A 57671-nucleotide genomic window follows, 5' to 3' on the forward strand; every position below is an offset into this window, starting at 1 on the left:
GTCGGCGGTCACACCGCCGACGACGCGATGACCACCAGCGTCACGATGACGCCGATGAGCGCCGCCAGCATCGTCAGCACACGCCAGATGTGGAGGCGCGCAGGCGAAGCGTCGGTGGTGTTCGGAGAAGCGATCGGGGTCGCGCCGGTACTGGGTCCTGCAGCGGCGGACGCGACTGTGTTCGACGCAATGTGGGGTGAGGCCATGACCTTTCACCACTTTCGATTGTCCGGGGCCAACTTCGACCATGACGGCCTGCGGTTCACAGACCGGAGCACACTAGCCCGGTTCTGGTACTGCAGTGATAAATGTGTCATAAGTTACCCACGTTGCGGTGGTTCCCCTCACGCGTGTCGCGATAACGAAACCGCAACGCGGCGGACGGCAACCCTGAGATCCTACGAGTCACACATCGAAATCGGGGGCGGAAGATGAAATTGCCGAACGGATTCCGGATGGATGCGCGCTCCGCGTGGCTCGTCCTCGTCGCTTGCTTGTCCGTGAGCATGGTCGTCGCCGCGATGGCAGCACTCAACACGGCACTGCCCGACATCGCCGTCGACACCGGGGCCGACGCCGGCCAGATGACGTGGATCGTCGACGGTTACACCCTTGCGCTCGCCGCGTTGCTGTTGCCCGCCGGTGCGATCGGCGACCGCTTCGGGCGACGCGAGATCCTCATCATCGGTCTGATCCTCTTCGGTGTGGCGTCACTCGCCGCGATCTGGGTCAACGGCCCGGAACAACTGATCCTCACCCGCTGCCTGGCCGGCGCGGCCGCCGCGCTGATCATGCCGACGACGCTGTCGCTCATCACCTCCGGGATGCCCGACGGCCAGCGAGCCGTCGGCATCAGCATCTGGTCGGCGATCGCCGGTGGCGGTGCGATCGCCGGCTTCCTCGTCACCGGCCTGCTACTCGAATTCTTCTCCTGGCACTCGATCTTCATCACCTTCGCCGCGTCGTCGGGCGTCGCGGCGCTGCTGTGCTTCACGATCGGCACGTCGAAGGACACCGACCCCGGCCGCTTCGACATCCCGGGCACCCTGTGCTCGGTCCTGGCGATCGCCGGAGTGGTCTTCGGTCTCCTGGAGGCGCCCCACCGCGGGTGGGCCGATCCGCTGGTCCTCGCCTGCCTCGTCGGTGGCATCCTCCTCGCCGCACTGTTCGTGGTCGTCGAAGTGCGTTCGGCCTCTCCGCTCTTCGACGTCCGGCTGCTCCGCAACCGGGCCTTCGGTTCGGGGTCGCTGTCCGTGGCGGTGCAGTTCCTTGCCTCCTTCGGCATGTTCTATCTCGTCCTGCAGTTGCTGCAGCTGGTGTTCGGCTACTCGCCGCTACAGTCCGCCGTGGCGCTCATGCCGTTCGTCGCCGGCGTGGGGATCTTCTCGCTGCTGTCGAACTGGCTGGCGGTGCGGCTGGACTCGCTCAAGTTCGTGATCGCCGGTGGCGCCCTGCTGTCGGGAATCGGCCTGACCCTCATGGGCCTGATCCGGGTCGGCGACTACTGGACATTGGCGGCGATCCTGGCGGTCGTCGCCATCGGCATCGGCCTGGCCTCCGCCCCGGCGACCACCGCGATCATGTCCAACACCCCGCTCGACAACCAGGGTGTCGGTTCGGCGATCAACGACACCGCTCGCGAGATCGGTGCGGCCATCGGCATCGCGATCGCCGGTTCCATGGTCGCCGCCGGCTACAAGGCACGGATCGGGCCGACCGCGGACCTCGCCCGCGAGCAGCTCACCGCCGCCGGACAGCAGCAGATCGCCGCGGGTGACCCGACCGGCGGTCAGGCCACCATCGCCCAGGCCGAACAGTCGGGAACACTCATCGAGCGTTCCCTCGCCGAGGCGAGGGTCGTGGTCGACAACCTTTCCGCGCAGTCCGGCGAGCTCGCCGACAAGATCGCCGACGGCAGCCAGGCCGCCTTCGACGTGCCGTTCGAGCACGCCTCGCTGATCCTGGGCGGCATCATGCTCGCCAGCGCCGTCGTCCTGTTGTGGATCACTCCGCGTCGCGTCGTCGAGGGCCCGGTCATCACGAGCCGGACCGGTGACCTCGAACCCGATCCCGACCTCGACGACACCTACGCCCGCGACTGAGGCGTAGCCGGTCTGGGCGTACCCTTTCTGCGGTGCTCACCGTGGACAGTGCCGCCGGCTGCATCGTCAGCATCGCCGGCCTCGTCGTGGTGATCGTCGCAACCCTTGCCGCGCAGCGTGTCCCGGTGGTCCTGGTGGCGGCCCCGGTGGCCGGGTTGCTCATCCTGCTCGGTCTGACCGACCTCGACGCCGCGGCCGACGAGGTCATGACCATGGCGCCGACCATCGGCTTCCTCGCCGCGATGCTGGTGGTCGCCGACGTGTGCGCCCGCGAAGGCGTCTTCATTTGGGTCGGGACGGTTCTCGCCGGCTGGAGCCGAGCCTCGCCGTATCGCTTGCTGCGCATAGTCTTCGTGGCCGCGGCGGTGACCACCGCCATCCTCAGCCTCGACACCACGATCGTGCTGCTGACGCCGGTCGCCGTCGCCACCGCACGGCACATCGGCGCACGGGTGACCCCGATCGCCTTCTCCAGCGCCCATCTGGCGAACACCGCGTCGACGCTGCTGCCGGTCTCCAACCTGACCAACCTGCTGGCGTTCTCCGCCACCGGCTTCGGCTTCCTCGGCTTCACCGGGGTGATGCTGGCGCCGTGGATCGCGGCGATCCTCGTCGAGTACCTGATCTTCCGGTGGTACTTCTCCGGCGCACTCGGCAGTCCCACGCCCGGCGATCCCGCGCCCCGACCCCCAGACGCACAGCCCCGGCCGGCCGCGCCTCGTCCGACCCTTCTCCTCGTCGGCCTGGCCCTGTTGCTCGTCGCGTTCGTGGTCGCCGAACCGTTCGGTGTACCGCTCGCCGCAGTCGCCGGGGTGGGCGCGGTGCTCTTCACGCTGCCCGAGCTGCTCCGTTCCCCGGTGGCCACGCTGCGCAGCACGGTCACGGCGGTCAACATCCCGTTCCTGGGGTTCGTCGCCACGCTCGGCGTCGTCATCCTGCCGGTCCGCGACGGCCCGCTCGGCGACTGGATCGGCGGGATCGTCCCCTCGTCGTCGACGCTGCTCGGCATCCTGACGGTCGCCGTTCTCGCCGCCATCCTGGCGAACCTCGTCAACAACCTCCCGGCGACCCTCCTGCTGATCCCGCTGGTGGCCCACGACCCGGGCCTGGTCATGGCGATGCTGCTCGGCGTCAACATCGGCCCCAATCTGGCCTACTTCGGGTCGCTGGCCAACCTGCTCTGGCGGGAGATCATGCACCGCGACGTCGCCGCCCCGACCTCACGGGAGTACCTGAGGCTCGGCGCACTCACCGTCCCCGCGACGCTGGGTGTCGCCGTGCTCGCGCTGTGGGGGTCCCTCCAGCTCACCTGAGCGCCGCCTCGGCTCCCTGAGGTGCGAGCGAAGCGAGCCACGAAGGGCCTGGCGAGACAATGTCACCAGGCCCTTCGTGGCTCGTCGCTATCGCTCCTCGCACCTCAGGGAGCGAGAAGGTCCGCTCGACTAGACGGGAGTGCTCTCCTTCGCCGCCTCCGCCTTGGCCCAGCGGTAGTCGGCCTTGCCGGCCGGCGTGCGCTTGACCTCGTCGACGAACACGACGGTGCGCGGGACCTTGTAGCGGGCGAGGGTCTCGCGGCAGTGGTCCTGGATCTCCTCGAGCGTCGGCTCCTCGGCACCCTCGGCGAGAGAGATCACCGCGGCGACCCGCTGGCCGTACTTCTCGTCGGGGACCGGGACCACCAGCGCGTCCGCGACGGCCGGGTGCCCGTGCAGGGTGGCCTCGACCTCTTCGGCGTAGACCTTCTCGCCACCGGTGTTGATGCACTGCGAGCCGCGGCCGAGGAACACGATCGAACCGTCTGCCTCGACCGTGCCCATGTCACCCAGGATCGAGATGCGGGTGCCGTCCGGCAGCGTCGGGAAGGTCTTGGCGGTCTTCTCCTCGTCCTTGTAGTAGCCGAGGGGAACGTTGCCGATGCGCGCGATGTAGCCGACGTTGCCCGAGCCCGGTTCGATCTTGTTGAGGCTCTCGTCGACGACCATCATCTTGTCGGTCGGCGGCACCTTCAGGTTGCCGTTGTCGTCCATCATGATCTCGCCGTCGTTGCCCGACTCCGACGCGCCGAAGTTGTCGCGCAGCACCAGATCCGGCTTCACCGCGAGCATGCGGTCGCGCACGTGCTGCGACCAGATCGCGCCACCGGAGGTGATGGAGAACATCGACGACAGGTCGACCTCATCCTTCCGCTTCTCCAGTTCCTCCACGAGCGGCATACCCATGGCATCGCCGACGATGAGGACGATGTTGACCTTCTCCTTCTCGACCTCGGTGACGATGGCCTCCGGGTCGAAGTCGCGCTGGATCACGAGGCGACCGCCGAGGGTGAAGAACGTGAACAGCGAGTACGACGCCGCACCGTGCATGAGCGGGGCCGCGAGCAGGAAGGCGATGGACGGGAAATCCTTGACCGCCGTGCCGATCTCTTCGAGATCCTTGCGGGCCTCGCCGTAGGGGTTGCCACCCGAGAGCGGCTTACGGAAGAAGTCGTCGTGCTGCCACATGACGCCCTTCGGGTACCCCGTGGTGCCACCGGTGTAGAGCAGGTAGAGCTCTTCGCCGTTGCGCGGCTCGAAATCGCGGTTGTCCGGCTTGGAGTAGGCATCGGCGAAGGACACGATCTCGACCGTGCGCCCGTCGGGCAGGTCGGCGACCGCCTGGGTGAGCTCCTCGACGACATCGCCGATGACGAACACCGTTCGGACGGTGGGCGTCTCGGCGAGCAGCGCGGCGACGCTGCGCTGATGCTCGGGGAGTTCGACGATGATCGCGCGCGAGTCGGAGTTGTCGAAGATGTACTGCAGTTCGGCGTTGGTGTACCGGTAGTTGATGTTGACCGGCACCGCGCGGACCTTCAGGAGCCCGAGGAGGCTGGTGACGTGTTCGACGCTGTTCTTGAGGAACAGTGCGACGTTGTCGAAGGCGCCGACCCCCGCGCCCGCGAGCAGGTGTGCCACCTGGTTGGACAGCTTGTCGAGTTCGGCGTAGCTGATCTGGCGGCCCTGATAGCTGAGCGCGATCCGCTCGGGCACCGAATCGGCGACCGTCTCGAAGACATCGGCGAGGTTGAACTTCATTCTGCGCGCTCCTCGTTCTCAAGAGTGTTGTTGCACTGGACTGGCTGGTCGGGACTGATGTGGTCGGTGCATACGGTTCCGGTCATGCGGTGAGCACCAACCCGCTTGTGGGAACACCGGTTCCGGCGGTGACGACGACCTTCTCGGCGTCGTCGACCTGGTTGACGGAGGTTCCCCGGATCTGACGGACGGCCTCGGCGATGCCGTTCATGCCGTGGATGTAGGCCTCGCCGAGCTGGCCGCCGTGGGTGTTGAGCGGCAGGCGGCCACCCACCTCCAGGGCACCGGGCTCACGGACGAAGTCCTTGGCCTCGCCGCGTCCGCAGAAGCCCAGCTCCTCGAGCTGGAGCAGCGTGTACGGGGTGAAGTGGTCGTAGAGGACGGCCATGTCCATGTCCTCGGGACCGAGGCCGGACTGCGACCACAACTGTCGTCCGACGAGCCCCATCTCGGGCAGCGATGCCAGTTCGTCGCGGTAGTAGCTGGTCATGATGAACTGGTCGGCCGCGGAACCGGCTGCGGCCGCGGCGATCACGGCCGGCGTGTGCGGCAGGTCCTTGGCCCGCTCGGCCGACACGATCACCAGGGCGACACCGCCGTCGGACTCCTGGCAGCAGTCGAGCAGATGCAGCGGCTCGGCGATGTACCGGGAGTTCTGGTGGTCTTCCAGGGTGATCGGCTTCTCGAAGAAGAAGGCGTCGGGATTGACCGCGGCGTGCTTGCGGTCGACGACGGCGATCCGGCCGAAGTCCTCACTGGTGGCGTTGTAGTCGTGCATGTACCGCTGGGCGATCATCGCGACGAACGCCGCCGGCGTCGACAACCCGTGCGGGTAGCTGAAGGCGTTCTCCGTGCCCGACGAGTTCTCCTGGTTGGCTACCGCCGAATTCACCTGTCCGAACCGCAGTCCCGACCGCTCGTTGAACGCACGGTAGGCGACGACGACGTCGGCGACCCCCGTCGCCACCGCCATCGCGGCCTGCTGCACGGTCGCGCACGCGGCGCCGCCGCCGTAGTGGATCCGCGAGAAGTAGGTGAGCTCGGGGATTCCGACGGCCCGGGCGACCGAGATCTCGCTGTTGGTGTCCATGGTGAACGTGACGAGACCGTCGACGTCGGCCGGCGTGAGACCCGCGTCGGCGATGGCCGCCGACACCGCCTCCGCCGCGAGCCGCAGCTCGCTGCGCCCGGAGTCCTTGGAGAACTCGGTGGCCCCGATGCCGGCGATCGCCGCCTGTCCGGACAGCCCGCCCATCAGTGCCCCTCCCCTTGTGTCGTATCCGAGGTGCCCTCGCCGATGGTGAGGGTCACGGTGGAGATGACGTGCTTGCCCAGCGAATTGGTTCCGGTGACGGCGACCGTCAGCAGGCCGTCGTCGGCGACCTCGGCGACCTCGCCGGTGAAGGTGACCGAGTCGTAGGCGTACCACGGCACACCCAGTTTCAGTGCGATCGAACGGATTCTGGCGGTGGGCCCCGCCCAGTCGGTGACGAATCGTTCGACCAGACCGGTGTCGGTCAGGATGTTGACGAAGATGTCCTTGGACCCCTTGGCCTGCGCGAGGTCGCGGTCGTGGTGCACGTCCTGGAAGTCGCGGGTGGCGAGTGCCGTCGCGACGACGAAGGTCGGGGTCGCGTCGATGACCAAGGGCGGCAGTGTGGTTCCGACGCCCACCGCCGGAGTGGCGACACTGGTCATGCTTCTCCCCCTTCACTCACCGGTTCCCAGGCGTACAGCGTCCACGCCGGCGTTCCGGCCTCATCGCGGGCCGGGAAGTCCAGGAACGTCGCCCGGACCGGCATCCCGATCTCGACGTCCTCCGGTTCGACGCCACGCAGTTCACCCAGCATCCGCACACCTTCGTCGAGCTCGACAAGGGCCACGACGAACGGCAGCTGCCGGCCGGGGACCTTGGGTGCACGATGAACGACGTAGCTGTAGACGGTTCCGGTTCCCGAGGCGACGACGTAGTCGGTCTCCGGGACCGATCCATCGGCCTCTCGTGGCTTCCAGGTAGCCGGGACCGGCGGATGACGCAGGGCGCCCTCGCCGTCTCGCTGGATGCGCAGTTCGTGTGCGGCGACACCTTCCCAGAAGAAGGCGGTGTCCCGCGAGACGCTCGGCTTCAGCAGACGCGCCGGGTCGAGATCGTCGGGCACCGACGAAACCGGCTCGGGTGCAGCATCCTTGGCGGCCGGGCGGAACTTCAGGATGCGGAACCGCATCTCCGCGACGACCTCGTCCGCACCGTTCTCGTCGGGCACCGACCACACGTTGCGGGTCGTGAAGAACCAGCCCTCACCGAGCGCGGTGTTCTTCGGTCCGGCGATCTCGACGAGTTCGGCCGACAGCGACACCTGCTCACCCGGCCGGATGTAGCGGTGATAGACGGTGTCGCAGTTGGTCGCGACCACCGAGGTGAAACCCGCGTCATCGAAGAGCTGTGTCGCACGCCCGAGCGGATCGTCGGCCGTGCGGACGCCGTTGAGACCGCGCATGGTCCACACCTGGGCCATCGCCGGAGGTGCCACCACACCCGGATGTCCGGCAGCACGCGCCGCGGCGTCGTCGACGTAGATGGGATTCTCGTCACCCATCGCTTCGACCCAGTTGTTGATCATCGGCTGGTTGATCGGGTCGCGCCCACGCACCGGTGCGCTCGCACCGTCGTCCATGATCGCCTGCGCCGCAGCGCGGATCGCCTCGTCCCCGGTCAACTCGGTCCCGGTCATCTCGGGCGCGCTCACCGCTTGGCCCTCGGGAGTCCGAGGCCGGCGGTGGCGATCATGTCGCGCATGACCTCGTTGACCCCACCGCCGAAGGTGATGACGACGTGACGCTTCTGCTGGACGTCGAGCCAGTCCACCAGGGCGGCGGTCTCGGGATCGGTGAAATCGCCGTAGCGACCGATGATCTCGTTGGCCATCCGGCACACCGACTGGATGCGTTCGGTGGAGAACACCTTCGTCGCGGCGGCGTCGGCCATCGAGATCGCCTCGCCGGTGGAGGCGACCTGCCAGTTCAGGAGTTCGTTGATCCGGCCGTAGGCGTCGATGGTGGCCAGGGCCCGGCGCACATCGGGATGCTTGGCGATCACGGTGCCGTCGGGACCCGGACGCTGCGCCCAGGCCCGCAGCCGTGCCGCCAGACCGTCGATGCGGCCGGCCGGTCCGAGCATGACGCGTTCGTGGTTGAGCTGGGTGGTGATGAGCTTCCAGCCGTCGCCCTCCTCGCCCACTCGCATCGACACCGGGACCTTCACGTCCTGGTAGTAGGTGGCGTTCACGTGGTGGGCACCGTCGGCGGTGATGATCGGCGTCCAGCTGAACCCGGGATCCTTGGTGTCCACGATGAGGATCGAGATGCCCTTGTGCTTGGGCGCGTCCTTGTCGGTGCGCACGGCCAGCCAGATGTAGTCGGCGTCGTGACCACCGGTGGTGAAGATCTTCTGGCCGTTGACCACATAGTGGTCGCCGTCGAGCACGGCGGTGGTGCTCAACGACGCCAGGTCGGTACCGGCCTCGGGTTCGGTGTAACCGATGGCGAAATGCACATCGCCGGCCAGGATCGCGGGCAGGAACTTTCGCTTCTGCTCCTCGGTGCCGTGGACCTGCAGGGTCGGGCCGACGGTCTGCAGGGTGACCGACGGCAGCGGGACGTCGGCACGAACGGCCTCGTTGGTGAAGATCTGCTGTTCGATCTCCCCGAATCCCTTGCCGCCGAACTCCTTCGGCCAGCCCACACCGAGCCAGCCGTCGTCACCCATGCGCTTGATGACCTTGCGGTACGTGGGTCCGTGCCGCTCGGTCAGCATGACTTTCGCTTCTTCCGGGGTCACCAGGTCGGCGAAGTACTCCCGGAGTTCCTCCCGCAGCGCGCGCTGCTCGGGCGTCAGATCGATGAACATGCTCACCCCTGTGCTCGGTCGGCCGGGGCAGCGCCCTCGGTGATGTCGGCGAGTTCGTCGAGCCGCACGGCGGCCCCACCCACCAGGCGGGCGAGATCCTTGGCGACGGAGAAGTACCGGTGCAGCGGATAGGTGATGTCCACGCCGATGCCGCCGTGCAGGTGGGTCATCGTCCGCAGGGTCGGCGGGATCTCCTCGGCGAGCCAGTAGGCGGCGACGCCGAGATCGGTTCCGGCATCGAGGCCTTCGGAGAGGCGCCACGCCGCCGCAGTGGTCGACAGATCCATCGACCGGCCGACGACGTAGATGTCGGCGAGCTGCTGGCCGACGGCCTGGAACAGCGCGATCGGCTTGCCGAACTGTTCGCGGGTCGAGACGTGGTCGGCGGTGAGCCGGGTGGCCCCGGCGACGAGACCGTCGGCATAGGCACACAGTGCCAATCGGTAGCGGTCGCGCAGGACCGACAGCTCACGACTGATGACGTCGGCATCGTCGACGGCGACGTCGTCGAAGGTGACCGTGTACTCGCCCCAACCGCTCGACGACGGAGTACGCGTGAGCGTGACGCCGTCGGCCGTCGGCGAGACGGCCACGACGCCGGCATCGGACGTGACGAGCAGAACCGAGGCCCCCTCGGCGTGCAGGACCCCTACCTTGGTGCCGTTGAGCTTTCCGCCCCGAACGCCCGTCTGCGGGGTCGGCGTCAGCGGGTCGCCGTGTTCACCGATCGCGATCGCGGCCCAGCGGCCACCGGTCAGGGAGCCGGCCCAGCGCGACCACACATCCGCACCATCGCCGGCGGCCTTGGCGAAGACGAGCGCGGCGGTCAGAGTGCCGAGCGCCGGGGTCACCGCGGCCGCCCGCCCCATCCGACGGAACAGCGGCAGCAGTCCAGACTCGTCGACCTCGTCACCGTCGTGGTGCGCCGGCAACGGCAACGCGAGCAGCCCGGCGTCGACGAGCGCCTGCCAGGTCTCGGCGTCGAAGCCACCGACCTGATCACCTGCTCCCGACCCGCCGGAATCCCCCTTGCCGAAAGTCGACTCCCAGTCGGGTTGTCGTCGTGCGAACACGTCCTCCGCGACGTCGCGAACCGCGATCGCCGTGCCGTCCAGGGCAAAGTCCACCCTGTGTCTCCTCACCGTGCGCGAACTACAGAACTAGAACTTGTTCTAGTTGTATCAGAGTCGGCCCATCAGAGGGTAGAGATCCGGTTTTATCTGCGGTTTCGTACGGCCGCGAACGGTCAGCCGCGTGGCAAACCGAGAATGCGTTCCGCCGCCGCGGTCTTGAGGATCTGGGTCGTACCGCCGGCGATCGACAGGCAGCGGTTCTGCAGCACGGCGTCGGACGCATCGGTGGCCGCGAGGCCCTGCACGCCAAGGAGCTGCAGGGCGAGATCGGGTACCGATTGGCGGTGCTGCACGCCGATCAGTTTGCGAACGCTGGACAACGCACCCGGGTCGAGTCCGGCGAGCTGCTGCGTGGCCGCGCGGGCGTCGAGAACCCGGCCGACGTGTGCGTCGGCGAACTGGCTGCCGAGTGCCACGCGTTCGGCGTCGGAGAGGTCGCGCGTCATCCCCTGCACCTGCCGCAGCAGCGACTCCATCTCCTTGCCGAGTCCCGATCCGCCCATCGCCACGCGCTCGTTGGCGAGGGTGGTGCGGGCGAGCCGCCAGCCGTTGTCGATCTCGCCCACCACGCAGTCGTCGGGCACGACGACATCGTCGAGGAAGACCTCGTTGAAGTTGGCGCGACCGGTCAGCTCGCGGAGCGGCCGGATGTCGATCCCCGGCGAGGACATGTCGACGAGGAAGTAGGTGATCCCCTTGTTCTTGGGGGCCTCGGGATCGGTGCGCGCCAGGCAGATGGCCCACTGCGCATTGTGCGCCTGCGAGGTCCAGATCTTCTGACCCGACAGCTTCCACCCGCCGTCGACGCGTTCGGCCCTGGTGCGCAGCGCGGCGAGGTCGGAACCGGCCTCGGGTTCGCTGAACAGCTGGCACCAGACGATCTCGCCGGCGAGGGTGGGGCGGACGAAGCGTTCGAGCTGGGCGTCGGTGCCGTGCGACAGGATCGTCGGGATCGCCCAGGCGCCGATGACGAGGTCGGGGCGGACGACGCCGGCCGCGTCGAGTTCGGTGTCGATCAGCAACTGCAGGGCCGCATCGGCCCCGAGTCCGTACGGCGCCGGCCAGTGCGGGGTGAGGTAACCGGTCTCGGCGAGCACGCGCCGCTGGTCGTCGGCGTCGGTCTCCGCAGCGATACGGGCGACCGTCTCGCGGACCTCGTCGCGCTTGTCCTCGACCTGCGACAGATCCAGCGCGAAGCGTCGGCGAGCACCGGCGACCCCACGGTCGGCGAGCGCGGTGGCGGCAGTGTGCGCGTGGTCCAGAGCAGCCTGCGCCGCGAGTGCGGACCGCAGGTAGAGATGCGCGTCGTGCTCGAAGGTGAACCCGATCCCGCCGAGCACCTGGATGCAGTCCTTGGCCGTGGCCGCCGGCGCTTCGGCCACCACGACGTCGGCGGCGAGTCTGCTGATCTCGAGTTGCTCCCGCGCAGCGGCAAGTTCATCGGGGGATGCACCGAGCACCTCGTCGACCGCGCCGGCCACGTCCCATGCGACCGCCGTGACCTCCTCACTGCGGCAGAGCATCTCGGCGCAGATGTGCTTGATCGCCTGGAACGATCCGATCGGCGCACCGAACTGCGTGCGGACCTTGGCGTAATCAACGGCGGTGTCGAGAGTCCAGCGCGTGACCCCGCTCTGATACGCCGCGAGGGTCGCCGACAGCAGCCCTTCGACGAGCGGCGCGTCGGGTAGTTCGACGAGGTCGTCGGGGGTGACACCGGTCAGTCGTACGCGCGCCACCGAGGTCGTACCGTCGAGCGGAGTCTCCGGCGCGATGTCGGCGCTGCCGACATTCGGCGGGATGATCCACCACCGACCGTCCCGACCGGGGACGTCGAGCGCCGCGAGGACCGCGACACCCTCGGAGTAGCCGCCGACGAGCCCGAGGTCGAGAGCATCGGACAGCGGCGCGGCCGCCCCACCGGCGTGGCTCACGACCGGCGCGACGACGGGCACCGCACCTTCGAGGATCTGGTCGAGGAGCGCCTGCGCCCGCGCATCGGTGCTGGCGGAAAGCGCGATGGCGGCGGTCACCGTCGACGCGATGGGCCCCGGGACCAGCTCGATGCCGCACTGCTCGATCATCGCCGCCACGTCGACGAATTCCGCTCCGAGACCGCCTGACGTCTCCGGCACCGCGGCCGCGAACACACCGAACTCCGCGAGCTGACCGAACAGCGCCGTCCACTGGTCGCGCGGTTTGTCGATGTCGGAACGGACGAGTTCGGTCACCTTCGCGGCGCGCGCCCAGGACTCGATGCTGTGGCAGACGGCTTGCTGTTCGGGAGACGTGGCGATTGTCACGAGTGATCCTCTGTATGTCGAGTTGTGAGGAATAATTAGAACCTGTTCTAATATGCCATGGGTGGAGGTGATCGGGTAGCCACCCGTGAATCCCCACCTCCCCGGTCGCCGATCACGTGAGGATGTTCGTAAACACATGGCCCGCTCTGCACCAGGCAACGCCGCGGTCGACGCCCCAGCCGGGGCCACGACCCCTGCCGCGTCGCCCGAAGCCGGTTCCACCGCGCAGCGCGAACGCCGCCGCCGCATCCTCGACGCGACGCTCGCACTTGCCTCCAAGGGCGGCTACGACGCCGTCCAGATGCGCACCGTCGCCGACAAGGCCGACGTCGCGGTCGGCACGCTCTACCGCTACTTCCCGTCCAAGGTCCACCTGCTGGTGACGGCACTGGCTCGCGAGTTCGAACGCGTCGAATCGAAGGTCGACCGCTCACAGCTGCGGGGCGACACCCCGGTCGACCGGCTGCGCCACGTCCTGGACATGATCACCTTCGCGATGCAGCGCGACCCGCTGCTCACCGAGGCCATGACCCGCGCCTTCATGTTCGCCGACGCGTCGGCGACCGCCGAGGTCGATCAGGTCGCCGGCATCATCGACCGGCTCCTCGCCGGTGCCATCGTCGGCGTCGGCGAGCCCACGGAAGAAGATCTCGCGATCGCGCGCGTGCTCTCGGACGTGTGGATGTCGAACCTCGTGCAGTGGCTGACCCGGCGCGCGTCGGCCACCGACGTCACCAATCGCCTCGAACTCACGGTCCGGCTCCTGCTCAAGGACCGCGCCAACTGAGCTGATTCAGTCGTTCCGGTCGGCCGGCAGAGGGGTGCCGGCCGACCGCGCGTGTACGTATGCCTCGACGACGGTCCGCATGACCGGTTTACCCGCGTCGTTCACCAGTTCCGACGTGGACGTTACGAGCGCGCGGTCACGGTCGTCGAACTCGACGGCGTCGATGGTCAGCGAACCGGTCAACGTGTCCCCGGGGCGCACCGGCCGGAGGAACACGACATCGGCAAGTCGCTTGCCCGCGATGACTTTCCAGCGGTACAGGACCCCGGTCACCGCGAGTTTCTGGTAGATCGACATCGTGTGCAGCCCGCTGGCGATGAGCCCGCCGTAGACGCCGGCCTCGGCCGCGGCCTTGTCGGTGTGGAAGTCCTGCGGGTCCCACTGACGGGCGAAGTCGAGCAGTTCGTCCTCGGTCACCTGATGAGTGCCGAATCCGAACACCTGCCCGACCTCGAGATCATCCGCCCACAGTCGATCGGCGTCGCTCACTTCAGATCTTTGGCGATCATCGGCCACGTCGTCTTGAGGTCGCGCTCCCAGTAGCCCCAGGAGTGGGTACCGTCGGGCCGGAACAGGACCTTGTGCGGAACCTTCAACGCGCGCATGCGTTCTGCCATCTGCTTGGTGCACTCGTTGACGGCGGCTTCGATGACACCACCGAGGACCACCTGATTGGCCAGGGTCAACGGGTCACCGGCGATCAAAGGTGCCTCGAGGCGGTCGTACCAGCCCGGGAGGCCCGTACCACTGGTCATGTAGACCTTGGTGCCCCGGAGTTTCGCGGCGTTGACGTACGGGTCGTTCTTGCGCCAGCCCGCCGAGTTGACCGGGCCCCACATGTTGTCGACGTTGCCCATGCCGCGATCGGCGACGACCATCCGGATGTAGGTCTGGCCCAAGGGATCACTGGTTCGAGCGCAACCACTGTAGGCGGCCACCGACTTGTAGAGCTTCGGGGCGGAGATGGCGAGGTTCAGCACCGAGGTGCCGGCCATCGAGATGCCCGCGATCGCGTTCTTGCGAGTGGTGTTGAACTCCTTGTCGACCAGCGGCGGGAGTTCCTTGGTGAGGAACGTCGTCCACTTGTTGCGGCCGAGCACCGGGTCGTCGCGCTGCCAGTCGGTGTAGTACGAGAACGCGCCACCGATGGGCGTCACGACGTTGACCTGCTTGTCGCGGAAGAACTTGGAGTACTGCGTCTTCGCCGCCCAGGTCGCGGAGTCCTCGCCACCACCGGCACCGTTGAGGAGGTACAGGGTCGGGCGCGGCTTGGTGAGGTCCTTGGGGCGCAGCACGTTGACCGGGACCAGCCGGCGCATCGCGGCCGAGTAGACGATCAGTGTCGTCTGCTGGGCCGAGTCGTGGATGACGGTGTCGATCCGGGCGCGGTTGGGGTCGGGGGCCGGCGCAGCAAGAGCCGCCGGTGCCCATCCGGTCGCCGCCACTGCAACGGCACACGCGACGACGCTCAGTCGCCTCTTCCACGAGGAACGCACCAATAGCCCCTTTGGTTAACAATATTCTCAGACTTAACAAAGGTAACCGGGATCGGTGAAGCACCCCAAGCCGAGACGGTCGTCGTTGTGCTTTTGTGATGTGGGGCAACTGCACAGTGCGGCAACCTCGGTCAGCGCGGCTGAAACCGCTGCGCACCGTCGAGGCGCACGATCTCGCCGTTGATGTAGCTGTTCTCCAGCAGGTGTTGCGCCAGCGCGGCGAATTCGTCGGGAAGACCGAGACGCTTGGGGTAGGACACACCGGCGGCGAACTTGGTGAGCGCCTCCTCCCCCATCGACTCCATGATCGGCGTCCGCATCGTGCCGGGCGCGATGGTGTTCAGGCGCACGGCAACCGAGCCGAGGTCGCGTGCGCCGGAGAGGGTGAGACCCATGACCCCGGCCTTGGCGGCGGCGTAGGCGGTCTGCCCGATCTGCCCCTCGTAGCCGGCGATCGAGCTGGTCATCACGACCGCGCCGCGCTCGCCGGACTCCTTGGGTTCACCGGCCGCCAGCTTCGCCGCGGTCAGCCGCAAGACGTTGTAGGTGCCGGTGAGATACAGGTTGAGGGTCTTGACGAACCCCTTCATCTCGGCGGGTGATCCATCACGGCCGACGATCCTCTGCGCCACACCGAATCCGCCGTGTGCGATGACCGCGTAGCGCAGGTCGCCGAGTTCACCTGCCTGCTCGAGTGCGGCGTTCACGGAATCGTCGTCGAGCACGTCGGTGCGCGCATAGATCGCCCGCTCCCCCAGTTCTTCGGCGAGCTCCTTCGCCGGTTGGTCGGCCAGGTCGGCGATCACGACCGAAGCGCCTGCGGCATGCAGCCGACGCACCGTCGCCGCACCGAGTCCGCCTGCACCACCGGTGACGACGGCGACTTCACCCTCGAACGACATCTGTTCTCCTCACATCGATTTCACGTGCTGATCGGCCGGGCGTTCACGTGGCCTAGGTGCCGGTCCACTCGGGCTTGCGCTTCTCGGCGAAGGCGCGGGCGCCCTCGATCGCGTCCTTCGAGGTGAAGACCGGAGCGAGCAAGCGTCCCTGACGGTCCCACTTCTCGTCGTCGCTCCACGATTCCGACTCGGCGATGATCCGCTTGGTGACCGCGACGGCCAGCGGGCCGTTCTCGGTGATGCGCTCCGCCAGGGCGAGAGCGCCGTCGAGCGCCCCACCCTCGTCGGTGAGGATGTTGACGAATCCCCAGTCGGCGGCCTGTTCGGCGGTGAAGTTGTCGCCGGTCAGCGCCAGTTCGAGGGCCTTGGAGTACGGGATCTTCTTGGGCAGGCGCAGAAGTCCGCCGGCACCCGCCACGAGGCCACGCTTGACCTCCGGGATGCCGAACTTCGCCGACTTCGATGCGACGACGAGATCGGTGGCGAGAACCAGCTCGGTTCCGCCCGCGAGCGCGAAGCCCTCGACGGCGGCGATGACGGGCTTGGCCGGCGGCTTCTGCGTGAAGCCCAGACCGCGCCCCTCGATGGCCACCGACTCACCGGCGGCGAAGGCCTTCAGATCCATTCCGGCACAGAAGTTCCCACCAGCACCGGTCAGGATGGCGACCGACAGCTCCGGACTGTCGTCGAGCTCGTCCATCGCGTCGGCGAGCGACTGGCTCACCTCGTGGTTGATCGCATTGCGCGCCTGCGGCCGATTGATCGTGATGACGAGGATGCGCCCCCGGCGCTCCACGAAAACTGCGTCGGACATGTGTCGTTGACCCCTCACCGATATCGACGATCGCTGCGGCACGCTCACCCGAGATCGGGCGGCGTCGGCCGCAGCTCAGCAGTGATCGTAAACAGAGACCGCCCGCCGAATGGGGGAAATGAACGAACTGAGTTACATAAGTGACGGTGCGTCGACCCGAATCACATCGAGCATCGCCTCCCGCGAGGTGAACTTGGTACGGCATCGTCCCGGTAGCGCCCGGCCTACCTCGGCATGGTCGATCGCACACCAATCGGCATAGTCGGTGACCCCGTCGGGCAGCATGTGGTCGACGCCTGCCGGTCCCGGCTTTCCTCCGAGCCCAGCCGAGAGCGCTGCCGCGATCTCCGCGGCCGCCTTCTTCGCAACACCCCTGTTCTCGGCGAGGTTGCCCAGCACCCCACTCTGCGCGCCTCCCACCCGGAACACGGACGTGCCGGCCATCGCAACGTCGACGTCACCGCCCTCGGGCACGAATCCGATCGCCGTGATCACCGTGTCAGCAGCGAACTCGACCTCGCCGACCGGCTGGCCTGAGCGCGTACCGGCGACGATCGTCCGGCCGTCGCGATGGTTCACCGCACGGGTCTCGACCCCGAAGTGGATGTCCACCACCACTTGTGCGTCGCCCGAACCTTCATCGGCCGCTTCGTGCACACCCTCACCGTCGACACGCACCTGCACCCCGGGCAGGTCGCACAGTTCGCGGAACATCGCGGAATCCCACCGGACCCGGTCACGCGGCCCGCGTGCGACGATGTCGATGTGACGGACATTCTCCGTACCCAGCACAGCCCTCGCCTCGTCGTCGATGTCGCTACCGACGAGCTCGTCGTCGGTCTTGCACACGAGACGCGCGACGTCCATCGCGACATTGCCCGCACCGACGACGACCACGGATTCACCCAGGGCGCCGAATGATTCGACGGTGGAACCACGGAGGACACAGTCAGGGTCTGCGTTGAGGAAGCGCAGCAGTTCGCCGGCGCCGAGGACACGCGCTTCCGGATGCAGAGGCACTTCCATCCGGCGGTCGTAAGGCAGACCGGTGGCGATCACGACCGCGTCGAACGCTGAGTCGAGATCCTCGAGTGAGAGGTCGTCGCCGATGGTCGTATTGCCGACGAAAGCCACTCCCGGTGAGGTGAACAGTCGTTCGAACTGTCTGGCAACATTTTTCATGCCCTGGTGATCGGCCGCTACGCCATAGCGGATCAGACCGAACGGTGTGACCCGCCGGTCGAACACTGTGATCTCGACGTCGGGTATCAGGCGCCGCAGTGCGATGGCGGTGTAACAACCCGACGGTCCGGCGCCGATGATGGCCACATGCCCGGGTCCCGCTGATTGTCCTGGAGAAAGATTCGTCATCGTGTGTCCTCGCGGATGTTCAGTGGAGGCGGATCGGCAGTTCGCGGTAATTGCGTCCGCGGTCGGTGTTGTATGTGACCGGTTCGCCGACGAGCTCGATGCGCTCATACCGCTCGGCGATGGTGGTGAACATAGTCTCGAGCTCGACACGCGAGAGCATTTGCCCAGCGCAGGCGTGCGGTCCGAGGCTGAACGAGATGTGCTTCGTCGAGAGCGGACGCGTGTGATCGAACTCATCGGGACGCTCGAAGACCTCGGGATCGCGGTTGGCGGAACCGATCATGAAGCGGACCGTGCTCCCGGCCGGGATCGCCACTCCTCCGATCACGATGTCCGCCGTCGTGATCCGCTGGAAGGACATCTCGGCCGGGTGCAGACGGATGAGCTCCTCGATGATCATCGATCGCTCTTCGGGCTGGTTGCGGTAGGTGTCGAAGATGTCCGGCCGCTCGGCGAAGAACCGCAGGCCCACGGCCCCGGTGAAACCGGGGTTGTGACCGCCCGATCCGAAGAACAGCATCAGGGTCTGCAGTACCTGTCGTTCGGTGAGCTCGCCGCGGTCCTGGGCGGCGAGCAGCTCGTCCGCCAATCCGTTCCCAGGGTTGCGTCGCTTCTCCGCGACCATCTCGGCCACCCGTCCTTCGAGGTAGGCGAATGCGCGGGCAGCCACCGCGTCCGAATCGGGATGCGGTTCGGCGACAAGCGCATCCATTGCGGTGATCATCGCCTCGGGAACCGGCTTTACGTCGTGCTCGGGGAAACCGAGCACACGGCACATCGTGACGTGGGTCGGCCGGACCGCCAGCTCGAGGTGGGCTTCGATGACGTCTCCGGGCGCGGCGCGGTCGAGCGTCTCGTTGACGACGTCCGCGGTGTGCTGCGCCCACTGCTTGATGAGTTTGGGTGTGAACCACTTGTTGGTGCGGCGACGAAGCGCGGCGTGTTCCGGCGGGTCCTTGAACAACATCGTGTGTGCGAAGGCTTCCCAGGCACCCATGTCGGGATCGGCGACACTCATGCACGGGTCCTTTGCCCACTTCACGATATCGGCGTGGCGGAGCACGAGGTGCGTACCGTCGGCGAGCTGACACACCGGGCTCTCGCTGCGCAATCCCGCGTACCAGGGGTAGGGGTTGTCGCGGAACTCCTGGTCGCTCCACGGCAGGGACGTCACGTGCGACTCAGTCGTCACGGTCATCGGGGCTCCTTCATGCTTGACGCGACTGGAGTCGCGTTTGTCGGGCAGTTCTCTGCGTAACTGGTGTGAAGAGGGTCGGCTCAGACTGCGGCGGAGACGGATTCGACGAGAACCCGTCGTACCCACTCGGCAGCGATTTCAGAGGGATCCTCCCCGGACGCCGCGTCGTGCCGCCCGGTCTCTCCGATCTGCCGGGCTCCGAGGCCGGCGAACATCGATGAGAGGACATCCACAGCGTTGTTGTAAGTCTCGTAGGTGCTGTCGCCGAGACCGAAAGCGAAGAACTCCAGCCCGGTCAGATCGGGACGGGCCTCGGACAGCTCCGCGTGCATCGGTTCAGCGGTCGCCGGCAGGCCACCTTCGCCGTATGTCGAGGTGATGAGCAGAACCCTCGAGGCGTTCGACTCCCCCAGTCCCATGACGTCGAACTCGTCCATCGCCGTCACGGTCGCGTCGAATCCGTTGTCTCCCAGCACTACTGCGACGTCATCGGCCACCATCTCGGCGTTTCCGGATTCGGTCCCATACAAAATCGTCACGTTCATGTCATTGTCCTTCGGTAGAGGTTCGGCGGTTCCTGCCTGCCGCCGGGCCAACGCTGTTCGACCCGGCGACAGGCTTGTTATGAGAGGCGTCGGATCAGAACTCCTGGCGCCCGATCCGCTGGTAGACGTCGGGCTTGCGTGCGCGCAGCACTCGCGCGTAGACGAAACCGGCGATCGGAACCCCGAAGGTCACCGCGAGGAAGAAGGTGGTCACCGCGCCGGTGTCACCCAGGAGGTCCGAATAGTTGGTGACCGCGAGCAGAGCAACTCCGCCCAGGCCGATCGACGCGACAACTGGGGCCACGACCGTCTTCCATTTCGACAGTCGGGTCTGCGAACGCTTCTTCCAGAAGTAGGCCACCACAGCCACACTCGCCGCGAACATCACGAGGATGATCGCCAGGTTCCCGGCGCCGGCAGCCTTGGCGTAGAGACTGTCCGGGCTGGTCCCGACAGCAGCGAAGACGACGAGGAGGACGGTCCACACGGCGCCGACGACGGAGGCGGCGACGAACGGCGAGCGATGCCGGGGATGGACCTGTCCGAGGGGGGCAGGCAGGACACCGTCGGTGCCGAGTGAGAACAGGTAGCGCGCCGAAGCGTTCTGGATCGAGAGCATCGCGGCGAGGATGGACGAGATGAGGAGGACCGTGATGACGTCGGAGACCACGCGGCCGGTGAGGGTGACCATCGCGGAGGTGAACAACCCCGCGGTGTCCGCTTCCGCGGCGCCCTGCGCCTTGTCAGCGCCGAAGAAGGCGAGGAAGGCCCAAGCGGCTACGGCATAGAAGATCCCGATGCCGGCCACCGCGATGAACATCGCCCGAGGAATGGTCTTCTCGGGGTCTTTGGCCTCTTCGCGGTAGATGACAGTCGCCTCGAAGCCGAGGAAGTTGCCCAACACGAACAGGATTGCGAGACCCAAGGCGTTGTCGGAGAGCGCCGGAAGGGTGACGCCCGCTCCGCCGCCGTCGGCAGGGCCGCCGTTGACGAAGGCCGCGACGTCGAAGACGACGACCGCGATGACCTCGAGGACCATCACCACTGTCAGGACCTTCGCCGACAGGTCGATCCGCCGGTATGCGAGCGCCGTGGTGAGCGCGATGATGCCCAAGCCGTACACGTACCAGGGCACTTCCGGGAAGCCGAGGGGCTCGAGGAAGCCCTTGACGGTGATCGCGAACATCGCCGGGGCGAAGAAGCCGATGGCCATGTACCCGGCGGTCGCAAGCCATGCCCCGCCCAGGCCTGCCGACCGGCCGAGCCCCGCGGTGATGAACGCGTAGAACCCGCCCGGGTTGGGCACGGTCCGGCTCATGGCGACGAAGCCGACCGAGAAGACGAGCAGCAGCGCGGTCACCGAGAGGTAGATCGCCGGGGCGCTGGAACCGCTGAAGAGCAGCAGGACCGGGATGAAGCCGGCGACCGTGGTCAGTGGCGCCGAGAACGCGAGCACGCTCATCACGAGTTCGCCGACGCCCATGTCGCCGCGGAGGCGCTGGTGCGGTGTGCTGGGTGCCGCGACGGCGGAGCCCGGCGGCACCTTGATCTGTTCGATGGTCATGTCGATGGTCCTTGGTCTTGTGTGAGTCGGTCTGGTGCGTCGTCGGGTGCGCTTTCCCGAGGCGGCCGGTCGCGACGTCGTCGGCGGGATCGGCCCTGAGTCAAACGCGACCCGAGTCGCGACTTGAGTATGCGTTTCCGTTTGTGACCAGTACGTAAATCGCAGTGACGGAGGCGTAACAGCTTTCCGAGGAGCAAGTTTTCGCCCTCCGGACATGCCCGATCCCCGAAAGATACTTGGGTACAGCGATTCTCAAGAACCCGTACGACACGCGGGCGAAGTATGAAATCTACTGGTGCGCAGCCAGATAGCTGGTGACGAGAATCCGCATCTCGTCGATGACCGCCTCTGAACCGTCGGGGTCGTCACGAAAAGCGACCTGCGACAGTCGCTCCAGGACCTCGACTGCGACCTCGCACTGCGTGAGAGTGAGGTTTTCGAAGTGGTTGTCGTAGCGGGTCAGTTCGGAGTGGAGCATCGCCGCCATCTCCTCGATCCAGATGCGGTCGCGCAACCGGGTGTTCGCGGTGAAACGTTGCCCGACCCAAAGCGCACGAACCAGAGGTACGCGGAACCATCCGCAATACTGATCGACGAGGGCGTCGACGAACTCCGTCCAGGTGGCGAAACCCGGATCGGCGAACAGCTTGGCCTGTTCCTCTCGTGAGTCGAGCATGCACTGGAGCGCTAGTTCGTCGAGCACACTCTCGGGCGTCTCGAAGAAGGCGTAGAAGGATCCGCGGCTGATTCCCGACTTCTCCAACAGAAGCGTCGGCGAGCCCACGAGAACGTCGGCCCCGTGCTCGAGAACGAGTCCCGCGGCGACGTCGAGGACGTTTCGGATCGCTGCCTTGGACCGCTCCTGCAACGGCCTCTTACGGAGACCCCCGGGTAGCCGGGTCGGAGGAATGGCGTCCCATGTCCGTTCAGAACCTGTCATGGACCCTCCTCCCATCTTCCGTTCTGGGTTCAGACGCGACCGTAGTCGTGTTCGAACCCTAGCCATCGCTGTGTGACGAGACGGTTAACTCGCATGACAGTCCTGTAATCGAAGGGTCACGGCAGCAAGAGTGTTCCGCGGAACAGTCCGAAGCAACGTCATCCCCGACCGTGCCCTCAGGAACCGATCGCGTCGACCAACCCCCACTCGAGGGCCCGCGCGGCGTCGATCTCGGCGCCGGTGACGAACAGGTGCAGGGCGCGCCAACGGCCGATGCGCCGGGGGACGCTGACGGTGCCGCCGGCTCCGGGGATGAGACCCATCGACACCTCGGGCAGGCGTATCCGGGTGTCCGGGGCAGCGACGACGCGGCCCGCGAAGGCCGGGATCTCGATGCCCGCGCCAACACAGTGACCGTGCAGGCGAACCTCGACGCGGTCGGCCAGTACGGACACGAGTCGCCCCGCTCCCCCGCGGGTGCGGATCAGGTGGGCGGTCGACGCATCGGGCATGTGCCCGAACTCGTCGAGATCCCCACCGGCGCAGAACGAACTGCCTGCCCCGTCGACGATGACGTGATCGATCGAGTCGTCGAGCACTGCGAGGCGCAATGCCTCGACGAGCGCGTCGCGGAGGGCGGTGCCGTAGGCGTTACGACGGTCCGGGCGGTTGAGGGTGATCCGCAGAGTGTTGCCCTGACGGTCGAGAAGCACGGGGTCGACGGCGGGAGGCGGAAGCGGTCGTCCTTTCGCCCGGCGCTCCTTCAGCCACCGACCGAACTCGTCGCCGCCCTGAAGGGTCGAGTAGCCCAGGGATTCGACGTCGATGGCCACAACGGGGGCGAGCGGTTCGGTCGCGCGGACGACCTGCGCGGCGACGAGGGCCGCCTGCGGGCAACGTGAGACGGAGTCGGTGAATGCCGAGATCGCCGCCTCGACGTCGTCGGTGGCGACCACCGCACGATGCTTCGCTCCGGTCGGGGCATAGGTGAGGTCGAGTGCTTCCAGCAGCGGGTGCTGCGCGTCATCGACCGGGCGCGTCGATCTCCCCAGCAGGATGACATCCGTCGCCGCGGCACGGTCGGCGGCTCGGGCCAGGTCCTCGGCCGGCACGTCGGTTGCTGTGTCGAGATCCACCAGCACGACCGGCGACGCGATGGCGGCGCCATCACCGAGCAGGTCCCCGCCTCCGACGACCGGGGCGGCGGCCAGGTCGGCGATCGAGATACGACGGGTCTGCATGGCGGTGAACCTCCTGAGCTTTACGTGCGGACGGTAGCATTTCGCGCGTGTCCAACCCTGCGTCCCATGATCCGGTGCGCGACTGGGCCGCAAGCGGCATCCCGCATCTCACCGGCCGATCCGACGGCCCGCCACTCATCCCGCCGGGTCGGGCCGCGACCGTCGCCCGTGAACTCGGCGACTGGATTCGGGTGGCGAGCAACGGCACGGTCGACATCGACGGCGCTGCACTGCTCGCCGAGCGGGCGGCGATGACCGGACACACCCGTCACGGCGACCTCACGCCGGGCGGATCGGGGCGCCTCCTCCCGGCCTCCGACGGCTGGGTGACGGTGAGTTGCGCACGCCCCGACGACCCGTTGCTGCTGGGTGCGCTGATCGAACATGAGGTCGTCGAAGACGATCTCTGGCCACAGGTCACCGACTGGTTGGCCCGGCACACGAGAGCAGAGTTCGACGAACGCGCCGCGCTCCTGGGCGTCGCCGGCGGGGGTGTCGCTCGCGGCGCGGAGATCGCCGCGGCCGCACGTGACGCGGTGCAACCGAGCGGTATTCCCCGTTCGGTGGAGGGGTTGCTCGTCGTCGATTTCAGCGCACTGTGGGCTGGACCGTTGTGCGCACAGTTGCTGGGCCTGGCCGGGGCGCGGGTGGTGAAAGTCGAGACGCCGCAACGTCCAGACGGGGCACGACGAGGGAATGCCGACTTCTACCGGTTGCTCCATGACGGGCACGAATCGGTGGTCCTCGACCCTGCACTACGGGCCGAGCGAGTCATGCTGCAACGGCTCGTCGCCGACGCCGATATCGTGATCGAGGCATCCCGACCCCGAGCATTGCGTGGGTTCGGTTTGCACGCCGAGGATTTCGTCGCCCACGGCACCACCTGGTTGTCCATCACCGCTGCCGGTCGCGACTCCGACCGGATCGGCTTCGGCGACGACATCGCCGCATCGGCCGGGCTGGTCACCTCCGACGACGCAGGTCCGATGTTCGTGGGCGACGCGATCGCCGACCCCCTGGCCGGTCTCACCGCGGCCGCCCTCGCGATGTGCGATCCCGGTCCCGGGAAACTGTGGGACCTCTCGATGCGTGCGACGGTTGCCGCGACGCTCGGCGGACCACCTCCGCCGCAAACGCGTCGCGACGGTGATCGATGGGTCGTCGACACCACCACCGGCACGGTGCCACTCGATCCACCCCGGGCACGCAGTAGTGGTGGGGAAACCCGATGAGCGGCATCGTTTTCCGCAGGGTGTCCCTCCCCGAGGGCATCCGCGACGTCGCCGTCGACGGCGGCATGGTCACCGCGGTCGGCGTCCATCTCGAGAGCACCGGATCCGATGTCATCGACGGCGACGGCGGTGCACTCATCCCGGGTCTCCACGACCATCACATCCACCTCCACGCACTGGCGGCGGCCTCCAGGTCGGTGCAGTGCGGTCCGCCTGAGGTGACGAACGCCGACGATCTGGCGTCCGCTCTGGCCCGCGCATCCGCCATCTCCGGGTGGGTCCGCGGCGTGGGTTATGTGGAAACGGTGGCCGGACTGCTGGATCGCGCCACGCTCGACCGGCTCCATGCGCGCAGGCCGGTACGCATCCAGCATCGCAGCGGGGCCGTGTGGTTCCTCAACACCGCAGCTGCCGAAGCCGTCGGACTGCGGACCGCCGATCATCCCGGGGTGGAACGAGACCCTTCCGGAGCACCGACCGGGCGCGTCTGGCGCGCCGACGACTGGCTCCGTGAGCGGATGGGCCACTCCCGGCCACCGGAGCTGTCGAGCGTCGGGTCCGAACTGGCCCGCTTCGGCATCACCGGGGTCACCGATGCGACGCCGGACCTGCCGACCGCGTCCCTCGGCGCACTCGTCGAAGCGCACACGAACGGGTCGGTGCCACAACGACTTCACCTCCTGGGCGTCCCTCTCGACGCGACACCCGACCTCCCGTCGGCAGTGACCGTCGGTCCCTTCAAGATCGTGCTCGCCGACTCCGATCTCCCCGACTTCCCCACGTTGTGCGAGCAGATCCGGACCGCACACTCGTGGGGGCGCGGCGTCGCCGCACACTGCGTCACCCGGGAAGCACCGCTCCTCGTGCTCGCCGCCTTCGACGAGGTCGGCCGGCATCGGGACGATCGGATCGAACACGGCGCGATCATCGCCGCAGACACCGTTACGGAGCTGGCCGGCAGAAAGATCCCCGTCGTCACCCAACCCGGCTTCGTCACCGCGCGTGGCGATGACTACCTCGATCGTCTCGACGCCGGCGACGTCGCCGATCTCTACCGGTGTGCAACCCTCCTCGAACGGGGTGCACCGCTGGCGATGTCGAGCGACGCCCCGTATGGCCCCATCGACCCGTGGACGGTGATCGCCGCCGCCGCAACCCGTCTCGCACCGGACGGCCGCATAGTCGGCGGCAACGAAAGGGTCAGCCGCCGAACAGCATTGGATCGCTATCTGGCACCGCTGAACGATCCGGGCGCATCGCCACGAACGATCCGCACCGGCGATCCGGCCGACCTCGTCCTGCTCGACGCCCCGATCGAGGATGCGTTACAGATCGGCGCGGAAGCCGTGCGCCACACCCTCATCCGTGGACACATCGTCTACCGCCGCGAGGGATAGACGGAATCGTCAGCCGACGCCCGGCACCGGGACCTGCGCGCCGGTCACCGCTGCGGAGGCGTCGGACACCAGGAAGGCGACGGTCTCGGCGATCGTCTCCGGCGACACCCAACCCTTACGCGATGAGTTCGGCTGGCTCTCACGGTTACCCAGGGTGTCGATGACCGACGGCAGGATCGCGTTGGCCCGGATGGCGTCGTCCTTGTACTCGGCGGCGAGGGCGCTGATGAACGCCCACACCGCCGCCTTGGACGTGATGTACCCGGCGGCACCGGAGAACGGCGCGAACGCGGCCTTCGCCGACACCCCGACGATCGATCCGCCACCGGCCTCGATCAGCTTCGGGATCGCTGCCGCGGACAGCAGATACAGCGGTCGCAGGTTGAGGCGGAGGAGCCGCTCGAACTCGTCGATCGGAGTCGCGTCCACCCGCTCCCCCATCGCGAACCCACCGACCAGATTGACCACTGCCTTCACCGGCGCCGATGATTCGCCGGCCGCAGCGGCGACGACCTCGGCCACCGACGACTCGTCGAACAGGTCTGCCTGCAGAGTGACCAGGCGATCGGATTCGGGTAGCCGCGACAGTTCGGCCTCGACGACCCACGGCACCACCACGCGCCAACCGTCGTCGAGCAGTTTCCTCGTGACCGCGGAACCCAAGCCGCCCGTACCGCCCGACACGATCACCGTCTGCACCATCGTCTGATCCGTCCTGTCCGATTGCCCGTTTCGTCTCACCCTATGCGTGAAAGGCTGGGCCGATGAGTACGAACGTCACCGCCGACGCTCCGGAGTGGTTTCGCACAGCAGTCGCCTCGGAACCCGAACACTCGTCGATCACCGTCCACGGCGCACGGATCGCCTATCGCTGCTGGGGCGAACCCGGCGCCCCCGGCCTGATCCTCGTCCACGGTGGCGCGGCCCATTCCGGCTGGTGGGATCACATTGCCCCGCGGTACGCGCAGGACAGACGCGTCGTCGCCCTCGACCTGTCCGGACACGGCGACAGCGATTGGCGGGACACCTACCGCCTGGGCACCTGGGCCGACGAGGTCACCGCGGTCGCGGCGGCTGCGGAGGCGACCACCGAAGCAGTCCTGGTGGGACACAGCCTCGGCGGGCTCGTCGGCATCCGGACGTCGATCGCCCACCCCGACCTCGCCGAGCAACTCGTGCTCGTCGACTCCCGCATCCTCGACGCCGCGATGCTCGACGAGATCCAGCGCAATCAGCCCGAAGAGGGTATTCCACGAGGCAGCAAGCACTACCCGTCACTCGAGGCAGCCCTCGAACGGTTCCGTCTCGTGCCCGACCACGCGAGCCTCGATTTCGCCCGGGAGTACGTCGCGCGACAGTCCGTCGTCCGCGACGACGACGGCTGGCGGTGGAAGTTCGATCGCGGCTTCGCCGATGAGCTGACCGATCTGCCATCACGCCCGCCGAACGACTGCCGACTCAGCGTGATCCACGGCGAACACGGGGTCGTGACCCCGGCGATGATCGACACGGTCACCACAGGTCTCGACGAACCAGCGCGCGTCGTCGAACTCGTCGGCGCCGGTCATCACATCCCGCTCGAGCAGCCCCTCGAACTGATGGATGTCATCGACGACGTTTTGCGGGCCTAACATGGACGTCGATGACCGACGACCGCGCCTCCGAGATCAGCGGCGTCGACGTCGGCGCGGACTCATCAGACTCCGCTGACTCGCGCGACAGCGTCTTCGCCTCGCTGCACATCGCCAACTACCGGCTCTTCTTCGCGGGGATGACCGTGTCGATGACCGGCTCGTGGATGCAGGCCACCGCGCAGGCCTGGCTGGTCCTGACCCTGAGCGGGTCGGCATCGATCCTCGGCCTGATCGTCGCGCTGCAGGCGCTGCCCGTGCTCCTCATCGGCCCCTACGCCGGAGTCATCGCCGACCGCGTCGACCGTCGGCGGCTGCTGACGATCCTGCAGGCGATGATGGGCCTGCTGGCCGCTGTCCTCGCCGCGCTCACTCTCGCCGGGGTGGTGGCGGTGTGGCATGTGGCTGTCCTCGCGGTGCTACTCGGTCTCGGACACGCCTTCGAGCAACCCGCGCGGCAGGCGTTCATCCACCAGATCGTCGGGAAATCGCTGATCCGCAATGCCGTCACCCTGAATTCGGTGATGGTCAACGCCGCCCGCGCGGTCGGCCCGGCCGTCGCCGGCGTCATCCTCACCCTCGTCGGAGCCGGCTGGTGTTTCGCGATCAACGCGGTCAGCTTCGTCGCGGTGGTCGCCTCGCTGATCGCGCTCGACAGCGCGAAGATCACCCGGGAGACCCCGGTCCCCCGCGCCAAAGGGCAACTGCGTGAGGGCATCCGCTACGTTCGCGGCGTCCCGTCGCTGTGGATCCCCCTCGCCACGATGGCGTTGGTCGGCACCTTGGCGTACAACTTCCCGGTCACCCTCACAGCCGCCGCCGATTTCGTCTTCGACGGCGGCCCCCAGGCGCTCGGTTTCATGACCTCGGCCATGGGAGTCGGTGCGGTGGTCGGCGGGCTCGTCGTCGCCGCGCGCGGCACCATCGGACTGCGGCCCCTCACGCTGGCCGCATTCGGCTTCGGCGTCACCATCGCGGCAGCAGCGCTCGCCCCGAACCTGATCACCGCCATTTGCGCGCTGTTCCTCGTGGGTTGGCTCAGCGTCACGTTCATGTCGACCGGCAACGCCACCCTGCAACTCAACTCCGAACCCCAGATGCGGGGTCGGGTCATGGCCCTGTGGTCGGTGGCGTTCATGGGGTCGACGCCGATCGGCGGTCCGCTGATCGGCGCGGTCATCGAGGCCACCAATCCACGCGTGGGTCTGGGCGTCGGTGCCGCCGCATGTCTGGCCGCGGCGGTGCTCGCGTTCGTCGCCGCGAAACGCCTGCGGCCGGCCGGCTGAGCTGACCGACTGCGTGCGGGGTGGGGTTCCGACGCTGGGGTCCTCACACCGCATCGCTCCCCGGGAATGTTCTCGGCGGTCCCGGAGTCGTTCGGACGGTCCGCCCGTCTGAACCCGGGCGCCCCACGTGCAACTTCGACAAATCAACCCCGGCGTCTCAGCCCGGCCGCTAGCGTGGCTCACGTCACGATCGGAGGGGCGATGACGCCAGATCGATTCGATGTGTCCACCGCACGACGGCGATTGCACGCGATCACCTGTCTGGCCGCGGGGGCACTCCTCGCGTCGACGATGCTGGTGTCCGCTCCGGCGAGCGCCGCGAACCACTGGTTCCCCGACATCTCCGACACTTCTGTTCCCAAGGCCGAGTGCGGTCCGGGCTCCAAGCCGGAACCGGGGCTACAGGGCGACGTCAGCGCCGAGGACCGACAGTCGGGCCGAAGCAAACAGGGTTACAACTGCAACCTGACCAAGCTCGGCAACGTCACCGGCGCGGGCGGCGGCATCGTGTCGGCATCCTTCGAGCACTGCAGCTACACCGGAAGCCTGTTCCCCGGCAACAACTTCCTGCCCCAGCCGGGCGTCCAGGTCATCGATGCCTCGAATCCCCGGAAGCCGAAGGTCGTCGGGTCGCTGACCGACACCGCGATGCGCGGCGGCACGTGGGAGACCCTGAAGGTCAACAAGAAACGCAAGCTCCTCGCCGCGACCGGTGTGCCACTCCTCTGGGGTGCAGGCTTTTTCGCGGTCTACGACATCTCGGATTGCACCAGCCCCAAGCTGCTCAACGCCAGTGGTGGTGGCATCGCCTACCCCATTCCGTTCACGTCGCACGAGGGCGGCTGGTCACCGGACGGCCGAACCTACTGGGCGTCAGGTGTCGCGCCCGGCCATCTGAGCGCGATCGACGTTGCCGACCCGCGGAACCCGCGGGTGATCTGGCAGGGACTGCACAGCTTCCTCGGGCACGGTTTCGGCATCACCCCCGACGGCAACCGGATGTACCTGTCGAACATGGCGGGCGTCACCGTCCTCGACATCAGCGCAGTGCAGCGTCGTGCGCCGTATCCGCAGGTCCCGCACGTGGCTGCATACCTGTGGCCGGACGGCCAGCTCAACCAGCATTCGATCCCGATCACCTATCGCGGCACGCCCCACATCATCACGGCCGACGAAGGCGGCTCGGGCGGCGTGAAGATCTTCGACGTCGCCCGGGTGAACAAACCGCGTTACGCCGCACAGCTCAAACTCGAGATCAACCTGCCCGAACACCTGGACACCCAGTTCCGTTCGTCCATGGGCGGTTCGTTGTTCGGCAGCAACCCGCACTACTGCGCAGTCGACCGCCCGAACGATCCGACGGCGCTGGCGTGCGCATGGGAGTCGTCCGGTATCCGCGTGTTCGACATCCGGGACTTCTCCGCCATCAAGGAGATCGCCTACTACAACCCGCCGGCACAGAAGGGTGCCACGGCGATGACCCGGCCCAACTCGCCGCATGTGCTCGGGTCGATCATCGGCGCGCCGGGGATCGAATTCCTGAGCCTCGGAATGTCTCTCGCGAACGGGAAAGCCAAACTGAACGAGATGATCGGTCCGCGCATGGGCATGGTCGTCGGCGGTGACATGGCCACCGACTGGTGCTTCTCCCCGCCGGAATTCCACGGCAACAAGATCCTGACGACCTGTGCCGACGGCGGCTTCTACGCCCTCGAGTTGAGCAACCGGGTCTACACCCCACCGCCGGATCAGGATTCCTTCCTCGGATGACCAGCAGGCAGCGGCCTGCGTGGCTGCAGATCGTCGGACCGGCGTCACTGGCCGTCCTGCTCGTGGCGATCGGCGTCGTCGTCGGTTCGGTGTGGTCGCCCGGCTCGGGGGACGATGTGAAGACGATGAGCGCCGCCGACATCGGCTTCGCACAGGACATGTCGACTCATCACGATCAGGCGCTCCTGATGGCCCGCACGATTCTCGCCGCACCCGACGTGGACCCGACGATCCGCGGACTGGCCGATCAGCTCGTCGTCGCCCAGTCCACGGAGAGCGCGACCATGCGCGGTTGGCTGCAGTTCTTCGAGCTGCCACTGACCTCGGATGAGCCGATGTCGTGGGTGGCCCACGGTGATTCGCACGCACACGGTGATCTCTCAGCGGACATGCCTGACGCCCCACTCATGCCGGGTATGGCGAGCACCGACGAACTCGGCCGGCTCGCCACACTCAGCGGCGATGAGGCCGAGAAACTGTTCCTGCAGTTGATGATCCGACACCATCGCGGCGGGTTGGAGATGGCGCAAGCGGCGTACAACGACGACCGTTCCGGCCCGGCGACCAAGCAACTCGCCCTGAGCATGCTCAGCGATCAGGGCAACGAGATCGGCCAGATGTCGATGCTCCTGAAAGAGCGCGGCGCCGAACCCCTGCCCACCTGAACGGTTCTCGCGTTTCCACGCTCTCAGTCGGTCTTGGGATGCAGCATGAACATCTCCCAGACCTCTTTCTGGTCGACGGCCCACGGGTCGTAGACGAAGGGTGCGTGCCGCAAGGCCATGCCGGCTTTCCGCGGGGTTCGGTTGGCCTTGAAACCGTTGCAGGACTTGCACGCCGCGACCTGGTTACCGAACGTGCTCGGGCCGCCCTGAGATACGGGGACGATGTGATCCACGGTGTCGGCCGGGCCGTCGCAGTAGGCGCAGATCCATTGGTCGCGCCGCAGGATCGTCGCATTGGAAGCATAGGAATCCATCGTCTTGCCTGCGTACGGGCGGTAGGCGTCCCGCTTGATGGCCACCACCTTGTGGATGGGCAACGAGAGGGTCGGCGAATGGACGACGCGCACCAAGGGGGTGCCCTCGACGTTGCGTGCGACCTCGGTGGTCAGCAGGACGGCGGCGCGACGCCAGGTGACGCGCGCGAGGATCTGTAATCCGGCATTCGTGACGAAGATGGTCATGGATACTCCTCGATGCGTGGGCGAGTGAGCGCGCCGACCATCGAGGTTCACGACCTCAGGCACTGGTGACGCTGGATGTGATTGGTCCGGACCGGGTTCGGGCTGGTAGCCCGTACCGGCAGCCGGGGTCGGTCATCCGCCACTCGCGAACGAACACCGCCGTACCGATCGACATCTGCGCCACCTCCTTTCAGCACTCGTCTGGCCTGCTGTTCGCCACGATAACCGCGGTCAGCGCAGCCTGCCACCGTTTATGCCGCGTGTTCGCGGATGTTCACGTGCGCAATACGAGGCGTTCGCACAGCCGGCGAAGACCCGAGCGGTATCGTCGCGACGTGCCGGACACCAGCGACAACCTCGACGGGGGCGATCTCGCGGCATCGGTACTGCTCTGGGTACTCCACGTCCCGCTCGCCCTGTTGACGTTCGTCGTCGCGGCGTTCACGGCATTCGTCACGGACCCGTGCGGTTACGAGCCCTGCGGTGACCCGCGGTGGACCCAGGTCGCGGACGGGACGGCGATCATCACGGCGATCGTGCTCTGGACGGGATCGTTGGCGCTCGGAATCCGACGTTTGCGACGCCGTGACCGCGCCTGGCCCGTAGCCGCGTGGGCATGTGCTCTACAGCTGCTCATGATCCCGATCGTGATCGCGACCGGAAACCAGGCCGGCCCCGTCAGCTGACAGCTGACGGGGCCGGACCTGAACGGCTGAGCTCAGAAGATGTCGGGCAGATCCTCCGACACCTTGTTCGGGTACGTCGCCGGGCGCTTCTCCAGGAACGACATGACGCCCTCGTAGACGTCGCCGGACTGGCCGCGGTAGAAGATCGCCTTCGAGTCGGCGTGGTGGGCGTCGAGCGGGCTGGGCGCGCCGGCCATCCGCCACAGCAGCTGACGGGTCAGGGCGGCCGAGACGGGGGCGCTGTTCGCGGTCATCTCGCGGGCGACGGCGATCGCGGTATCGAGCACCTTGTCCTTGGGCACGACCTGCTGGATCAGTCCACGCTCGAGCGCCTCGTCGACCTGGACCATCTTGGCGCCGACCGTCCATTGCAGAGCCGTCGGCAGGCCGACGAGCCGCGGGAGGAACCAGCTCGACGCCGCTTCCGGGACGAGGCCGCGGGCGGCGAAGACGAACCCGAATTTCGCGTCCTCGGAAGCGATCCGGACGTCGGCGGGCAGCGTCATGGTGACGCCGACGCCGGCCGAGGGGCCGTTGATCGCGGCGATGACCGGCTTGAGCGAGGCGAACATGCGCAGCGTCAGCTTGCCCCCTTCGTCGGCCGGGACCTCGTCGCCTTCGACCACCGAGGACGCGTCGAAGGTCGAGCCGCCTGCCTCGAGGTCGGCGCCGGCGCAGAACGCCCGCCCGGTACCGGTGAGCACCACGGCACGCACCGAGTCGTCGGCGTCGGTCTCGTCGAAGGCCGCCCGCAACTCCTCACCCATCTGCAGGGTGAAGGCGTTGAGTCGGTCGGGGCGGTTCAGCCGGAAGATGGCGATCTCGCCGTCCCGCTCGACGGTGATGGTGGGCTCGGCCTGCGTGGCCTTACGGCCAACCTCTGATGTATCGCTGGTCACAGTGATCGATGGTATCCACCACCGTCACACCTGCCACGAGCAGGCAACACAAAACGGCGGCGCCACCCTGCCGGGTGACGCCGCCGCTCTTTGTTTCAAATCCGCTTGTGTCAGATCAGCTCAGGTCAGCTCGCGTCCGAACCGCCGTCGCCTGCCTTGGACAGCTCGACCGGTGCGTCCGGAACCGCGTGCGGCTTCTCCGAACCGGTGAAGGTGAACTTGGCGTCTTCGCCGTCGCCTTCGCCGTCCCAGCCCTCGACGTCGACCAGCACGATCTGTCCGGGAGCGACGTCGCCGAACAGGATCTTCTCCGAGAGCTGATCCTCGATCTCGCGCTGGATGGTGCGACGCAGCGGGCGTGCACCGAGCACCGGATCGAAGCCTCGCTTGGCGAGCAGGGACTTGGCGCGGTCGGTGACCTCGAGCGCCATGTCCTTGTTCTTCAGCGCGCTCTCCACACGGGTCAGCATGAGGTCGACCATCTGGATGATCTCGTCACGCGTCAGCTGGTGGAAGACGACGATGTCGTCGATGCGGTTGAGGAACTCGGGCCGGAAGTGCTTCTTGAGCTCGTCGTTGACCTTCTGCTTCATCCGCTCGTAGCCGGACTTGGTGTCGTCCTTCGACGAGAAGCCCATGCCCACGGCCTTGGAGATGTCGCTCGTACCGAGGTTCGAGGTGAAGATCAGGACGGTGTTCTTGAAGTCGACCGTACGACCCTGACCGTCGGTGAGACGGCCGTCCTCGAGGACCTGCAGCAGGGTGTTGTAGATCTCCGAGTGAGCCTTCTCGATCTCGTCGAACAGCACCACCGAGAACGGCTTGCGGCGCACCTTCTCGGTGAGCTGGCCGCCCTCTTCGTAGCCGACGTAGCCGGGAGGGGCACCGAACAGACGCGACGCGGTGAAGCGGTCGTGGAACTCGCCCATGTCGATCTGGATGAGTGCGTCGTCCTCGCCGAACAGGAAGTTCGCCAGCGCCTTGGAGAGCTCGGTCTTACCGACACCGGACGGGCCGGCGAAGATGAACGAGCCCGACGGACGCTTCGGATCCTTCAGGCCGGCACGGGTGCGGCGGATCGCCTTGGAGACGGCCTTGACGGCATCTTCCTGGCCGATGATCCGCTTGTGCAGCTCCTCCTCCATGCGGAGCAGACGGGTGGTCTCCTCCTCGGTGAGCTTGAACACCGGGATGCCGGTCCAGTTGCCCAGGACCTCGGCGATCTGCTCGTCGTCGACCTCGGCCACGACGTCCATGTCACCACTGCGCCACTGCTTTTCACGCTCGGCGCGCTCGGCGACCAGCTGCTTCTCCTTGTCGCGGAGGCTGGCGGCCTTCTCGAAGTCCTGCGCGTCGATGGCGCTTTCCTTCTCCTTGCGCGCGTCGGCGATGCGCTCGTCGAACTCGCGCAGGTCTGGCGGTGCGGTCATCCGGCGGATGCGCATGCGCGCACCGGCCTCGTCGATGAGGTCGATCGCCTTGTCCGGCAGGAACCGGTCGTTGATGTAACGATCGGCCAGCGTCGCGGCGGCGACGAGCGCACCGTCGGTGATCGAGACGCGGTGGTGCGACTCGTAGCGGTCGCGCAGACCCTTGAGGATCTCGATGGTGTGCTCGACCGACGGCTCGCCGACCTGGACCGGCTGGAAGCGGCGCTCGAGGGCGGCGTCCTTCTCGATGTACTTGCGGTACTCGTCGAGGGTGGTCGCACCGATGGTCTGCAGCTCGCCGCGGGCCAGCTTCGGCTTGAGGATGCTGGCGGCGTCGATCGCGCCCTCGGCGGCACCTGCGCCGACGAGCGTGTGCAGCTCGTCGATGAACAGGATGATGTCGCCGCGGGTGTTGATCTCCTTGAGGACCTTCTTCAGGCGTTCCTCGAAGTCACCGCGGTAGCGGCTGCCGGCGACCAGCGAACCGAGGTCGAGGGTGTAGAGCTGCTTGTCCTTGAGCGTCTCGGGGACCTGGCCGTTGACGATGGCCTGGGCGAGACCCTCGACGACGGCGGTCTTGCCGACGCCCGGCTCACCGATCAGAACAGGGTTGTTCTTGGTGCGGCGGCTCAGGACCTGCATGACCCGCTCGATTTCCTTTTCCCGGCCGATGACCGGGTCGAGTTTGCCCTCGGCGGCGGCAGCGGTCAGGTTGCGACCGAACTGGTCGAGGACCAGCGAGGTGGACGGGGTGCCGGACTCGCTGCTGCGACCGCCGGTGCCCGCCTCCTGCGGCTCCTTGCCCTGGTAACCGCTCAGGAGCTGGATGACCTGCTGACGGACCCGGTTGAGGTCGGCGCCGAGCTTGACCAGGACCTGTGCGGCGACGCCCTCACCTTCGCGGATGAGGCCGAGCAGGATGTGCTCGGTGCCGATGTAGTTGTGGCCGAGCTGCAGGGCCTCGCGCAGCGAGAGCTCCAGCACCTTCTTGGCACGCGGGGTGAACGGGATGTGTCCCGAGGGTGCCTGCTGGCCCTGGCCGATGATCTCCTCGACCTGACTGCGGACACCTTCCAGGGAGATCCCGAGAGACTCGAGCGCCTTGGCAGCCACACCCTCGCCCTCGTGGATGAGGCCGAGGAGGATGTGCTCGGTACCGATGTAGTTGTGGTTGAGCATCCGCGCTTCTTCTTGGGCCAGAACCACAACCCGTCGCGCGCGGTCGGTGAACCGTTCGAACATTGTTCTCCCTCACATTGCTAGCGCCCCGGCCGCCGCGAGAACCACCTCGTGTGTCCGGTCGGGACAACGCGGTGCGGGTAGGCGACGACCAGCCTGCTTCCACTCTAGAGGTCGTCGCTGATGTACCTGCAGTTAACGCCCGTGCAGAGTGCACGGATTGACCGCGATGGCGGGGATGTGCACAGTACAACTGTGCAGGCCGGGGCTGTGTTCCCCGTCCGCTACGCCCAGAGCGAACGTGGCGCCGGACCACCCCGAATGGGGGACGTTGCGGGCTCAGGCCGACAGTACCGACAGGATGTTGCCCGACGGGTCGGTGAACCAGGCGATGTCCGGCTCCCCGTCACCACCCCGCACGATGCCCCGTTCGTCGTGTTCGAAGCCGTCGTAGCGCAGGATCCCGACGCCCTTGCCGACGAGATCGTCGACGGTCTTCTCGAGGTCGTCGACGGCGATGTTGAGGACGGTGAACTCCGCCGGTCGGTGATCGTCCTTCGGGTAGACCATCACCGTCGTCTGACGACTGACGCGGACCCCGGCGATACCCATCGCCGTCCCGAACCAGTTGCCGTCGCGCTCCTTGAGAGGTCTGACCCACTGGACGCCGAGTGCGTCGAGTCGCGCTGCAGTGGCGCGCGGGTCGTCGACCTCCACGTTGAGGATCACGCGGGCGCCGTCGCTGTTGCGTCCGGACACGTCGTCGCGTTTGTCGAACATGAGGTGGAAGCCGTCGAGTCCGACGACGTCGTAGCCGGGTCCGCCGTCGCCGGTGGACTCGACCTTCGCCTCGAACGCCGTGGCGTACCAGCGCGCGAGTTTCCCGGGGTCGTCGCTGGAGAGGAGCAGTGAGCCGATCGTTGCGGTTGCCATACCGATCCAGACCGGGTGGGGGCTCCGAATTCATCGCCGGCAATCGGCGAGTCGGGCAATTCACCCGACCACTCGAGTTCGGAGAGGCTAGCGTCATACGTCATGAGTGCCGGTGAGAGACCTGCAGTCCCGTCCACTCCTGCCACCCCGGACACCGGGGAACCGGCGCGACCCCGGAGCACGGTCAATCTGACCGTCTTCGTCGCGTCGGCGGCCATCGTGCTCGCCTTCGCGATCTGGGCGCTCGCGGCACCCGCCGCGGCGGAGAGCGTCATCAACGAGGTCCGCGACTTCATCACCCGCTGGTTCGGTTGGTGGTACTTCATCCTCGCCACCGCGATCGTCGGCCTGGTGGTCTTCATCGGGGCCAGCAAATACGGGCGGTACCGCCTCGGGCCGGAGGAGTCCCGCCCCGAGTACAGCCTCTTCACCTGGACCTCGATGCTGTTCGCCGCCGGCATCGGCATCGACCTGATGTTCTTCTCGGTCGCCGAACCGGTCACCCACTTCCTCAATCCCCCGACGGGCGCGGCGGAGACGAACTTCGCCGCACGGGAGGCCGTGACGTGGACCGTCTTCCACTACGGCGTCACCGGTTGGGCCATGTACGCCCTCATGGGCGGCGCCCTCGCCTATTTCGCGTTCCGGCACAACCTGCCGCTGACCATCCGCGCTGCGCTGTACCCGATCTTCGGCAAGCGGGTCGAGGGCCGGTGGGGCGACGCGATCGACGTCGCGGCCGTGCTGGGCACCATCTTCGGCATCGCGACGTCGCTCGGAATCGGCGTCGTACAGCTGAACTTCGGCCTCAGCGAGATCTTCGGCATCGAACAGGGCAAGGCGGCGCAGATCGGTCTGATCGCCCTGTCGGTGGTGATCGCGACCGCGTCGGCGACCTCCGGTGTGGACAAGGGCATCCGGCGGTTGTCGGAGATCAACGTGATCCTCGCGATCGGGATGCTGATCTACATCACCGTCGCCAAGGACGCCGACTTCCTGCTCAACGGCCTGGTCCAGAACGCCGGCGACTACGTCTCGACCTTCGCCGACCGCACCATGGACACCTTCGCCTGGGATCAGGTGAATCCGCAGCCCGGCAACGACGCCCGCGCGTTCGTCGACGGCTGGACGCTGTTCTTCTGGGCGTGGTGGGTTGCCTGGGCACCCTTCGTCGGCCTGTTCCTGGCGCGCATCTCGCGCGGACGAACGTTGCGCCAGTTCATCTTCGGCGTTCTCGTGGTCCCGTTCAGCTTCATCCTGCTCTGGATCTCGATCTTCGGGAACAGCGCACTGGCGGTCGCCCGCGGCGACCAGGAATTCGCCGAGACCACCGCTTCTACACCAGAAGCCGGTTTCTACTCGCTGCTCGACCAGTACCCGGGTGCGACGCTGCTGATCGGTATCGCGACCATCACCGGCCTGCTGTTCTACGTGACGAGCGCGGACTCGGGATCGCTCGTGATGGGCAACTTCACCAGTCGCCTGAGCGGTCCGATGGAGGATTGCTCGACGTCGCTGCGCATCTTCTGGTCGGTCGCCATCGGTCTGCTGACGCTGTCGATGCTCTTCGCGGGCGGCGGCGACGGGTCGATCCTGACCCTCCAGGCCGCGACGGTCATCATGGGTCTGCCGTTCTCGTTCGTACTGGGTCTGATCGGGATCTCCCTGCTACGCGCGGTGCGCAACGAGTCCTACAAGCTCGACAGTTTCCGCGCGACGCTGCCGAAGGTGATCGCCGTCGGACGCGGCCCGACCGAGCAGAGCAGTTGGCGACAACGCCTGATCGGAACCCTCCGCTTCCCGGGTCGGGTCGCAACGCGCAAGTTCATCACGGCGACGGTGGTCCCGGCGATGCACGAGGTCGCCGAGCAGTTCGGACGCGAAGGGGTTTCGGCGACCGTCGACGAATCGGAAGCCAACGAGGGCCTGCCGTCACCTCGCCTCATCGTCGAACTGGCCGACGTCCCGGCCTTCGAATACTGCGTGTGGCCGGTGTCCGCGCCCACACCCACGTACGCGGTCCGTTCGCAGCGTTCCGACGACCGGTACTTCCGGTGCGAGGTGTATCTGACCGAGGGCTCGCAGGGGTATTCGCTGTCGGGATACACCCGGGAGCAGATCATCGGCGACATCCTCGACCAATACGAACGACACCTCGGGTATCTCCACCTGCGCGACTCGGCGGCCGACCATCACGACCACACCGAGGTCGACCCCGACACCAGCGGCGCCGCCGGCGACGCCGCGAACGCCGGTACCGTCGCAGAGACGGACATACCTGACAGCAACCCGGAAGGAGCACCCGCTCCATGAGCGACACTCTCTACATCGACGGCCGATGGTGCGCCGCAAAGTCCGGCAAGACCCGCGAAATCCGTTGTCCAGCGGACAATTCCGTCGTGGGCGTGGTGGCCGAGGCGTCCGCGGAGGACACCGAGGCGGCGATCGCCGCCGCCCAACGTGCCTTCGACGCCGGGGAGTGGAGCGGCACCCCGGCCGCCGAGCGCGGTGATCTGTTGCTGCGCGTCGCCGATCAGATCGACGCCCGCCGAGACGATTTCGTCCGTGCCGAGACGCTCGACACCGGCAAGCGGCCGTACGAGTCGGACATCGACATGACCGACATCGCCAACTGCTTCCGCTACTTCGGCAAGCTGGCGGCCCAGGATGCCGGTCGAGTCGTCGACACCGGGTCGCCCGATGCGGACTCACGGATCGTCTACGAACCGGTCGGCGTCTGCGGTCTCATCACGCCGTGGAACTATCCGCTGCTGCAGGCGGCGTGGAAGGTCGCACCGGCGCTGGCCGCGGGCAACACCTTCGTGCTGAAGCCGGCCGAGCTGACTCCGCACACCTCGATCCTGCTGCTGGAAGTCCTTCACGGCCTGGGCCTTCCGGCCGGGGTCGCGAACCTCGTCCTCGGCGCCGGGGCGGATGCGGGCGCGCCGCTGTCATCGCATCCCGACGTCGACCTGGTGTCGTTCACCGGCGGACTCGTGACCGGCCGCGTCATCGCACGCGAGGCCGCGGCGACGGTGAAGAAGGTGGCCCTCGAACTCGGCGGCAAGAACCCCAACGTGGTGTTTGCCGACGCCTGCGCCACCGACGAGCTGCTCGCGGCAGCGGTGGACAACGCGCTCAACGCCGCGTTCCTGCACTCCGGCCAGGTCTGTTCGGCGGGCGCACGACTCATCATCGAGGAGTCCGCGCACGACCGGTTCGTCGACGAATTGGTCCGTCGTGCCGAGGAGATCCGTCTCGGACTCCCCTACAGCGAGGGCACCGAGACCGGGCCGCTGATCTCCGAAGCCCACCGCGAGAAGGTGCACGCCTACGTCGAGCAAGCTCGCGCCGACGGTGCGGTGATCCGTACGGGCGGCGCCTTCGCCACCGGCGACCAGGGGTCGGGGAAGCTCGACGACGGTTGGTTCTACCTGCCCACCGTCATCGACCGCGCCGATCGTTCGATGGCCTGCGTGCACGACGAGGCCTTCGGGCCGACCGTGACCGTCGAGACCTTCACCACCGAGGACGAGGCGGTGACGCTGGCCAACGACACCGTCTACGGCCTCGCCGGCGCGGTGTGGTCGTCCGACGCCGCTCGTGCGCGACGCATCGCCGGCCGAATCCGGGCAGGCACGGTGTGGGTCAACGACTTCGGGCCCTACCTTCCCCAGGCGGAGTGGGGTGGTTACGGTCAATCCGGTTTCGGCCGTGAGCTCGGGCCGTCGGGCCTGGCCGAGTACCGCGAGGCAAAGCACGTCTACGAGAACCTCCGGCCGGGTGTGACCGGCTGGTTCGAGGACCGGAAGGGGCAGCAGCAGTGAGTGAGTCGTACGACTACGTTGTCGTCGGAGGCGGTTCGGCGGGTGCGGCGGTGGCGTCCAGGTTGTCCGAGGACCCGTCGGTCACGGTGTGCCTCCTGGAAGCCGGCCCGTCCGACGTCGGGGACGACGCGATCCTGCGACTCGACCGCTGGATGGAGCTGCTCGAGTCCGGTTACGACTGGGACTATCCCATCGAACCGCAGGAGAACGGCAACGACTTCATGCGGCATGCTCGTGCAAAAGTGCTGGGCGGCTGCAGTTCCCACAACAGCTGTATCGCCTTCTGGGCACCGCGTGAGGACCTCGATTCCTGGGAACGCAACTTCGGTTGCGCGGGTTGGGGTTCGGAGGAGCTGTACCGCCTCTACCCGCAGATCGAGACCAACGACGCCCCCGGCGATCACCACGGCCGCAGCGGCCCGGTCCACATCATGACGGTGCCGCCCAACGATCCGTGCGGTGTCGCCGTGCTCGACGCCTGTGAGACGGTCGGCATCCCGCGAGCCGAGTTCAACAGCGGTACGACGGTCGTCAACGGCGCCAACTTCTTCCAGATCAACCGACGCCCCGACGGTGTGCGCGCCTCGTCGTCGGTCAGCTACCTCCACCCGAATCTCGAGCGCCCGAATCTCACGGTCCGCACCGGCTCCTGGGCCAAGCGCATCGTCATCGAGAAGGTCGACGGCGAGTTGCGGGCAGTCGGCGTCGACATCACCGACAACGCTTTCGGCCGCACCACGAGGATCGAGGCCGGCCGTGAGGTCATCGTGTCGACCGGTGCCATCGACACCCCGAAGCTGTTGATGCTCTCCGGGATCGGTCCGGCCGAGGATCTCCGTCAGCACGGTATCGACGTCCTTGTCGACTCCCCCGGCGTCGGCGAACACCTCCAGGACCATCCCGAGGGTGTCATCGGTTTCGAGACGAAGAAGCCCATGACGCAGGAGTCGACGCAGTGGTGGGAGGCCGGCATCTTCACGACGGTCGACGACGGTCTCGACCGACCGGACCTTATGATGCATTACGGCAGCGTGCCTTTCGACATGCACACCCTGCGCCAGGGCTACCCCACCAGCGAGAACACCTTCTGCCTGACGCCGAACGTCACCCACGCACGATCGCGGGGCACGGTGAAGCTGCGGTCGCGCGACTTCCGCGACAAGCCGCGCGTCGATCCCCGGTACTTCACCGACCCCGAGGGTTACGACATGCGGATCATGACCGCCGGTCTCCGGAAGGCACGGGAGATCGCCGCGGCCGCACCACTGCAGGAATGGGTTGCGCGCGAACTCTATCCGGGCCCCGACACCACCAGCGACGAAGAGCTCGCCGACTACATCCGCCGAACCCACAACACCGTCTACCACCCGGTGGGCACGGTCCGGATGGGACCGCCGGACGACGACATGTCGCCGCTCGACCCCGAGCTGCGGGTCAAGGGAGTCGCCGGCCTGCGCGTCGCCGACGCGTCGGTCTTCCCCGAGCACACCACCGTGAACCCGAACATCACCGTGATGCTCGTCGGGGAACGGTGCGCAGAGCTGGTGACCGCAGCGCGGTAGATCCTCAACTACTGAACGAATCGACAACGCGGTCGAGGACCGCGGCAACCTCTGCGGTCGCCGCCTCGCGGTCCTCGGCCGCGGCGACGTAGAGCGCCGCCTCGTCGAGCGCACCGATCGCCACGTGGGCAAGAGGGCGAGTTGGTTGCGCCACGGCCTGCCCGGCGGCGATCGCCGCCTCGATGAGCCCCTCGACAAGCGCAAAGCCGAACTCTTCGCCGCGTGCGCGCCACTGCGCCCAACCGAGGACGGACGGCGCCTCGACGAGGGTGATCCGGTGGACCGAGGGCTCGGTGCAGAGTTCCAGAAAGAGCCTCATGCCCGATTTGAGGGCGGCGATCGGGTCGTCGGCCGCGAGTTCGGCGGATCGCTCGGCGATCTGCGCGACCACGTCCTGTTCCACCGCGTCGTAGACCGCGGTGAACAGTCCCTTCTTGTCGTCGAACTGGTGGTAGAGCGCGCCGCGGGTCACACCCGCCTCGTCGACGATTTCCTGGGTCCCGACGTCGGCGAAGCCGCGCTCACCGAAAAGCTTGCGACCTGCGGCGATGAGCGCCGCACGGGTCGCTGCCGTTCGCTCGGCCTGGGTCCGACGATTGACTTTCATACAGTCTGCACGTAACTTTCATACTCAGTGTTCGTAAGTTCACTGAGTCTACGAGAAGCGGACCTCGCCATGGCAAACATGCTGCCGACCGTCGAACTTCCGTCCGGGGTCATCGAGTACGCCACCTACGGACCCACCGATTCCGCCCTGCCGCCGATCGTCTTCATGCACGGGGCCGTCGTCGATCACCGGCTGTGGGAACCGGTCGCCGAGCTCCTCGCCGAGCGCGGCCACCGGTGTCTCGTTCCGCTGATGCCGCTCGGTTCACACCGAATCCCGTGGGGACCGGATGCGGACCGTTCACCTCGCGGCGCCAGCCGGTTGTTGCGCGAGTTCGTCGGGCACTTCGACCTGTCGTCGGCGACGCTGGTGGCCAACGACACCGGTGGCGCGGTCACCCAGTTCGCCCTCGACGAGGACCCGCACTTCGTCGGCCGCCTCGTGTTCACCAATTGCGATGCCTTCGATCTGTTTCCGCCGCAACCGTTTCGGTTGTATTTCACGTTGATGCGGCAACGATTCCTGCTGAAGCCGCTCGTCGAGGCGATGCGCATCAAGGCCTTGCGGCATTCCCCGCTCGGCGTCGGCCTGCTGCTCAACGATCCCGATCCCGACCTCACCGGTTCGGTGTTCACTCCCCTTCAGGACGACGCCCGCATCCGCGACGACTTCATCGCATTCCTGCGCGAGATCAGCCCGGCGCAGCTCGCCACGGTGACCCCACACATGTCGCGGGTCGACCTGCCCGTCCGGTTCGTGTGGGGGCGCGACGACCGGTGTTTCACTCTCGAACACGGTCGACGATTCGCCTCGGTCTTCCCCGGGGCCCACGGCGAGGGCGCCCGGTTCGTCGAGGTCCCCGACGCCCGGACATTCGTCTCGCTGGACCAGCCGCAGGCGGTGGCCTCGGAGATCGCGGCGTTCACGACGCAAGCGTCGAAGCGCTGAAAGAAACTTCGCCGAAGGGCGTCGGATTCCGGGGCCCGCGCACGACGATGAAGATGTGAGCAGCGACCAACCGGCGTCTTCCGGACCAGAGGGACTGCTGGCGGTGTACGACCAGGCACTGCCGGCCGTCTACGGGTTCGTGGTCCGTCGCTGCGCGGACCGACGTATTGCGGAAGACGTGACCTCGGAGACCTTCCTGGCCGCGATGGACTCTGTCCGCCGGCACCGGGACACCGAACCGACCACTCCATGGCTGATCGGGATCGCGCGGCACAAGCTCGCCGATCACTGGCGGCGCGCCCAACGCACGCCGGAACCGGTCGAGGATGTACCCGACCACGGGGACGATCCGTGGGACACCGAACTCGACCGCATGGTCGCCCACCACACGCTGGGGCAACTGACGCCGATCCACCGCGCGGTGCTCACGTTGCGCTACGTCGACGACCTTCCCGTCGGCGAATGCGCCGAGATCCTCGGTCGCACGGTCGGTGCCACCGAGGCGCTTCTCACCCGCGCGAAGCGCGCCTTCCGCGCGGCCTACCCCGAACCACAACGCCAGAGCAGCGGGAGAGGAGGTCACGCATGAACACCCGGAACAGCACACGTTTCGGCGAGGCACGGGATCCGTGGCACGCACTGCGCGCAGCCGACACCCCCGGCTTCGACGAGCCTGTCCAGCCCGACCGCGACTTCGCCGCGTCCCTGCGCGACCGACTCGAACGCGGGGCGACCCTACCGCAAGGAGTCATCATGTCCACCGCAACACAATTCGACGAGGCCGTTACCGCGGAGGCGACGAGCGCGCTGCCTGTGGTCGAGCGACCCGGCGCACTTCCCTACCTCACCGTGGCAGAGCCGCAAGCCGCCATCGACTGGTACACCGCCAACCTCGGTGCTCGGCTCCGCGGCGAACCGATCATCATGGACGACGGTGCAATCGGGCACGCTGAACTCGAAATCGGCGGCGGGGTCGTCTATCTCGCCGGCGAGTTCCCCGACCTCGGTTTGCGGGCGCCCGCCCCCGGTCATGTATCGGTGAGCCTGATGCTCGAGGTCGACGACACCGACGCCGCGATCACCACCGCGTCACGCGCGGGCGCCGCAGTGACCCGCGAGCCCTACGAGGCGTACGGTTCACGCACCGGTGTCATCGTCGACCCGTTCGGGCACCGCTGGATGCTGACCGGGCCGTCGAAGACCCAGCTTTCCAACCGGATTCGTCAGGGCGACATCGGCTACATGTCGCTGAACATCCCCGATGCCGCGCGCGCTCGACGTTTCTACGCCGCAGTGCTCGGCTGGGAGTTCGACCCCGAGGGTCGTCGCGTGACCAACGTCGGGCATCGGCTCGGCATCTTCGAGACAGACGGCGAGCCAACTGTGTTCTGCGCCTACGCCGTCGACGACCTCGAGGCTGCCCACGCACGGATCGTCGCGGCCGGCGGGCGAGGCGAGTTCGGGACGAGCCCCGACGGTCGCCGCGTCATCGACTCCGTCGATGCTCAGGGCGTGCGTTTCGCGGTGTTCGCCCCCGAACCCGGCGACGTCCGACCCGACCAGCACCCCCGCGGCATCGGGGCGATGAGCTACCTCACCGTGATGACCCCGGACAGCGCCCGCTTCCGCGACTTCTACGGATCTGTACTCGGCTGGACCTTCCACGGCGGACGAATCGACGACGGTTGGGAAGTCGACGACAGTCGGCCACAGGTCGGGATCGCCGGTGGCGCCGACACTTCCGTCGCGGTGCCGATGTGGGTGACCGACGACGTCGAGGCAGCGGTCAAACGTGTCCGCGGCGCCGGCGGGACGGTCCTCGAGGAACCCCGCACCGCGCCGTACGGCATCTCCGCCCGGTGCGCCGACGACCAGGGAGCGCAGTTCTACCTCGGCCAGTTGTTCTGAGGGCCTGACGCCCAGACCTCACTTCGACGGTGCGACTTCGATCGAAGTCTCACCGTCGATGTCGCGCACGACTTCAGATCGGTTGATCATTCTGCCGCACAATGTGTTACCTCGCTGCTCCTGTGGATGAGAATCCGAGTTTGTCGGTGGGTTGATCTAGATTGGTTGGTAACAGATTCAGCCATCCAGGTTGGGCTGTAGACGTTGTGGGGGCAGCGTGAGCAGGTGGACCGATCTACCGGGCGGGTTTCTCGCCGGGGTCGATCCTGCCCACCCCGAATCATCCTCTACCGCAACCCATATGGAACGGTTGCGGTCGATCCGTCACGGCGAGTCCTACCTGGCGTGGTGCCGATATGAATCGATCGTCACCGTCTACGACCAACTCGTCATCCACACCAGTGGCGGGTTTTTCATCGACCGCTACAGCGAGATGGTCACCCGCCTGTGCCGTGAAGCCGCCATCACCCGCTACCACGCCGATCAGTGGGTCGGTGAAGCACTCGCCCTGCGCGACCGGCTACCCAAAGTGCTGACCACCCTGCGCGACGGCATCCTGTCGCGGCAGCTGATCCAAACCGTGATCTCGCGTACCGACCTCATCTCCGACGCTGCGACCATCGCTGACCTCGACACCGAGATCGAATCCATCCTGCGCCACCGCAAGGGCGCCTGGACCCGAGCGAAGCTCCGCGACATGGTCGACCGGCTGGTCTTTCGTCACGACCCTGATGCGGTGCGGGAACGGCGCAAAGAGGCCCTCGACAAGCGCGGTATGTGGATCGAGAACTTCGCCGATGGCACCGGTGAGATCACCGGTGTCATGGCTGCGGAGAACATACGCATCGCGGCGAAAGCGGTGAAAGCCCTGGCCGACACCGTCTGCGCCCACGATGGCCGGAATCGTAATCAGCGCAACTCCGATGCCATGTTCGCGCTGTTGACCGGCACCGTCTTCGACTGCCAGTGCGGGCGTGAGGAGTGTGACGCCGAGGTCCCCGACCCGGCGAAGGTGGTCCGGTCGGTGAGCACCGAGGCCGTCATTCACGTCGTCACCGACGCCGCCACTCTCGCCGGGGCACCAGGGATCGGTTGGGTCGACGGCCACGGTGTCATCACCGGAGAACACGTCCGCGACCTCGCCCAGCGACCCGACGCAACCGTCAGACCAGTCACGCCGGTCCGCACCGCACCGACGCGCGTCGTCGCAGAGCGGCCGACGACAAAGACTTCCGACGATCCGGATAGCCCCGTCGAGCCGAGATCGGCCGATGCCCCGCCGGCAGACATGGTGATCGTCTATCCCGGTGCACAATCCGCCGATCCGTATCGACCCACCGCCGCGTGCTCCGACTTCGTGCGTGTTCGTGACGGGTACTGCACCGAACCCGGCTGCCCACAATCGGCATTCGGCTCCGACCTCGACCACGTCACCGAGTACGACCGCACCAACCCCGCACAAAGCGGCGCGACGTCGAGCGAGAACCTCAACGCAAAATGCCGGTTCGGGCACCTGCACAAGACCTTCGGTGACTGGGTCGACACCCAGTACCGCGACGACGACGGCCACATGGTCACCGAGTACCGCACGCCGGAAGGGTTCGTCATCCCCGGGGACGCCGAAACCCTCGAAGACCTCTTCCCCAACCTGCGGCGCATTCGCTACGAACAGCCACCCCAGGCGCCACCCACTCCACGGGTGATCACGGGCGACGACACCCCGCCCACACCCAACCGGCTCGCACAGAAACACGCGCGCCGGCGGGCCGAACGTGCCCGCAACAAGAAGCAGCGCCTCGTCGATGAAACGGACCCACCGTTCTAAGCCACGAGCAACCCGACCACCAACACGACGACCGCGGCGGTGGTGAGCACCGATCGCACGATGTTCCACGGCACCCACACCGCGGTGAACTCTGCCCAGACCTGGGCGGCCTCGTCGCCACGAGAGTCGGCCGCGGCGTCGAGGCGGTTGTTGGCCGGGACGTTGATCGCCATGGTGATGGCGACACCGCCAAGGGTGAGGAGGGTGGCGGCGAGTACCCACCAACGCAACCCGTCGTTCCAGGTGGCCCACGTGCTCAGGGCACCGAACACCACACCGCCGCCGAAGATGACCGCGAACAGCGGATTGAGGATGGCGCTGTTCATCCGGTGCATGGCCGGGACCGCGACGTCGGCACCGGCGCGGGTCAGGCCGGGGATCACGGAGTAGCCGAAACCTGCGAGCACCCCGGCACTGAGTCCCGTGGTCACGACAGTGAGGGTCACCAACACGTCCTGCAGTAGGTCCATAGAGAACAGTGCACCTCGTGGCACGCCGAAACGCCCATGGTTCACTCTTATCCATGTCCTCACGCTCCCGCGCCCGGGCGCTCTCCGCGCGCCTGCCGTTCGGTATCGGGACGGTCGTACTGATCCTCTGCGCAGCAATGCTCGTCACCGTCGGAGTGGTGCTCTCCGGCGGGAAGTACCAGGTCGACAACGCCGAGTACGCCTACGGGGAACTGCGCGATTACCACCGTGCGCCGTCCATCGCCTGGACCATCGTCGGCCACGAGGATCTCCCCGACTATCGCGACGAGGTCACCATCCAGGTCGTCGACACCTCCGACGAGGGCTGGCTGATCGCCTACCCGTCCGGCCTGGGCCGCTCGTTCACGATGGTCGACCGCCGCAACGGCCGTCTCCTCTGGGACTCCCCCGTCAACGCCGGCCAGGGCGACTGCGCCGTCAACGAGGCCGGACAGGTCGGCTGTGCGGTTCAGCTCGGCACTCCGCTCGACGACGGCTTCTACCTCGTCGACGACGCCGGGGTGCCGACGCAGACCGCCGAATACCTCGACACCAAGAAGGTCGTGGGACTCGGCAACAACTTCCTGCGGGTCAACCGGGTCGGTCACCAGTTGTCCTTGAACACGCCGGCCGGGAAGTCCATCTGGGCGCGCACCTTCGCAGCACCGGTCGTCGATCTCGAGGTCACCGGCGACATCGTGGTCGTCAAGACCGCCGACGCCAGCCAGTTCCTGGTCAACCCGACGAACGGCGACAATCGCATCGCCTGCGACCAGTGCAACATCGCTCTCTACCCGACGGGCGTGGCCGTCGAGCACCAGGACTACAACGCCGAGCGCGTCACCACCTACGCCACGGTCAACGGGCGCGTCGACTCCGACCCCGTCGACGACTCGGAGGGGCTGCAGATCGAATCGGGGCCGTCGAAGCTGCCCCTGCTGACCGCCTCCAACCGCATCTTCGCCGACCGCGGCACCTACGAGGTACGCGATCCGGCACGCCAGGGCGCGCTGTGGCGGATCAGCGACCGTGAACTGTCGAAGTCGGGTGCCATCGCCTGCGGCTCACTGGTCAACTTCGGGCGTCTTGACGGGTCGCGAACGACGTACGCGCTCGCTGACGGCGAGCACATCGGCAGCGGCCCGCCACCCGGTCCCGAACAGCCCATCCTCGCCAATCCCGCCTGCATCGGCTCGACGGGCACCACCATGATCCTGTCGAATCAGGGCCAGCTGACGGCCCTGACCCCGGAGAACACCATGGCCTGGGAACAGGGCGTCGGTTCGCCCGGACTGATCAAGGTGGTCGAGGGCTACATCGTGCTGAGCGAGGGTTCCACGATGTCCGTTTTGCGGCCGAACTGACCCCGCGTGTGGGCCGTTTCACATCGCAACCCGCGTCCCCGCGACGACCTGCACAGACACAAACCTGACCTCCTGTCCATACTCGGGATGGTCACGGGAAGATAACGCTTTGCTCACGACCGCGTGTACGGTCGGCTCGGTTCCGAAAGCACGAACCACGAGCAGTACACGTGAGGTCAGTAAGTTTTGGGTAAGCATTCCAAGCCACGGAAGAAAACACGCACACCGCTGTGGGCCACGGCCCTCCTCCCCGTCGGAGTCCTGGCGGGCGCGGCCACCGCAGGAGCGGAGCTGTCGCACCCGACAGCCGCCCCGGAGCCCAGCAGCCTCTCCACGGGTGTGACGGCCACCGCGGCCCCCGCATTCACCCCCGCCGCGAAGGCGCACCCGGCAGCCCCGGCCCCGACGCCGGCACCCGCCCCGGTCATCCGCCCGGCCAGCGTCACCTCCGGTGCGGTCCCCGAGACCAACTACGACGCCTACAAGAAGGCCGCGAGCACCCTCGCCGACACCACCCCGCGCTGCGGCATCGACTGGAAGGTCATCGCCGGCATCGGCAAGGTCGAGTCCCACCACGCCGACCAGGGCAACGTCAATCCCGACGGCGTGCTGCGGAGCGCCATCTTCGGTCCTGTCCTCGACGGCTCGCTCGGCGGCAACGAGGTCATCAGCGACACCGACGGCGGCGAACTCGACGGCGACGCGACCTACGATCGCGCAGTCGGCCCCATGCAGTTCCTGCCGTCCACCTGGAAGGCCTACGCCGCCGACGGCAACGGTGACGGAAAGGCCGACCCGCAGAACATCTTCGACGCCGCACTGACCACCGGTCGGTACCTGTGCGATGAGGGCCTGGACCTGCGTAACCCGGCATCGCTGACGACCGCGATCATGCGCTACAACAACTCCATGGAGTACGTGAACAACGTGCTCGGGTTCGCCCGCTCCTACTGATCTTCTCCGGAAACGGTCATCGACCCGGCCGGCGCCTGACTCAGGCCGCCGTCCGGGTCGATGTCGTTCGGATCAGTTCGGTGTGATCAATTCTGGGCCAGAAAGGCCTGCAGCGCAGCCGAATACATCGGCACGTCGGCGGCACCCATCAGTTCGCGCGCGGAATGCATCGCGAGCTGCGGAGCGCCGACGTCGATCGTGGTGAGGCCCGTGCGGGTCGCGGTGATCGGTCCGATCGTCGAGCCGCAGGGCAGATCCGCACGGTGAACATAGCGCTGCATCGGCACACCTGCGTCATCGCAGGCCATCGCAAAGATGGCCTCCCCCAAGGCATCCGAGGCGTAGCGCAGATTCTGGTTCACCTTGAGCACCGGCCCGCCGCCGATCGAGATGTGGTGGCCGGGCTCATGCCGTTCCGGATGATTCGGATGCGTCGCGTGGGCCATGTCGCCGGAGAGGCACACGCTCGCGGCCATCGCCTGCAGGTAGTCGGAGCGGGAGCCGCCGCGCGACAACACGATCCGCTCACAGATCGAGGCCAGGAAGTCCGATGCGGCACCACGCTCGGAGCCGCTGCCGACCTCTTCGTGGTCGAACAGCGCCAGCACGCGCGTATGCGTCGACGACGAACCGTCGAGCAGCGCCCGCAGACCCGCGTAGCAGGTGCCCTGGTTGTCCAATCGCGGTGCGCTGAGCAGGTTCTCGGCGGCGCCGATCACCGCCGACGGCGCGACGTCATGGGTCATCAGTTCCCAGCCCAGCAAGGTGTCGGGGTCGATGCCCGCGTACTCCGCAACCCAATCGAGAACGTCCGGGGCGGTCTCGTCGAGACCCCAGAGACCGTTGACGTGTCGCTGCGGATCGGGTGAGACGCCCTTGCGGTTCTCGGACAGGTGGATCGCCAGCTGCGGAACCCGCACCACCGGCTCGGTCACGTGAACGAGCGTGTGCGCCACCCGATCCCCCGCCCGGTAGGCGAGACGACCGGACAGCCCGAGATCGCGGTCGAGCCAGGAGTTGAGCCAGGCGCCGCCATAGGGCTCCAGCGCGATCATCGCCACCCCGGCCGACGTGCGGTCGGGATGCTGCTTCACCCGCAGGTTCGGGCTGTCGGTGTGGCCGCCGACGATGCGGAAGGCCGGACCGTCGCCGGTCTCCCAGGCGATGATCGAGCCACCGCGGATCACATAGGACTTCGACGACGCCGCGCTGACCGTGGCCGGCCACGCCTGCTCCTCGTGAAGCCTTGTGTATCCCGCGTTCTCGAGCTCACGGGCGACCGTGGCGCACACGTGGAACGGCGACGGGGAGGCGTCGATTAACTCACCGAGCCCGGCCGCCGATGCACTCGTCGGGATCTTCGGCGATGCGTCGCTCATCCGGGACACTCAGACCGAGGCGAGGACCGAGTCGATCACCGAGTAGAACAGGCCGAGCCCGTCGTCGCTGGGGCCGGTCAGGGCCTCGGTCGCGTGCTCGGGATGCGGCATGAGGCCGACGATCCGGCCGTTGGGGCTGGAGATGCCGGCGATGTCGAGTGCCGACCCGTTGGGATTGCGCTCCGGGTAGGTGAACACGATCTGACCCTCGCCCTGCAGCTCTTCGAGCTTGCGCTCCGACGCCACGTAGCGGCCCTCGCCGGACTTCAGCGGGATCAGGATCTCCGCACCGCGCTCGAAACGCGTCGTCCAGGCGGTCGTGTTGTTCTCGACGCGCAGCCACTCGTCGCGGCAGATGAAGTGCAGACCCTCGTTACGGGTCAACGCACCCGGCAGCAGGCCGGCCTCGCAGAGGACCTGGAATCCGTTGCAGATCCCCAGGACCGGCATGCCCTTGCCCGCCGCCTCGACGACCGAACCCATCACCGGCGCGAAGCGCGCGATGGCGCCGGCACGGAGGTAGTCGCCGTAGGAGAAGCCGCCCGGCACGATGACCGCGTCGACACCCTTCAGGTCGGCGTCGCCGTGCCACAGCGCGACGGGTTCGGCACCGGCGAGCCGGACCGCACGGGCGGCGTCGACGTCGTCGAGGGTGCCCGGGAAGGTGATGACACCGATACGAGCTGTCATGTCGCCTACTCCGAGACCCGGGAGACGTTGAAGTTCTCGATCACCGTGTTGGTCAACAACTCTTCGGCGATCCGCTCCAGGGTCACGTCGTCGACGGTGTCGTCGACCTCGAGCTCGAAGCGCTTGCCCTGACGGACGTCGCCGATCCCGGTGAATCCGAGCCGACCCAGTGCGCCGACGATGGCCTGCCCCTGTGGGTCGAGAATCTCGGCTTTGGGCATCACGTCGACCACCACTCGCGCCATGGCACCGCTCCTCAATCTCTGCTGATCAGTTCTCGCCTGGTCAGCTTACCGGGTGCCCCCAAATCGACTCAGAGCACGGATTCGATTGCGGCGACGACGGTCGGATCGGTCGGCTCGGTGCGCGGACGGAAACGGTTGACGACCTCACCGTCGGCGTTCACGAGAAACTTCTCGAAGTTCCACTGGATGTCGCCGGCCTCGCCGTCGGCGTCGGCGGCCTGGGTCAGCTCGGCGTACAGCGGATGGCGGGCTTCGCCGTTCACGTCGGTCTTCTCCAGCAGCGGGAACGTGACGCCATAGGTGGTCGAGCAGAAGGTCGCGATCTCCTCGGCGGTGCCCGGCTCCTGGCCCATGAACTGGTTGCACGGCACGCCGACGACGGTCAGACCCTTGTCGCCGTAGGTCTTCGCGAGCTGCTCGAGGCCCTCGTACTGCGGGGTGAGGCCGCATTTGCTGGCGACGTTGACGATCAGCAGCGGTCCGCCGAAGTCCTTCAGCGAGACGTCGGAGCCGTCGAGAGAGGTGACCGGGATGTCCTTGATGTTGCCCATGTGGAGAGATTAACCGGTCGCCGGACGGCTGTGATCGGCTGCACACCCAGGTCACCGCGATTGATGCACACAGGCATGTAATCCCTCCCGGATTCGGCATTGGACGGCAACGGTGGGCGCCGGCGGGGTCACGTTGAGATCCAGATCACATCCGGCGGACGAGGCGGGACATGACACAGACAGACATCGAGGCCAAGGCGGTCCAGCGCAAGGCGCGTCGCGCCGGCATCGCGTCGTACATCGGCACGACGATCGAGTGGTACGACTTCTACATCTACGGCACCGCCGCGGCGCTGGTGTTCGGCGACGTGTTCTTCCCCGAAGACCTCGCGCCGGGCGTCGGATCGCTCCTCGCCTTCGTGACGCTGTGGGCGGGATTCCTCGCCCGACCGCTCGGCGGAATCCTGTTCGGCCACCTCGGCGACCGCATCGGCCGCAAGCGCACCCTCATCATCACGCTCGTCCTGATGGGCATCGCGACCCTCGGCATCGGCCTGTTGCCCACCTATGCCCAGGTCGGCGTCCTCGCCCCGATCCTTCTGGTGGTCCTCCGCGTGATCCAGGGCGTCGCGGTGGGTGGCGAGTGGGGCGGAGCCGTCCTCGTCGCCAGCGAGAACGCACCCAAGGGCAAGGGCATCCTGTATTCGGCCTTCGCACAACAGGGTTCACCGACCGGCAACCTCCTTGCCACACTCGCGTTCTTCGCACTCTCCGCGGTTCCCACACCGGCGTTCATGTCGTGGGCGTGGCGTATCCCGTTCCTCGCCTCGGTCGTCCTCATCGGGCTCGGACTGTTCATCCGCCTGCGCCTCGAGGAGTCGAACTCGATGAAGGCGGTCATCGAGCAGGACAAGACGGTCAAGCTCCCGATCGCCGAGGTCCTGCGCAAGCACTGGATCCTGGTGCTGTTGGGTGCCGGCGCACTACCGCTGGTCCAGGTCACCTACTTCAAGAACACCTTCGCGCTGTCCTGGGCCACCAGCGATCTCGGCTACTCCCGCGGTTCGTTCCTGGCGATGATCGCGATCGCACTGGTCGTCCAGTTCATCGTGCAACCGTTCGGCGCGGTGCTGGTGTCCAAGATGGACATGCGAAAAGCCGTCGCTCTCATGGTGATCCCTGAGTTCATCCTCATGCCGGCCATGTTCTTCGCCATCGAGACCCGCAACTATGCGATCGCGACGCTGGGCATGTGCCTCGCCACGATTCCGCACTCGATGTTCTACGGCGCGATCGCCGGCCTCCTGGCCCGGGCCTTCCCCGCCAACATCCGTTACACCGGACTGTCCCTCGCCTACCAGCTGTGTTCACTGGTCGTCGGCGGTGGCACACCTGTTCTGGCGCAATGGATTCTCAACTCCACCGGCGGCATCACCTGGGTGGCGATCACCGGCGTGTCTACGCGGTGGTCTCCCTGTCCTGCACGCTCGCACTCCTCAAGCGCACCGGGTACACCGCAGGCGAACTGTCGGTCGCCGAACGCAGCGACGAGAACGACCTCGGCCCCGGAATCCACGCCGACACAACGGATGACGTCACCGCACGGCCGAACACCTCGGAGTTCGACGTGCCGCCGGCCCCGGTGGCGGCGACCACCGGTCAGTCGACGCCGGCCGGAGTGGGCAGCGCCTCCTCCGACAAGCGCAGCACCTCGTGAACCGCAGGGTCGTGGGTGTCGGCGCGCCACGCGAGACGCAACTGGAGGGGGTCCGGTCGCGGTTCGATCGGCCGGACCACCACCTCCGGATTGGAGATGTTGCGAGCCACGTTGGTCAGGGTGAGCGCGCAACCGACCTCCGCGGCGACCAGGGCGAAGACGGAGACCGAGTCCGGGGCGCTCTGCACGATCCGCGGTGCAAAACCGGCGTCGTGGGCGAGTCGGTGCAGGTAGTCGCGCAGCGTGGACCCGGGTTCGGCCGGCAGTGCGACCCAGGGATCGTCGGCCAGTTCTTCGATCCGCAGGACCGGCCGGTCGGCCAGCCGGTGTTCCAGCGGCAGCGCGCACACGATGTCCTCCTCCAGGACGATGCGCGTCGCGATGCCGGGCGGCGGATAGAGCCAGCGCGCGAGCACCAGATCGACACTGCCGTCGCGCAGTTTCGCGAGCGCCTCGCTGGCGTAGGTGGTGCTGTCGAGCTCGAACTCGATCCCCGGATGGGTGCGTCGGACCAGCTTCGCGAACCTGCCGACCAGGACGTGCGACGACGAACCGGCGAACCCCAACCGCACCCGGCCGGTGTGTCCGCGGCCGGCGGTGCCGACCGCGAGTTCGGCGAGCCGGCAGGAGTCGAGCACCGCGCGAGCCGGCTCGACGAGCGCCACCCCGGCCGCGGTGAGGTGCACGCTGCGAGTCGTACGCACGAACAGCTCGGCTCCCAGATCCTTCTCCAGCTGCTGGATCGTGCGGCTCAGATGGGGTTGCGCGAAGTGCAGCCGCTGCGCGGCCCGGCCGAAGTGCAACTCCTCGGCCACCGCGAGGAAGGCCCTCAGTTGCGCGATCTCCACGACCCCATCCTGATACGAAAGGCCCACCCGTGACAACGACGGCCCCCACTGCGACAGCCCCTCTTCCCGAGAAGGTCACCTCGCTGAGCGAGGCCATCGCGACGCACGTGCGCGACGGCATGACGATCGCCCTCGAGGGTTTCTCCCATCTGATCCCTTTCGCCGCGGCGCACGAGATCATCCGCCAGGGCCGCCGCGATCTCACCCTGTGCCGGATGACCCCTGACATCGTGTCCGACCAGTTGGTCGCCGCCGGCTGTGTGTCGAAGCTGGTGGCCTCCTTCTTCGCCAGCGGCTCGGCCGGGTCGCTCCACGAACTGCGCCGTCGCATCGAGAAACACGACCCGGAACCCCTCGAGGTGGAGGAGTACAGCCACTACGGCATGGTCTGCCGGTACCAGGCGGGAGCGGCGGGACTGCCGTTCTTCCCGCTGCGCTCCTACGCGGGAAGTGATCTGCCCGAACTGAATCCGCGTATCCGGCTCACCACCGATCCGTACACCGGCGACTCGGTCTACGTGGTTCCGCCGCTCAATCCCGATGTCACGATCATCCACGCGCAGCGCGCCGACCGGGCCGGGAACGTCCAGGTGTGGGGCATCACCGGCGTCCAACAGGAGGCGGTGTACGCGGCGCGGACCGCCATCGTGCTCGTCGAGGAGATCGTCGACGACGAGGTGGTCCGGTCCGACCCCAACCGCACACTGCTGCCCGCGCACGCCGTGGACGCCGTCGTGTTGTGCCCGCGCGGCGCGCACCCCTCCTATGCGCAGGGCTACTACGACCGCGACTGCGCCTTCTACCGCGACTGGACGCCCATCTCGAGAGATCCGGCCGCACTGAGGAACTGGGTCGACGAATGGATTCGCGGCACACGCGATCACGAGGAGTACCTCGCCAAGCTCGGTGACGACCACTGGGCCACCATCGAAGTCGGTTCCCGTCCGTCGGGCACCGTCGACTACGGGAGCAGACTGTGACGATCCAGAACACCACTGCTGCGACGACGACGGAGACCATCGTCTCCGTCGCGGCCCGGCAGCTCGCCGGCAAGCGCCGCGTCTTCGCCGGCGTCGGACTCCCCACGCTCGCCGTGGATCTCGCACTGCGGATGTACAACCCGTCCGTCGAACTCGTCTACGAGTCCGGCGTCTGCGGTGCACACCCGACGGCGATGGCCGAGGGCATCGCCGACTCCGTCCTCGTCTCCGGCGCCGAGTCGGTGCTGTCGATGGCGGCGCTGTTCGGGTACGTACTTCAGGGCGGCAACGTCGACGTGGGGTTCCTCGGCGCCGCCCAGATCGACCGGCACGGCAGCCTCAACACCAGCGTCATCGGTGACTGGCGGAAGCCGAAGGTTCGCCTGCCCGGCGCCGGCGGAGCGGGCGAGATCATGGCGAACGCCGACGAGGTCTTCGTCATCATGCGCCGCCACGACCACGAGTCGTTTCCCGCCGAACTGGACTTCTGCACGTCTCCCAGCCCGGTCCGCGCCCGTGCGGCCGGTCGCGGCATCCAGCCGCGCGGGCACGGCGTGAGCCACGTGTTCACGCCGCTGGGTGTCCTGTCCCGGCCGGATCGTTTCGGCGAACTCGAACTCACCAGCGTGCACGCCGGCATCTCCGTCGACGAGGCGGTCGCGGCGACGGGATGGGATCTGAAGGTCGCCGACGAGGTGTCCGTGACCCCGGAGCCGTCGACGGAGGAGGTCCGGCTGCTCCGCGAGGAGATCGACCGGGTGCGCCTCTACCTGCGCTGATCTGCTCGCCCCTGAGACGGGGGTCACACCATCGCGCACAATATGTGCGATCTCACGCTTATTGCGATTTT

51 protein-coding genes and 1 pseudogene are annotated in these 57671 nt (G+C 67.2%); 22 read left to right on the forward strand and 30 right to left on the reverse strand.

Going from position 1 to position 57671, the window contains the following annotated elements; all coding sequences use genetic code 11:
* Positions 1 to 8: 8 nt before the first annotated feature.
* A complete protein-coding gene (locus LQD00_RS04895) occupies positions 9 to 206 on the reverse strand; it encodes a hypothetical protein (protein WP_006865442.1) in 198 nt (65 codons plus the stop codon).
* 225 nt (positions 207 to 431) lie between these two features.
* Here LQD00_RS04895 and LQD00_RS04900 point away from each other — a divergent pair, with 225 nt between their 5' ends.
* Entirely contained in the window at positions 432 to 2102 is a 1671-nt protein-coding gene (locus LQD00_RS04900) for an MFS transporter (protein WP_232715924.1), read from the forward strand.
* A gap of 32 nt (positions 2103 to 2134) precedes the next feature.
* Positions 2135 to 3415: an SLC13 family permease gene (locus LQD00_RS04905; RefSeq protein ID WP_232715925.1), complete on the forward strand. Its 1281-nt coding sequence runs from the start codon at positions 2135 to 2137 to the stop codon at positions 3413 to 3415.
* Between the two features lie 129 nt (positions 3416 to 3544).
* Here LQD00_RS04905 and LQD00_RS04910 read toward each other — a convergent pair whose 3' ends face one another.
* The 7 genes from LQD00_RS04910 to LQD00_RS04940 form a co-directional block, all read right to left on the reverse strand.
* The gene (locus tag LQD00_RS04910) at positions 3545 to 5176 is read right to left on the reverse strand and encodes an acyl-CoA synthetase (protein ID WP_232715926.1); all 1632 of its coding nucleotides are present in this window, start codon (positions 5174 to 5176) and stop codon (positions 3545 to 3547) included.
* Positions 5177 to 5258: 82 nt separating this feature from the next.
* Positions 5259 to 6431: a lipid-transfer protein gene (locus LQD00_RS04915; protein WP_232715927.1), complete on the reverse strand. Its 1173-nt coding sequence runs from the start codon at positions 6429 to 6431 to the stop codon at positions 5259 to 5261.
* On the reverse strand, positions 6431 to 6874 hold the full coding sequence (locus LQD00_RS04920; protein WP_232715928.1) for a MaoC family dehydratase: 444 nt from the start codon (positions 6872 to 6874) through the stop codon (positions 6431 to 6433). The genes LQD00_RS04915 and LQD00_RS04920 overlap by 1 nt, the downstream gene beginning before the upstream one ends.
* Positions 6871 to 7923 carry a bifunctional MaoC family dehydratase N-terminal/OB-fold nucleic acid binding domain-containing protein gene (locus LQD00_RS04925; protein ID WP_308195923.1) on the reverse strand — a complete coding sequence of 351 codons (1053 nt, stop codon included), beginning with the start codon at positions 7921 to 7923 and terminating at the stop codon, positions 6871 to 6873. The genes LQD00_RS04920 and LQD00_RS04925 overlap by 4 nt, the downstream gene beginning before the upstream one ends.
* Positions 7920 to 9083, reverse strand: coding sequence for an acyl-CoA dehydrogenase family protein (locus LQD00_RS04930; RefSeq protein WP_232715929.1), 1164 nt, complete (start codon positions 9081 to 9083; stop codon positions 7920 to 7922). The genes LQD00_RS04925 and LQD00_RS04930 overlap by 4 nt, the downstream gene beginning before the upstream one ends.
* A 2-nt stretch (positions 9084 to 9085) precedes the next feature.
* Positions 9086 to 10210: an acyl-CoA dehydrogenase family protein gene (locus LQD00_RS04935; RefSeq protein WP_232715930.1), complete on the reverse strand. Its 1125-nt coding sequence runs from the start codon at positions 10208 to 10210 to the stop codon at positions 9086 to 9088.
* A gap of 119 nt (positions 10211 to 10329) precedes the next feature.
* A complete protein-coding gene (locus tag LQD00_RS04940; protein WP_232715931.1) occupies positions 10330 to 12519 on the reverse strand; it encodes an acyl-CoA dehydrogenase in 2190 nt (729 codons plus the stop codon).
* A gap of 136 nt (positions 12520 to 12655) precedes the next feature.
* Here LQD00_RS04940 and kstR point away from each other — a divergent pair, with 136 nt between their 5' ends.
* Positions 12656 to 13306, forward strand: a complete 651-nt coding sequence (gene kstR, locus LQD00_RS04945) for a cholesterol catabolism transcriptional regulator KstR (protein WP_006865452.1) — start codon at positions 12656 to 12658, stop codon at positions 13304 to 13306.
* Positions 13307 to 13312: 6 nt separating this feature from the next.
* On the opposite strand, the gene LQD00_RS04950 is transcribed toward kstR, so the two are convergent.
* The 10 genes from LQD00_RS04950 to LQD00_RS04995 all read right to left on the reverse strand — a co-directional run bounded on the left by LQD00_RS04950 (position 13313) and on the right by LQD00_RS04995 (position 23377).
* Positions 13313 to 13795 carry a MaoC/PaaZ C-terminal domain-containing protein gene (locus LQD00_RS04950; protein WP_232715932.1) on the reverse strand — a complete coding sequence of 161 codons (483 nt, stop codon included), beginning with the start codon at positions 13793 to 13795 and terminating at the stop codon, positions 13313 to 13315.
* Positions 13792 to 14802 carry an alpha/beta hydrolase gene (locus LQD00_RS04955; protein ID WP_006865454.1) on the reverse strand — a complete coding sequence of 337 codons (1011 nt, stop codon included), beginning with the start codon at positions 14800 to 14802 and terminating at the stop codon, positions 13792 to 13794. Before LQD00_RS04955 ends, LQD00_RS04950 begins: the two co-directional genes overlap by 4 nt.
* A gap of 131 nt (positions 14803 to 14933) precedes the next feature.
* On the reverse strand, positions 14934 to 15704 hold the full coding sequence (locus LQD00_RS04960; protein ID WP_232715933.1) for an SDR family NAD(P)-dependent oxidoreductase: 771 nt from the start codon (positions 15702 to 15704) through the stop codon (positions 14934 to 14936).
* Positions 15705 to 15756: 52 nt separating this feature from the next.
* On the reverse strand, positions 15757 to 16518 hold the full coding sequence (locus LQD00_RS04965) for a crotonase/enoyl-CoA hydratase family protein (protein ID WP_232715934.1): 762 nt from the start codon (positions 16516 to 16518) through the stop codon (positions 15757 to 15759).
* A 132-nt stretch (positions 16519 to 16650) separates the two neighbouring features.
* Positions 16651 to 17889: an FAD-dependent oxidoreductase gene (locus LQD00_RS04970; RefSeq protein ID WP_232715935.1), complete on the reverse strand. Its 1239-nt coding sequence runs from the start codon at positions 17887 to 17889 to the stop codon at positions 16651 to 16653.
* A gap of 19 nt (positions 17890 to 17908) precedes the next feature.
* The gene (locus tag LQD00_RS04975; protein ID WP_232715936.1) at positions 17909 to 19087 is read right to left on the reverse strand and encodes a cytochrome P450; all 1179 of its coding nucleotides are present in this window, start codon (positions 19085 to 19087) and stop codon (positions 17909 to 17911) included.
* Between the two features lie 80 nt (positions 19088 to 19167).
* Positions 19168 to 19632, reverse strand: a complete 465-nt coding sequence (locus LQD00_RS04980; protein WP_232715937.1) for a flavodoxin-like domain-containing protein — start codon at positions 19630 to 19632, stop codon at positions 19168 to 19170.
* Between the two features lie 94 nt (positions 19633 to 19726).
* Complete coding sequence (locus LQD00_RS04985; RefSeq protein ID WP_232715938.1) at positions 19727 to 21196, reverse strand: APC family permease; 1470 nt, start codon at positions 21194 to 21196, stop codon at positions 19727 to 19729.
* A 289-nt stretch (positions 21197 to 21485) separates the two neighbouring features.
* Positions 21486 to 22136, reverse strand: coding sequence for a TetR/AcrR family transcriptional regulator (locus LQD00_RS04990; RefSeq protein WP_232715939.1), 651 nt, complete (start codon positions 22134 to 22136; stop codon positions 21486 to 21488).
* 176 nt (positions 22137 to 22312) lie between these two features.
* Positions 22313 to 23377, reverse strand: a complete 1065-nt coding sequence (locus LQD00_RS04995; RefSeq protein WP_232715940.1) for an enoyl-CoA hydratase/isomerase family protein — start codon at positions 23375 to 23377, stop codon at positions 22313 to 22315.
* Between the two features lie 47 nt (positions 23378 to 23424).
* On the opposite strand from LQD00_RS04995, the gene LQD00_RS05000 reads away from it, so the two are divergent.
* Together LQD00_RS05000 and LQD00_RS05005 are read left to right on the forward strand one after the other, a co-directional pair.
* Positions 23425 to 24609, forward strand: a complete 1185-nt coding sequence (locus tag LQD00_RS05000; RefSeq protein ID WP_232715941.1) for a CoA transferase — start codon at positions 23425 to 23427, stop codon at positions 24607 to 24609.
* Positions 24606 to 26006, forward strand: coding sequence for an amidohydrolase family protein (locus LQD00_RS05005; protein WP_232715942.1), 1401 nt, complete (start codon positions 24606 to 24608; stop codon positions 26004 to 26006). Before LQD00_RS05000 ends, LQD00_RS05005 begins: the two co-directional genes overlap by 4 nt.
* 9 nt (positions 26007 to 26015) lie before the next feature.
* Here LQD00_RS05005 and LQD00_RS05010 read toward each other — a convergent pair whose 3' ends face one another.
* On the reverse strand, positions 26016 to 26708 hold the full coding sequence (locus LQD00_RS05010; RefSeq protein WP_232715943.1) for an SDR family NAD(P)-dependent oxidoreductase: 693 nt from the start codon (positions 26706 to 26708) through the stop codon (positions 26016 to 26018).
* Between the two features lie 62 nt (positions 26709 to 26770).
* Between LQD00_RS05010 and LQD00_RS05015 the strand changes: the two genes are divergently transcribed.
* From LQD00_RS05015 to LQD00_RS05030, 4 genes are all read left to right on the forward strand, one after another.
* Positions 26771 to 27637, forward strand: coding sequence for an alpha/beta fold hydrolase (locus LQD00_RS05015; RefSeq protein WP_232715944.1), 867 nt, complete (start codon positions 26771 to 26773; stop codon positions 27635 to 27637).
* Positions 27638 to 27648: 11 nt separating this feature from the next.
* A complete protein-coding gene (locus LQD00_RS05020; protein WP_232715945.1) occupies positions 27649 to 28923 on the forward strand; it encodes an MFS transporter in 1275 nt (424 codons plus the stop codon).
* A gap of 291 nt (positions 28924 to 29214) precedes the next feature.
* Positions 29215 to 30693 carry an LVIVD repeat-containing protein gene (locus LQD00_RS05025; RefSeq protein ID WP_232716081.1) on the forward strand — a complete coding sequence of 493 codons (1479 nt, stop codon included), beginning with the start codon at positions 29215 to 29217 and terminating at the stop codon, positions 30691 to 30693.
* Positions 30690 to 31358, forward strand: coding sequence for a DUF305 domain-containing protein (locus LQD00_RS05030; RefSeq protein ID WP_232715946.1), 669 nt, complete (start codon positions 30690 to 30692; stop codon positions 31356 to 31358). Before LQD00_RS05025 ends, LQD00_RS05030 begins: the two co-directional genes overlap by 4 nt.
* Before the next feature lie 23 nt (positions 31359 to 31381).
* Here LQD00_RS05030 and LQD00_RS05035 read toward each other — a convergent pair whose 3' ends face one another.
* Positions 31382 to 31879 carry an HNH endonuclease gene (locus tag LQD00_RS05035; RefSeq protein WP_006865466.1) on the reverse strand — a complete coding sequence of 166 codons (498 nt, stop codon included), beginning with the start codon at positions 31877 to 31879 and terminating at the stop codon, positions 31382 to 31384.
* A 335-nt stretch (positions 31880 to 32214) separates the two neighbouring features.
* Between LQD00_RS05035 and LQD00_RS05040 the strand changes: the two genes are divergently transcribed.
* A complete protein-coding gene (locus LQD00_RS05040; RefSeq protein ID WP_232715947.1) occupies positions 32215 to 32565 on the forward strand; it encodes a hypothetical protein in 351 nt (116 codons plus the stop codon).
* Between the two features lie 32 nt (positions 32566 to 32597).
* Here the strand turns inward: LQD00_RS05040 and LQD00_RS05045 are convergent, their stop codons facing one another.
* The 3 genes from LQD00_RS05045 to LQD00_RS05055 all read right to left on the reverse strand — a co-directional run bounded on the left by LQD00_RS05045 (position 32598) and on the right by LQD00_RS05055 (position 37006).
* On the reverse strand, positions 32598 to 33464 hold the full coding sequence (locus LQD00_RS05045; protein ID WP_232715948.1) for an enoyl-CoA hydratase-related protein: 867 nt from the start codon (positions 33462 to 33464) through the stop codon (positions 32598 to 32600).
* A 125-nt stretch (positions 33465 to 33589) separates the two neighbouring features.
* Complete coding sequence (locus LQD00_RS05050; RefSeq protein WP_232715949.1) at positions 33590 to 36136, reverse strand: ATP-dependent Clp protease ATP-binding subunit; 2547 nt, start codon at positions 36134 to 36136, stop codon at positions 33590 to 33592.
* A gap of 276 nt (positions 36137 to 36412) precedes the next feature.
* Positions 36413 to 37006 carry a VOC family protein gene (locus LQD00_RS05055; RefSeq protein WP_232715950.1) on the reverse strand — a complete coding sequence of 198 codons (594 nt, stop codon included), beginning with the start codon at positions 37004 to 37006 and terminating at the stop codon, positions 36413 to 36415.
* A 102-nt stretch (positions 37007 to 37108) separates the two neighbouring features.
* Here LQD00_RS05055 and betT point away from each other — a divergent pair, with 102 nt between their 5' ends.
* The 3 genes from betT to LQD00_RS05070 are packed head-to-tail and all read left to right on the forward strand — an operon-like array spanning position 37109 to position 42395.
* Positions 37109 to 39319, forward strand: a complete 2211-nt coding sequence (gene betT, locus LQD00_RS05060; protein WP_232715951.1) for a choline BCCT transporter BetT — start codon at positions 37109 to 37111, stop codon at positions 39317 to 39319.
* Positions 39316 to 40833 carry an aldehyde dehydrogenase family protein gene (locus tag LQD00_RS05065; RefSeq protein ID WP_232715952.1) on the forward strand — a complete coding sequence of 506 codons (1518 nt, stop codon included), beginning with the start codon at positions 39316 to 39318 and terminating at the stop codon, positions 40831 to 40833. Before betT ends, LQD00_RS05065 begins: the two co-directional genes overlap by 4 nt.
* Positions 40830 to 42395, forward strand: a complete 1566-nt coding sequence (locus LQD00_RS05070) for a GMC family oxidoreductase (RefSeq protein WP_232715953.1) — start codon at positions 40830 to 40832, stop codon at positions 42393 to 42395. Before LQD00_RS05065 ends, LQD00_RS05070 begins: the two co-directional genes overlap by 4 nt.
* Positions 42396 to 42399: 4 nt before the next feature.
* Here LQD00_RS05070 and LQD00_RS05075 read toward each other — a convergent pair whose 3' ends face one another.
* Positions 42400 to 43002 (reverse strand): TetR/AcrR family transcriptional regulator, encoded by a 603-nt coding sequence (locus LQD00_RS05075; protein WP_232715954.1) that lies wholly within the window; start codon positions 43000 to 43002, stop codon positions 42400 to 42402.
* 69 nt (positions 43003 to 43071) lie between these two features.
* On the opposite strand from LQD00_RS05075, the gene LQD00_RS05080 reads away from it, so the two are divergent.
* The 4 genes from LQD00_RS05080 (at position 43072) to LQD00_RS05095 (ending at position 47683) form a co-directional block, all read left to right on the forward strand.
* A complete protein-coding gene (locus LQD00_RS05080) occupies positions 43072 to 43950 on the forward strand; it encodes an alpha/beta fold hydrolase (protein ID WP_232715955.1) in 879 nt (292 codons plus the stop codon).
* A 55-nt stretch (positions 43951 to 44005) separates the two neighbouring features.
* Positions 44006 to 44539: an RNA polymerase sigma factor gene (locus LQD00_RS05085; protein ID WP_232715956.1), complete on the forward strand. Its 534-nt coding sequence runs from the start codon at positions 44006 to 44008 to the stop codon at positions 44537 to 44539.
* Entirely contained in the window at positions 44536 to 45858 is a 1323-nt protein-coding gene (locus LQD00_RS05090) for a VOC family protein (RefSeq protein ID WP_232715957.1), read from the forward strand. Before LQD00_RS05085 ends, LQD00_RS05090 begins: the two co-directional genes overlap by 4 nt.
* 217 nt (positions 45859 to 46075) lie before the next feature.
* Entirely contained in the window at positions 46076 to 47683 is a 1608-nt protein-coding gene (locus LQD00_RS05095) for an HNH endonuclease signature motif containing protein (protein WP_232715958.1), read from the forward strand.
* Here LQD00_RS05095 and LQD00_RS05100 read toward each other — a convergent pair.
* Positions 47680 to 48153 (reverse strand): anthrone oxygenase family protein, encoded by a 474-nt coding sequence (locus tag LQD00_RS05100; RefSeq protein ID WP_232715959.1) that lies wholly within the window; start codon positions 48151 to 48153, stop codon positions 47680 to 47682. The genes LQD00_RS05095 and LQD00_RS05100 overlap by 4 nt on opposite strands.
* A 53-nt stretch (positions 48154 to 48206) precedes the next feature.
* Between LQD00_RS05100 and LQD00_RS05105 the strand changes: the two genes are divergently transcribed.
* The gene (locus LQD00_RS05105) at positions 48207 to 49517 is read left to right on the forward strand and encodes a hypothetical protein (protein ID WP_232715960.1); all 1311 of its coding nucleotides are present in this window, start codon (positions 48207 to 48209) and stop codon (positions 49515 to 49517) included.
* A 186-nt stretch (positions 49518 to 49703) separates the two neighbouring features.
* A complete protein-coding gene (locus LQD00_RS05110) occupies positions 49704 to 50471 on the forward strand; it encodes a lytic transglycosylase domain-containing protein (protein ID WP_232715961.1) in 768 nt (255 codons plus the stop codon).
* Between the two features lie 86 nt (positions 50472 to 50557).
* Here the strand turns inward: LQD00_RS05110 and LQD00_RS05115 are convergent, their stop codons facing one another.
* The 4 genes from LQD00_RS05115 to LQD00_RS05130 all read right to left on the reverse strand — a co-directional run bounded on the left by LQD00_RS05115 (position 50558) and on the right by LQD00_RS05130 (position 53336).
* Positions 50558 to 51850 carry a M18 family aminopeptidase gene (locus LQD00_RS05115; protein ID WP_232715962.1) on the reverse strand — a complete coding sequence of 431 codons (1293 nt, stop codon included), beginning with the start codon at positions 51848 to 51850 and terminating at the stop codon, positions 50558 to 50560.
* Between the two features lie 9 nt (positions 51851 to 51859).
* Positions 51860 to 52540 (reverse strand): phosphoribosylformylglycinamidine synthase subunit PurQ, encoded by a 681-nt coding sequence (purQ, locus tag LQD00_RS05120; RefSeq protein WP_154884515.1) that lies wholly within the window; start codon positions 52538 to 52540, stop codon positions 51860 to 51862.
* A 5-nt stretch (positions 52541 to 52545) separates the two neighbouring features.
* Entirely contained in the window at positions 52546 to 52785 is a 240-nt protein-coding gene (purS, locus tag LQD00_RS05125; RefSeq protein ID WP_005201292.1) for a phosphoribosylformylglycinamidine synthase subunit PurS, read from the reverse strand.
* A gap of 68 nt (positions 52786 to 52853) precedes the next feature.
* On the reverse strand, positions 52854 to 53336 hold the full coding sequence (locus tag LQD00_RS05130; protein WP_232715963.1) for a glutathione peroxidase: 483 nt from the start codon (positions 53334 to 53336) through the stop codon (positions 52854 to 52856).
* 170 nt (positions 53337 to 53506) lie between these two features.
* Here LQD00_RS05130 and LQD00_RS05135 point away from each other — a divergent pair.
* Positions 53507 to 54993: pseudogene (locus LQD00_RS05135) on the forward strand (MFS transporter).
* Here the strand turns inward: LQD00_RS05135 and LQD00_RS05140 are convergent.
* Positions 54936 to 55841, reverse strand: a complete 906-nt coding sequence (locus LQD00_RS05140; protein WP_232715964.1) for a LysR substrate-binding domain-containing protein — start codon at positions 55839 to 55841, stop codon at positions 54936 to 54938. The pseudogene LQD00_RS05135 and the gene LQD00_RS05140 overlap by 58 nt on opposite strands.
* Before the next feature lie 29 nt (positions 55842 to 55870).
* Between LQD00_RS05140 and LQD00_RS05145 the strand changes: the two genes are divergently transcribed.
* Positions 55871 to 56821: a CoA transferase subunit A gene (locus tag LQD00_RS05145; protein ID WP_308195924.1), complete on the forward strand. Its 951-nt coding sequence runs from the start codon at positions 55871 to 55873 to the stop codon at positions 56819 to 56821.
* Positions 56818 to 57600: a CoA-transferase subunit beta gene (locus tag LQD00_RS05150; protein WP_232715965.1), complete on the forward strand. Its 783-nt coding sequence runs from the start codon at positions 56818 to 56820 to the stop codon at positions 57598 to 57600. Before LQD00_RS05145 ends, LQD00_RS05150 begins: the two co-directional genes overlap by 4 nt.
* Positions 57601 to 57671 lie beyond the last annotated feature (71 nt).

It is taken from the genome of Gordonia metallireducens (assembly GCF_021245825.1).
GTDB lineage: Bacteria > Actinomycetota > Actinomycetes > Mycobacteriales > Mycobacteriaceae > Gordonia > Gordonia namibiensis.

What these genes read in the sequence shown, in the direction of transcription:
- LQD00_RS04975 (WP_232715936.1), bottom strand. Translation starts at nt 19,087, where the DNA reads ATGACCGTGACGACTGAGTCGCACGTGACGTCCCTGCCGTGGAGCGAC.
- LQD00_RS04990 (WP_232715939.1), bottom strand. Translation starts at nt 22,136, where the DNA reads ATGACAGGTTCTGAACGGACATGGGACGCCATTCCTCCGACCCGGCTA.
- LQD00_RS04920 (WP_232715928.1), bottom strand. Translation starts at nt 6,874, where the DNA reads ATGACCAGTGTCGCCACTCCGGCGGTGGGCGTCGGAACCACACTGCCG.
- LQD00_RS05015 (WP_232715944.1), top strand. Translation starts at nt 26,771, where the DNA reads ATGAGTACGAACGTCACCGCCGACGCTCCGGAGTGGTTTCGCACAGCA.
- betT (WP_232715951.1), top strand. Translation starts at nt 37,109, where the DNA reads ATGAGTGCCGGTGAGAGACCTGCAGTCCCGTCCACTCCTGCCACCCCG.
- LQD00_RS05065 (WP_232715952.1), top strand. Translation starts at nt 39,316, where the DNA reads ATGAGCGACACTCTCTACATCGACGGCCGATGGTGCGCCGCAAAGTCC.
- LQD00_RS05035 (WP_006865466.1), bottom strand. Translation starts at nt 31,879, where the DNA reads ATGACCATCTTCGTCACGAATGCCGGATTACAGATCCTCGCGCGCGTC.
- LQD00_RS05010 (WP_232715943.1), bottom strand. Translation starts at nt 26,708, where the DNA reads ATGGTGCAGACGGTGATCGTGTCGGGCGGTACGGGCGGCTTGGGTTCC.
- LQD00_RS05020 (WP_232715945.1), top strand. Translation starts at nt 27,649, where the DNA reads ATGACCGACGACCGCGCCTCCGAGATCAGCGGCGTCGACGTCGGCGCG.
- LQD00_RS05025 (WP_232716081.1), top strand. Translation starts at nt 29,215, where the DNA reads ATGCTGGTGTCCGCTCCGGCGAGCGCCGCGAACCACTGGTTCCCCGAC.
- LQD00_RS04970 (WP_232715935.1), bottom strand. Translation starts at nt 17,889, where the DNA reads ATGACGAATCTTTCTCCAGGACAATCAGCGGGACCCGGGCATGTGGCC.
- LQD00_RS05080 (WP_232715955.1), top strand. Translation starts at nt 43,072, where the DNA reads ATGGCAAACATGCTGCCGACCGTCGAACTTCCGTCCGGGGTCATCGAG.
- purQ (WP_154884515.1), bottom strand. Translation starts at nt 52,540, where the DNA reads ATGACAGCTCGTATCGGTGTCATCACCTTCCCGGGCACCCTCGACGAC.
- LQD00_RS05050 (WP_232715949.1), bottom strand. Translation starts at nt 36,136, where the DNA reads ATGTTCGAACGGTTCACCGACCGCGCGCGACGGGTTGTGGTTCTGGCC.
- LQD00_RS05005 (WP_232715942.1), top strand. Translation starts at nt 24,606, where the DNA reads ATGAGCGGCATCGTTTTCCGCAGGGTGTCCCTCCCCGAGGGCATCCGC.
- LQD00_RS04980 (WP_232715937.1), bottom strand. Translation starts at nt 19,632, where the DNA reads ATGAACGTGACGATTTTGTATGGGACCGAATCCGGAAACGCCGAGATG.
- LQD00_RS04995 (WP_232715940.1), bottom strand. Translation starts at nt 23,377, where the DNA reads ATGCAGACCCGTCGTATCTCGATCGCCGACCTGGCCGCCGCCCCGGTC.
- LQD00_RS04910 (WP_232715926.1), bottom strand. Translation starts at nt 5,176, where the DNA reads ATGAAGTTCAACCTCGCCGATGTCTTCGAGACGGTCGCCGATTCGGTG.
- LQD00_RS04965 (WP_232715934.1), bottom strand. Translation starts at nt 16,518, where the DNA reads ATGTCCGACGCAGTTTTCGTGGAGCGCCGGGGGCGCATCCTCGTCATC.
- LQD00_RS05105 (WP_232715960.1), top strand. Translation starts at nt 48,207, where the DNA reads ATGTCCTCACGCTCCCGCGCCCGGGCGCTCTCCGCGCGCCTGCCGTTC.
- kstR (WP_006865452.1), top strand. Translation starts at nt 12,656, where the DNA reads ATGGCCCGCTCTGCACCAGGCAACGCCGCGGTCGACGCCCCAGCCGGG.
- LQD00_RS04900 (WP_232715924.1), top strand. Translation starts at nt 432, where the DNA reads ATGAAATTGCCGAACGGATTCCGGATGGATGCGCGCTCCGCGTGGCTC.
- LQD00_RS05075 (WP_232715954.1), bottom strand. Translation starts at nt 43,002, where the DNA reads ATGAAAGTCAATCGTCGGACCCAGGCCGAGCGAACGGCAGCGACCCGT.
- LQD00_RS05055 (WP_232715950.1), bottom strand. Translation starts at nt 37,006, where the DNA reads ATGGCAACCGCAACGATCGGCTCACTGCTCCTCTCCAGCGACGACCCC.
- LQD00_RS04895 (WP_006865442.1), bottom strand. Translation starts at nt 206, where the DNA reads ATGGCCTCACCCCACATTGCGTCGAACACAGTCGCGTCCGCCGCTGCA.
- LQD00_RS05115 (WP_232715962.1), bottom strand. Translation starts at nt 51,850, where the DNA reads ATGAGCGACGCATCGCCGAAGATCCCGACGAGTGCATCGGCGGCCGGG.
- purS (WP_005201292.1), bottom strand. Translation starts at nt 52,785, where the DNA reads ATGGCGCGAGTGGTGGTCGACGTGATGCCCAAAGCCGAGATTCTCGAC.
- LQD00_RS04930 (WP_232715929.1), bottom strand. Translation starts at nt 9,083, where the DNA reads ATGTTCATCGATCTGACGCCCGAGCAGCGCGCGCTGCGGGAGGAACTC.
- LQD00_RS04985 (WP_232715938.1), bottom strand. Translation starts at nt 21,196, where the DNA reads ATGACCATCGAACAGATCAAGGTGCCGCCGGGCTCCGCCGTCGCGGCA.
- LQD00_RS05100 (WP_232715959.1), bottom strand. Translation starts at nt 48,153, where the DNA reads ATGGACCTACTGCAGGACGTGTTGGTGACCCTCACTGTCGTGACCACG.
- LQD00_RS05030 (WP_232715946.1), top strand. Translation starts at nt 30,690, where the DNA reads ATGACCAGCAGGCAGCGGCCTGCGTGGCTGCAGATCGTCGGACCGGCG.
- LQD00_RS04960 (WP_232715933.1), bottom strand. Translation starts at nt 15,704, where the DNA reads ATGTCGTTCGAGGGTGAAGTCGCCGTCGTCACCGGTGGTGCAGGCGGA.
- LQD00_RS05090 (WP_232715957.1), top strand. Translation starts at nt 44,536, where the DNA reads ATGAACACCCGGAACAGCACACGTTTCGGCGAGGCACGGGATCCGTGG.
- LQD00_RS04915 (WP_232715927.1), bottom strand. Translation starts at nt 6,431, where the DNA reads ATGGGCGGGCTGTCCGGACAGGCGGCGATCGCCGGCATCGGGGCCACC.
- LQD00_RS05130 (WP_232715963.1), bottom strand. Translation starts at nt 53,336, where the DNA reads ATGGGCAACATCAAGGACATCCCGGTCACCTCTCTCGACGGCTCCGAC.